Consider the following 57,671-nt stretch of genomic DNA (forward strand, 5'->3'; position numbering starts at 1 on the left):
TCCATGCGGGTATGCTGCCATCGGCATTCCCGGCCTTTTCGGCGCCAGTGGGGGTAAGGTCGGCAAATGCCGTGACCGGAATGGTGGTACCGAGCAGCGCCAGCAGCGCGCCGCCCAACAGGGACAGGGGGCGTGGTTTCATGAACTTTTCCTTGCGTGGTTCTTGTGGTTATCGAAAGGCAGTTCGCAGCAAACAGAGGGGTAAAAAGGGGCTGCCGAGGAACAGCCCAAGGTCGATTCCGACTCTGTGAGATAGACAGTATTCAAAGCTGCAGGCCGAGGCTTGGCAGGATGCGTCAGGATGTTTGTCATCCGGTGCCATGCCGCGCAGTCTCACGCCTTGAGGCTACGCTCCTCCCACCAATCCCAGGCCCGCAGCATTCTTCGCGCAGTACGCCCGGCCCAGCACGACAAGGTGTTGCCCGGCATCGGGATGATTTTGCGGTTCACGATCCAGAAATCGGTCAGCTCGCTCTTGTGCCCCTGCAGCAGATCGGCGATCGTCCGGCCATTGAGGTGGCTCAATGCGACACCATGGCCGAAGCAGCCTCCGGCGTAGATCATGCGTTCATCACCGATGAAACTGACCTCAGGAACCATGTCGGCATTGACTGAAACCGGCCCACCCCAGCGATAGGCGACCCGAACGTCACGCAACTGCGGATAGATCCATTTCAGGTGGGCCTCGCAATGCTCCCAGGCGGCCGTGGACGGGCGCTCCTGCATGGCACTGCCGCTATAGGCCTGTACATCGCCACCGCCCATGACAATGCGACCGTCGACCGTGGGGCGGAAGTAATGCAGCATCTGCCGGTTATCGCCGAACGCTTCCCTGCCTTGCCACCCCAGGCGCTGCCACATGTTGTCGCTCAAAGGCTCGGTGACAATCTGGTAGGTCCACAATGGCAATTGCCGCGAGCGCAGGCTGCGAGGCCCGGGAACATCCTGTGCGTAGGCATTGGTAGCAATGACCACCTTGTCAGCGGTTACCCTTGCCGAGGGGGTATTCAACACAACTGCGCCGCCACTGTTGTCGATATCCAGCACCGGTGTGGACTCATGAATGCGAACCCCGGCCGCCGCTGCCAGTTTCTTCAGGCCACGCACCTGCTTGCACGGGTTCAGGTAACCCGTGTCGGCCTCCCGAATCCCTCCAAGCAGATGTGGCGAGTCGTTGCGTTGACGCAATTGGGCCTGACTCTGCCACTGCATGTCCGCTGCCAGCCCCAGTGACTCATACAACTCCAGGGTCTTGCCCAGACGTGCCAATTGGGCAGAGGAGTAACTGACTCGCATCAGGCCCGCATGCCGGTAGTCACAATCAATCCCATGCGCTTCGATCAGCTCGCGGGTGTGCATCACCGCCTTCTCCAGGTAGTGATGGGCGTCGATCATCCTCTGCTTGCCCCAGCGCAGTACCACCAACTCAGGTTCCAGCCCGAACAGCTTGGTGCTGAAGCCAGCGTTACGCCCACTGGCGCCGAAACCGATCAGCGCTGCCTCGAGCACCAGTACCCGGGCCCCGGGGTTGTCGCGCTTGAATTGCCAGGCCGCGTTCAGCCCGGTAAAGCCACCGCCGATCACTGCAACATCGACACGCAGGTCCTCGCTCAGGGGCGCGTCAGGTGAATAGGCTCCATAGGCGTGCTGCCAGAAGGAACGGTGCTCATGCAATGCCTCGTTATCAGTCATGCCGGGTTCTCGCATTGGATAGGGTTGAGATCAGCGGCCGAGCATCAGCCGAATCAAACGCTCGAAGGTTTTGCCATAGGGTGGGTACAGCAGAGGGAAAGCCGGCCAGGCGAATTGCTGGAACACCGGACGCAGCTTGGAGAACTCAAGAAAGCCTTCGTAACCGTGGTAATGCCCCATGCCGCTGGCGCCCACACCGCCGAACGGAAGATCATGCTGGGCCACGTGCAGTCCGCAGTCGTTCAGCGCCACCCCTCCAGAGCGGGTCTGGGCGATTACCCGTTCCTGCAACGCCTGTTGGTGGGTGAAGAGATAAAGTGCCAGCGGGTGGTCGCGGTCGTTGATGTACTCCAGCGCCTCGTCGATGCAGCGATAGGTCTTCACTGGCAGGATCGGTCCGAAGATCTCCTCCTGCATGAGCTGCATCGAATCGCACACGTCGACCACCAGCACCGGCGCAATCTTTCGTGAGGCTGGATCACTGAGCTTGCCCCGCAACAGCTCGATCACCCTGCCCCCCTTGCCCCGTGCATCGTCCAGATACCCCAGCAGACGCTCGAACGAGGCACCATCCACGATCGAGGTGTAGTCCTTTGAATCCAGCGTCGGATAACGTGCAGGAACGATGCCCCTGCACTGCTCGACGAAGGCTTCGAGCCTGCTTTCATGTATCAGCAGGTAGTCAGGCGCAACGCACGTTTGCCCTGCGTTCACCGTTTTCATTTGCAGAATTCGGCTGGCTGCGGTCTTCAGATCGAAATCGTCGGCGATGATCACCGGAGACTTGCCACCCAACTCCAGGGTTACCGGCGTCAGGTTGCTGGCAGCCGCTTTCATCACCTGGCGACCTGTAGCTGCAGAACCGGTGAAGATCAGGTGATCGAAAGGCAGGCCGGAGAAAACCGAACCGCTGACATTCGGCACAATGGCCAAGGTCCGCTCATCGAAGTACGCGCCCACCAGGCGGTGCAGCAAAGCGCACAGATTCCGTGAGTTGGCGGCCATCTTCACCATGCAGCGGTTCCCCGCGGCCAGGGCACTGGTCACTGGCCCCATTACCAGGAAAAGGGGGTAGTTCCACGGTGCGACCACACCGACAACGCCCTTGGGCTGCGGTACTACACGATTACGTGCCCCCGGGAACCAGAACGAGCCTTTACGCCGCTGCGACCTGGCCCAACGGCCCAACCTTCCATGGCAGTCGCGAATGCCGTCGACGCTGAGAAACAGCTCCAGCAGCAGCGTTTCCTGGTGGGCACGGTTGCCAAAATCCATGCTGATTGCCGCACAGATGGCTTCCTGATTGTCCAGCAGCAAGCGCTTCAGGCGCTGCAGATGCCGACGGCGTTCCTGCACTGTGGGTATCGGCTGCTCGCGCTGTGCAGCTCGCTGCAGCGAAAGAATGCGTAACGCCTCGGCTTCGCCACACTTGGCCGGGCTGGCGTTTACCGCTGTGCTCATCGTCGCTCTCCTGAAATGAAGTGGGCCAGCTGCCCAAGGCGGGCGCAGGCGCTTCTTTCAGGGTATAGAGGGGGACAACGGCTGAATTGACCGCAGGTGCCAGAGTTTCAGCCACCGGTGCCATGGGTACGACTGGCCAGCCGGTACTGCTGCGGTGAATGCCCGGTCCAGCGGCGGAATGCCCGGGTAAACGAACCGGATTCGGCGTAGCCGAGCAACAGTGAAATCTGTGTCATCGAATAGTCGGAGTGGTTCAGGTACCCCATTGCCAGGTCGCGGCGTACCTCCTCGATCAATACCGAGAACTCGATGTCCAGGTCCTTGAGGCGACGTTGCAGGGTACGCCGGCTGAGGCCCAGGTATTGGCTGACCTGATCGAGTGACGGCAACCCACTGGCCATGCCGAGTGCGATCATGCGGGTGATCCGGGGCAGCAATTCGTCGCTGATGTTTCGTTGCTCGCGCTCCTGCTGAAGGTACGGCTCCAGCGCCTTGAACAGTCGATCGTTACCTCGGGTGGCAGGCAGGCCAAGCACCTGGGCTGGCAACGTGATGCGGTTGGTCGGCTGGTTGAAAAACACCGGGCACATGAACAATTGCTTGTGCATGGAGACATCTGCCGGACGAGGGTGCTCGAAGTCCACCCGCAATGGCTGTACTGCGCTGGCAGTTATCAGTTGCAGCTGTCGCAGAATCGCGGCAATGGCAAACTCTGCATCCTGACGGCGATTGAGCACGGTAGTGTCGGTGACCTGGTAGGTGACACGCAGCTGCCGGCCCTCGCAGCAATAGTCGATGGACGACTCCTGGGCGAACACCACGAGGTACGTGTGCAGCGTCATCAGGGCCTTTTCAACGCTAGGTGCGCAGTGCAAGGCGTGGCCCAGCGCGCCGAAGTCGTCGGCTTCGGTCTGACTGCCCAAGGTCAGGCCGATAGCAGGGTTGCAGCTGCCGGCGGCCTCCCAGAGCGCGACATATTGTTCACCGGGGATTTCAATATCGGCGCGCTCAAGCAACGCCATGTCAATGCCAAGCGCGTCGAGGTGTGGGGCAAAGACATCCTTGAAGCGTCGGAAAAAGTTTTCCGAGATAACGGTACGCGCTGATTTCATGTTGTTCTTCGCAGATCGGTGCTGGGTGGAGCGGCTCAAGGGCGCTTGCCACGCAAACACAAAACACTTGAGTGATTCTTGATAGACCCAATTGGCGCCTGTCAGTCACAATTCATACACAGCGTACGCATGTGTGCAACCGTGGAAAATACCAGCAGATTCAGTGTCGACCATAACCCGTGAAAGATTAGCGGGGACCGGCCTGATCAACGCATCACTAACCTTTCCAGTGCAGTGCTTGAGCCTAGGTTAACTGAGCAAACCAGGAATACCGCCACAGCGCTCTGTCCAAATGTTCTTCGGCGACCCTGACATCTTTTCAGACCCCCGCGGATAGTGCGGACCGACTGTACAGATGTTTCGCACAGTGCTACTGGAAATTACCCGCAAGGAGCAATACCCTGCCATGAGCGCCCAACGTAACGAGCTTGATCATGTCAGGGAATACACTGTTTCAAAATCCGCGTTGGATGCGTGACCTCGTCCGCTTCTTGCCGCTGAAAAGCCAATTCGTCCTGTCGGGAAATATTCGTGACCTCCAGGCCTGCGAAGTCGCCCCTGGCATGGTCACAGCCCAGAGTTTCAACCAAACCCTATGCGACGCCCTGCTCGATACCGGCTATGGCCACGTGCTGGCCTGGGACCCGGTGGCCGGCTTTCGCGTGCTTGGCAAGCCCGGCAGCGACCCGGCACCGGGCCAGGCCCTGCTCCAGGAACTTGGCCTGAACCCGGTGAACGGCGCCGCGCCTGCAGGAATCGACCTGTTGGCCGCCACCATGCAGCGGCTGCAGGCCCGCAGCGATACGCCGGTCGCCCTGATCATCGATTTCGCCTCGCGCCTGGTGGTACGTAACGACTCCCTGAGTGCGGCCGAGCACCAACTGTTCACCCAGGCCCTGGTGCATGCCCACCAGGCTCGCAGCCGGCCACAGCCACAAACGCGCAAGCCTTTCTTCAATACGCTGCTGTGGCTGGTGGAAAAAGAAGGCGACCTACCGGACTGGCTGCTGGTCGACAATCCACGGATTCGCCATATTCCGGTATCCAAACCCGACCAGCTAGCCCGCCGCGCCCTGGCCCCGGCCTTGCTCAGGGGGCTCGCCGGTGGCCAGGAGGCGAGTCAGGATGCCATCGCCCAGGCCGTGGACGCCTTCGTGCAGAACACCGAAGGCCTGCTACTACTCGACCTCAGCGCCATCGCGCAACTGGCGCGGGTCGAAGGCGTGGCCATGGCGCAGATTGCCGATGCCGTACGCCGCTACAAAGTGGGTGTCACCGAAGACCCCTGGCTGCGCATCGACCGCCAGCGAATCCGCCAGGGCGACGCGCTGGTGCACCAGCGCGTCAAGGGCCAGGACCACGCGGTGACCCATATGCTCGACATCGTCAAGCGGGCGATGACCGGCGTCGGCGCCAGCCGCAAGGGCAACCGCCCGCGTGGCGTGGCCTTCCTGGCGGGCCCCACCGGGGTGGGCAAGACCGAGCTGGCCAAGACCATTACCAGCCTGCTGTTCGGTGACGAAAGCGCGTACATCCGTTTCGACATGTCGGAGTTCAGCGCCGAACATGCCGACCAGCGTCTGATCGGCGCGCCGCCCGGCTATGTCGGCTATGACGTGGGCGGCGAACTGACCAACGCGATTCGCGAGAAACCCTTCAGCGTGGTGTTGTTCGACGAAATCGAAAAAGCCCACCCACGCATCCTCGACAAGTTCCTGCAAATTCTCGACGACGGCGTGCTGACCTCCGGCCGCGGTGACCGGGTGTACTTCTCCGAGGCGCTGATCGTGTTCACCTCCAACCTGGGCATCTACCGCCAGGATGACAATGGCGAGCGCGTTGCCAACGTGCTGCCTGGCGAGCCCTATGAGCAGGTCCGGGAGAAGGTCCACAGCGAAATCGACCGGCATTTCAAGCTGGTGCTCAACCGCCCGGAAATCCTTAACCGCATCGGCGAGAACGTCATCGTCTTCGACTTCATTCGTGAAAATGTCGGCCAGCAGATCTTCGAACAGATGGTCGATGGCACCTTCAAGGACCTGCAACTGCAGGGGCTGCACGTGGCCATCGCCCCCGCGGCGCGCCAGGCGCTGCACACCCTGTGCCTGCGCGACCTGTCCAACGGCGGCCGTGGCATCCGCAACCAGCTCGAGGCGCATCTGCTCAACCCGCTGGCGCGGGCCTTGTTCGACCAGGACGCACAAACGGGCGAACACTTCGCCATCAGCGACCTGGGTGCTGACGGGCTGACCCTGGAACGCCGCTGACCATGGAGCTGAGCCTGTCCCGCGTGCACTTCCCGGTCACCACCCTCGGCCCGGGTCGGCGCCTGGGTATCTGGTTCCAGGGTTGCAGTATCCGCTGCCCTGGCTGCATTTCCGCTGACACCTGGGGGCCAGGGCAGCGCCGCGTGAGCATCGCGCAACTGCTGGCGCAACTGGCGCCCTGGCTGGCCGAGGCCGACGGCATAACGGTCTCCGGCGGTGAGCCGTTCGACCAGTTCCCTGCCCTGCTTGCCTTGCTCCAAGGCCTGCGCCATTCGAGCCCGTTGGACATCCTGGTGTACAGCGGCTACTCGCTGGAGTACCTGCAACCCCAGCTGCGCCAGGCCGAAGGCCTGATCGACGCGTTGATCAGCGATCCGTTCGAGGCGCACAGCGAACAAACCCTGGCGCTGCGCGGCAGCGACAACCAGCGCCTGAACCTGCTGACTGCACTCGGCCATGAACGCTTGGCCTGCTACGAGCGCCCCTTGCAAACCGCCGACAAGGCCCTCGACCTGATGTTCGACGAGAACGGCAGCGTGTGGATGGCGGGGATTCCCCTGCGTGACGACCTGCTGCGCCTGCACGACCTGCTGAGTGCGCAAGGCCATAAGGTCCGCACCAGTGCGCACCGCCACTGAATGGAAGTCGCCTCATGATTCGATTCTGCCCAAACTGCAACACCGCACGCCCAGTCCAGGAAATGTTCTGCGAAGGCACTGTCGACCAGGCCCCGTGCAACTGGGACCTCGCCGGCGAGCCTATCCATGCCGACGGCTGGCGGCCGCAGATCATACATACCCAGGAAAACCTGCCGCAGGGGCACCCGCCCCCTGCGCATGGCATCGTCTGCGAAAACGGCCATGCCATGGACCCGGGCGACCTGATGTGCCTGCAGTGCGACGCCCCACCCGCCCAGGTGGTACCGGCAAACGTGCCAGATGCACCGAGCGCCGATGCGCCAGCGCTCGGCGAAACCCTGATCGAAGGCTGGTCGTTGATCCGTCAGGTCAGCAACACAGACGGCGTGCGCGAGCGTTACCTGGCTGTGCACCAGGAAACCGCACGCCAGGCTGTACTCACCCTTTACCGCCCAGGCGCAGAACCCGACCCGGCCGTGTACGATGTGATCCGTCGTCTGCCCCGCGAGCACGTACCCGAGATCATGGCCACCGGTCGCTGGGATGGCCGCGCTTTCGAAGTGATCGAGGAACTGACCGGCGGCAGCCTAGCCGACCTCGGCGGCGTGATACATGAAGCGCACAGCGTACGCCATGTGTTGCGCGAACTGGGCCAGGCGCTGCACGCCTTCAACGAAGCCGGGCTGCGCCACCGTGACCTGCGCCCGACGAGCCTGCTGGTGCGAGCCCACGAGCCGCTCGACCTGGTAATCAGCGGCTTTGGCTCGGCCCGACTGTCGGAGTTCGACCTGGACATTGTCTCGCCCTTGGAGACCAGCCGCTACATGGCACCCGAAGCCATCGCCGGTGGCGTGGCGGCCGCCTCGGACTGGTGGAGCCTGGGCATGATCCTGCTCGAACAGCTGACAGCGGGTGCCTGTTTCGAGGGTATTCATCCCAATGCCTTCCTAATCCATGTCCTGGCCAACGGTGTACCGATCCCTGACGACCTGGAGCCACAGTTGAACCTGCTGTTGCGCGGCCTGTTGGCACGCGACCGCCACCAGCGCTGGCAATGGCCCGAAGTCGAGGCCTGGCTCGACGGGCGCCCGGTGCAGGCGCCGGCCTCGGCCTTCGCCGAACATGACAACGGCCAAGGCGCCACTTTGCAATTGGGCGAGAAGCGCTACCACAAGCCGGCTGTCTTCGCCCTGGCCGCCGCGCACGCTGAGCATTGGCCGCAGGCACTCGACCACCTGCTGCGCGGCGTCATCGTCACCTGGGCCGAGCAGCTCGGCCTGCCAGCCCCGTTACTCGCCGGCCTGCGCCAGGTGGTGCAGCATGAAGGGCTGGAGGACGACTTCCGCCTGATGCTCGCGCTGAAACTGCTCAACCCGGAAATCCCGCTGATTCACCGTGGCGATATCGTGACCCCGGGCTGGTTGCTGGAGCATCCCCTGGAAGGCTACCGGCTGATCAGCGGCTCGGTGCCCGACCTGCTGGAGCAACTGCAGACCGACAACTGGCTGTCGCGCCTGAAGCTGCGGGCCGAGCTGGTTCGCCAGCGCGCCCTGCACCAGCAGATCGAACTGGTCGAGGAGACCTTGCGGGTATACCTGCTTTCGACCTCGCGGGCCAAGCTGAGCAGCGAATGGCAAGCGCGCCAGCGCCTGCTGCCAGATACCGAGCACCCCGGCCTGCTGGCATTGGCGGAACGGCGGGTAATCGCCGAGGAAGACCTGATCGTGCTGCTCAGCGCGTCTATCGGCCAGTTCCGGTCAGTCGATGCGATCATCGAGGAAGCCGCCAAGTTGGCCGGCAGCGTCGAGGTCGGCTGGTTCGACCGCGAAGCAGCCACTGCATTGTTGCAGCACCCGCGTCAGGACCTGTACCACATCGTCGACGATCGCATACGCGGTTTCGCCCGCAGCGGCGTCGACGCAGTGGACGCCTGGGCCGAACAGTTCCGCCTGGAACGGCGCATGCCACTGGCCCAGGCTCTGGTCCTGCTGGCCATCCCGGCCAGCCAGTGGCTGGAACCGCAAAAGCAGCAATATGTGTCGCAGATCCTCGAGTTCTTCGAGAAGAAAGTGGTGACCGCCGTGATGCGCGGCCCGCTGGTGCGCATGAGCATCGGCAAGACCACCGCCCGGGTCGACCTCAACGAGCTGCACAGCGAGCGCCACCCGGCCGCCGGCTTGCTCGATCACCTGCTGCAACGCAACGAGCGGGCCGTGAACCTGGACCCGGAATGCTTGCAGGCCACGCCGCAAATCGCCTCGCGCCTGCACGCGCTGTACCGGCAGAGCGCGCTGTACAAGCGCGACACCGGTATCGACGGGTTGTACCTGGGCTTCCCATTCCTGCTCAGCCGCGACCCACGCGGCACCACTCGCACCCGCATCATTCCCTTGCTGTTGTGGCCGGTGAAGCTATTGCTTGAGTTAGGTAGCCGCGGCCATGTGGCGCTTGCCTTCGACAGCGAGCGCGAAGAAGTGCGCCTGAACCCGGCGCTGGAAAGCGTGCTCGGGGCCGAGGCCTGCAAGCGCTGGCGCAAAACTGCCGACGAACTGCTCGGCCGCTCCTCGATCCGCGCCAGCGACGTCATGGACGCCTTCGGCATGCTGGCCACGGCACGCTCACGCACCCTCGCCGGCTTGCCGGCCAGCAGCGTAGAAGTCGCGCCCTACCAGGATGAGTTGGCCTGCGCCGCCGTATTGTTCCACGTCACCTTCCTGGGCCAGGCCATCGGCGAGGACCTGCGTCAGCTCAAAGCGCTGTCACCTGCTGGCAGCGGTCTCGAGACCGCTCTACGGCTGAGGGGCGACGATGAAAGCGAAGCCGTGCCCGCGCCGACGGAGCTACAACGCTACTTCACTGTCGCCAGCGACCCGTCCCAGGAAGCCGCCGTGCTGCAAGCGCGCCAAGGCCCAGGCCTGCTGGTCGAGGGGCCGCCGGGGACCGGCAAGAGCCAGACCATCGTCAACATGGTCGCCGACGCCATTGGCCGGCAACGCAGCCTGCTCATTGTCTGCCAGAAGCACGCGGCGCTGGAGGTGGTGTACAAGCGTCTGGTAGCCGAGGGGCTGGGCCAGCGCATCGTCATGCTCAACGACGTCAACCGCGACCGCGAACCGATCATCCGCAGCATTCGTGAACAGCTGGAAACCTTGTTCACCGGCGGCGACGAAGGGAAAGGCCTGCTCCGTCAGCGCGAGCAGATGGCGGCGCGCATCGAAACCCTCGAAGGCGAACTCGATCGCTTCCACCAGAGCCTGCACCGGCAGGACCCGGCCACCGGCTTGAGCTACCGGCGCCTGCTGGGCGAACTGATCGCGCTCGAGGACGGGCCGGCACCGCTCGAATTCCCGGCGTTGCGCCAGCGTCTGGCCGCGCTAGACGTTGCCAGCCTGACACGCCTGGAAGAAAACTGCGCGCCGCTGATTCGCCTGTGGCTACCTGCCCGCTACGAAGGCAGCCCCTTGGCTCAGTTGCAGCCCTTTGCAACTGACCGCTCCACCCTGCTGGCATTCACCGACAGCCTGCAGGCTTTCAGCCAGGCCGAACAGCAGCGCCAGGCTACCCTGCAAGCGCACCCGGCCAGCTTCGAGATCGACGACCCTGCGCCGTACCGAACGTGGATGGCCAGCCACGTGGCGACCTTGCTTGACCTGAGCCCGGAACAGCGGCTGCGTCTGGCCCGCTGGCTGCCACTGTTCCGCAGCAAGGACGGCGAGCCGCAGCCGCGTGGCGAGTCGATGCTGAACGAACTGCGGCAACTGCAGCAGCAGCTCGACCAACTGCCCGAAAGCCATTACCAGCCAGCACTGTCGCCCGCCTTGAGCCTTGTCGACAGCAAAGCGCTGCGCAGCCTGGAAAGCGATTGCGCCAAGGTCATGGCGGCAGGCTCCTGGCTCGCACGCATCAGCCCGTTGCACCTGCTCAGGCGCAAGCGCCTGTACGGCTTCCTCGAAGCCCAGGGTGAAGCCCGTGTGGATGAAGCCTTGCCTGGGCTGCACGCGGCAATCGACCTGGAGCAGCATTGGCGCCCTCTGCGCGCCGAGCTTGCCGTACTGCACCAAAACCTGGACCTGGAGAACATTGCCCCGCAGGCAGGCATGGAACTGGCAGCCACGGTCAAAGGTGATATCCGTCAGCTCGTTGAAATCCAGACGTTGGCCCAGGCCCTGGCGCAGTCGCCGCGCGCACGCCAGGCCGACGAGGCAGTGCTTACCGGCGACAAACAGCATCTGGAGGCGTTGCTCGGCGACCTGGACGCCTCGCTGCTGCGCCAAGGCGTGCGCCAGTCCAGCCTGGAACAGCTCAAGCTGCTCGACGACTGGCTCGGCAGCGAACTGGCCCAACAGCTGCGTCATGCCGTGGAACACAACCTGAACAACGAACTGGCACTCGGCCGCCTGCACGACGCCTTGCCCCACCTGGCGGCCTATCAGGGCTTCCGGGCTCGCGCCGGGCAGCTCACCGAGACCGAGCTGGCGTTGCTGGCCCTGCTGCGCCAACGCCAGGCGGAACTCGACGCCTTGCCAGCCGATCAGCTCGACGCTGCCGTGCGCCGCCTGCTCAACCGCGAAGCACGGCTAGGTTGGAAGCACCGCATCGAGCAGGCCAACCCAGAGCTGCTGTTCAGCCAGGAGGAAGCTCAGGCCAAGGTCGCCAGCCTGGCCCAGGCCGATACACGCATGCGTGAGCTCAACCGCGAACTGTTGGCCACCGGTATCGACCCGGCGCGCCTGGGCAGCCGCAAGCAGTGGGAGGACGTGACCCGGCTAACCGGCAAGCGCTCGCGCCGGCTGCGCGAATTCCTCGAACTTGGCGCCCCACTGGGGCTGATGACATTGCGCCCGGTGTGGCTGATGAACCCGGACGTGGCCAGCCGCGTATTGCCGTTGAAAAACGGCCTGTTCGACACGGTGATCTACGACGAGGCGTCGCAGATGCCGGTGGAGTTCGCCCTACCGACCCTGTTCCGCGGCCAGGTCACGGTAGTCAGTGGCGACGAGAAGCAGATGCCACCGACAGCGTTCTTCTCCAGCCGCGTCGAAAGTGACGAGGCCGAACTGTTCGATGGCGACGAGCCCGACGAGGATGCCGACGAAGAGCAACGCGAAGCGTTCGAGGACACCTGGAACCGCCGTGAGATCAAGGACTGCCCGGACCTTCTGCAACTGGCGCGCAACGCCCTGCCCAGCACCACCCTGCAAATTCACTACCGCTCGGCCTACCGCGAACTGATCGGATTCTCCAACGCCTCGTTTTACGGCAACCGCCTGAACGTGCCGGTACGCCATCCCCAGGCGAGCATCCGCCAGCTCAAGCCGCTGGAACTGATCCAGGTCGATGGCCTGTACCAGAACCAGAGCAACGCCGTTGAGGCCGAGCGTGTCGTGCAGTACCTGGAAGCGCTCTGGCAGAAACCCTGCGAACAGCGCCCCTCGGTGGGCGTGGTGACCTTCAACCGCAAGCAGGCCGAGCTGATCGAGGAGCATCTGGAGGCCCGCGCCAGCGAAGACGAAACTTTCCGCGCCGCATACGCCCAGGAGCGCGAACGCAGCGAGGACGGCGAAGACATGTCGGTGTTCGTCAAGAACGTCGAGAACGTGCAGGGTGATGAGCGCGACGTGATCGTGTTTTCTTCCACCTTCGGCCGCAACAGCCAGGGCACCTTCCGCCGCAACTTCGGCGTGCTCGGCCAGAGCGGCGGCGAACGCCGCCTGAACGTGGCGGTTACCCGCGCACGGCACAAGGTGGTGATGATCACTTCGATGCCCATCGCCGATATTTCGGACATGCTCAACACCCAGCGCGCCCCGGTCAGCCCACGCGACTACCTGCAAGGCTACCTGGAATACGCGCGGGCGCTGTGTGCCGGCGAATTCAACTACACCGGCAAGCTGCTGGGCCGCCTGCAAACCGACCGCAGCACACTGGGACACGGGCACGAGCAGGGCCGCGACGGCTTCGCCAGGATCGTTGGCGCGTTCATCGCGTCCCTGGGTTGGCACGCCGCCCCGGCCAGTGAAGGCGACGCGTTTGGCCTGGACTTCGCTATCGAAAGCCCGGGTACCGGTACCTATGCGATCGGCATCGAATGCGACGCGCCCAGCCACGCCCTGCTCGAACGCGCCCGAGCCCGGGAGATCTGGCGACCCTCTGTACTGCGCCGGGCGATCCCGCATATCCACCGCGTGTCGTCGCAGGCCTGGTACCACGACGGCGATAGCGAACGCGCCCGCCTGCGCGCAGCCATCGAGCGCGCCATGCAGACCGAACGGCCGACGCACCCCGTCGCCACGTCCAACGACAAGGAGACCTGCCAATGAGTGGCCCGAAGGTGGTGCGCATCGTCACCCGCGAAGAAATCATCGCCATTTGTGAGGGCCATCTGCGCCGCCTTGAACAGGCCGTTGCCCGCTGGGAAGCCCAGGCTGAAAAGCTTGGCCAGCTGACCGAGCACGAGCGTGCGGCCATGCGGGCACGGCAGGCGCGATTGTGTGCCTTGCTCGCTGATGAGCAGTTCCGAGAGCTGCAGAAGGCGGTACCCATCGAAATCGAGCACCTGCGTCGCGACCAGCTGGCGCGCGAGGAGCGCGCCGTGTTGCAAGCGGCAGAGCAGCGTCAGCAGCAGCGCCGCATGCAGCAAAACGCGACGCTTCTGCTCAAGGCCCTCGGCAGCCGCACCGGCACCGACGCGCAGGTGTTGCAAGCCCTGACGCGGCTGGCCGATGGCGCCCGACTGGACAATGCCGAACAGCTGCTGGCCCAGGGCTTCGCCCAACTGAGTAACAGTAGCGAACCGCATGCCCTTGGCGAGCAGCAACGCGAGCTGGCTCAGCGGCTCAAGGATGATGCGCCCACGCCCGACCTGAACACCTGGCTGGCTGAGCGAGCACAAGCGACCCGCGACCCACGCCTGCAGCAGATCGACCGGCATATCGCCGAGCTGCAACTGTTGCAGGGCGCAGCCTGTGCGGCGCCGTTCGTGCAGGCTCTCGCCCGCGCCGAAGCGCAGGCCCAGGAGCAGCAGCGCAACTTGCTGCTCGACAGCCTGGTAATCGAGCTGGCCAGCAATAGCCGCGACATCCAGCTCCGGCGCGATTCGCTTGCCAAGCTGCAGGACCTGGCGAACGAAGTACAAACCCACCTGGGCGCTGGGCAGGAGGCGTTGCTCGAGCAGGTCAGCCAGTGCACGGCCACCACCGCGCAAGCCATCCTGGGCGAACTGACGGGCCGCTGCGAAGCGATTCTTGCGGCCCATGTGCAAGCGCAAGCCGCCCTCGCCCGTCGCGAAGCCATGCTCCAGGGGCTGGCCCAGCTCGGCTACGAAGTTCGCGAAGGCATGACCACCTCTTGGGCCGAATCAGGCAAGGTAGTGCTGCGCAAGCCAGCCACGCCGGGCTATGGCGTGGAACTGGGCGGCAAGGCCGACAACGGCCGCCTGCAGGTACGCGCCGTGGCATTGAGCCGCGATCGCGACAAGCAGCGTGACCGGGATATCGAGACGATCTGGTGCAGCGAGTTCGAACGCCTGCAAACACTGCTGCAGAACGGTGGAAGCGAACTACTCATCGAGCGAGCGATGGGGGTCGGTGAAACACCGCTCAAGGAGGTGCTGTCGGTAGAAGACGAGGTCATGGCTACAGCCGCACGACTACAAACCAAGTAGCCTGGCAGAACCCATGTCGCAAGCTTCGATTCCTCAGGTGGGCAGCATGACGCCCTGCGCCTCGAAATACCGGCTCAAGGTAGTCGCCTCCCCCTCAGGATCAGCCAGCGCGACATAGTTGTCAGGCCGCAACAGGTAAGCAGCATTTCTGGCAACGCCGGCTTTCTCGTACGCATGCTCCCAAGCGAAAACATGCAGCGCAATACCGTGCCTTGCGCACCATTGGGACAAGTCGGCCTTGGCTTCGCCGTAAACATGCACCTGCCACTGAATGGCTGCCAGTGAAGCGTAGTTGTCCTCGGTGCCCACAGGCAGCCATGGCAGGCGATCACCGCCCTGAACGCCACCGGCCTTGCCTTGGCTCAGCGGGCTTTCGCGGTAATCGAGGGTGGTTTGCGAAACCACTCGGAACAGGTACTCGCGGACGTTTTCGCTCTTGTATGCAACGCTCGCGAAGAGCGGCGCGATGCGAGTACGTACAAAGTCGGCAAATCCGCCCTGAGCGGTAACGAAGGTGAACAGTTTGTCAGTTGTCTCCACCAGCGTGCGGGCAAACGCCTGGCGTTCGATCTGGTAGCTGTCGAGCAATGTGTCGGGCGCCTTCCCTTCCAACACCGCGGCCAGCTTCCATGCCAGGTTGATCGCGTCCAGAATGCCGGTGTTCATGCCCTGCCCGCCCGCCGGGCTATGCACATGCGCAGCATCACCGAGCAGAAACGCCCGGCCACGGCGGAAATGGTCCGCGACGCGATGGTGAACACGGTAGGTGGAAAACCAGTTCACGGCGGTAATCCTGAGGTTCAAGCCGTTGATGGCATCATGGCCAACGTCCTCGAACGTCAGATGTTCAGGATGCTCGGCTCGCTCATCACGCACGGTGCCAATCAAGCGGTACTGATCCCTTTCGCCATAGCACAAGAGCAGCACAAAATCGGATTTGTCAAAAGCGATATGCCCCTCACCTGCCGGCTCGACGCCAGTTACCCTGACATCTGCAACATAGAAAAGCTGTTTGTAGGTGCCGCCCTCGAAACCGCTGCCGATCTCTTGCCGCACAAGCGACCGAGCGCCATCGCACCCCGCCAGAAAAGCCGCAGTGCAGGACTCTTCTCGCCCATCAGCATGTTTCAGCAGGGCCGTGACATGGCTTTCACCCTCCTCGAAGGACAGCAGTTCGGTCTGCCGTTCCACATCCACGCCGAGTGACTGGAGCTGCTGCACCAGCAGGCGCTCATGGCGGTCCTGGGGGTAGATCAACACGAAGGGATACGCTGAAACCTCTCTGCCTGCGTCGCCCAAGGGGATACGCGCCCTGTGCCGACCGCGTGCCCACATGTTCATGGCAGGGGTTTTATAGCCGGCCTCTATCACTGGCTCGGCCAGGTCGAGCTGGCGATAGAGCTCCAGCGTGCGGGCTTGAACAGCCATTGCGCGAGAAGCTTCGCCAAGACCACTGCTCTTGTCGACGATCCTTACGGCGACGCCTTGCCTGTTGAGCCAAAGAGCAAGAACCAGCCCGGTCGGACCGGCTCCGACAATGAGAACGTCGGTCTGCGCCATGATCTCACCTCGAACATCAGTGACTCCAGAATCATGAATGTTCCTGATAGCGCGCAAAGTCAACGATTTATAGGTCGTTCGCAAACAAGGGGGCATTTGCCCCCCCGGATTGCACAAGCTTCGCCCCTCACGATTCGAAGCCATGAGTGGCCCTTGCATCGGTCATAGCAGCTCGGGGAATGCAGCGCCAAGCAGGCCCGGGTCCTTCAGGATAGATGCGCTGCTGGCGATATCCGGAGCCAACCAACGGTCCTGGACATACGCCGGAACCCGTTCGCGCAACAACCGCCAGGCAACGTTGGTACCCGCGCCAAAGCGTTGCTCCTTGAGGAACTCGAATGCCTGGGCCGCCAACAGGTATTCGATGGCAAGAATCTGCGTGCAGTTCTCCAGGGCGCGGTGCAGCTTCAACCCGGCATTGGTGCCCATGCTCAGATGGTCCTCCTGCAGGCCGGAGGTGACGTAGTTGTCGACGACTGCCGGTTGTGCCAGCTGACGGTTTTCCGCACACAGTGAAGCGGCCACGTACTGGACAATCATCATGCCCGAATTCACCCCCGGCTGGCTGACCAGGAACGCCGGCAAGCCGCTGACCAACGGGTTGATCAGGCGATCGAGACGACGCTCGGCAATCGCCCCGATCTCGGCCACCGCGATGGCCAGCAAGTCGGCCGCCATGGCCACCGACTGGCCGTGCGGATTCGCCTGGGAAACCACCCGATACGACTCGGGCGTACCCAGCAGCATCGGGTTGTCGGTGGTGGAGTTGAGTTCGGTTTCGATCTGCCGCGCAGCGTGTTCCAGCTGATCGCGCGCGGCGCCATGAACCTGCGGAATCGAGCGAATGCTCAAGGCGTCCTGGGTGCGAATGCCTTGGCTGCTGGCAATGATTTCGCTGCCGTCGAGCAGGCGCCGCAGGTTACTACCCACGCGCTGCATGCCGGGGTGCGGTTTCATCGCGATGATTTCAGGGTCGAAGGCATCGAGTTGGCCGCGCAGGGCCTCGAAGCTCATGGCGCTGATAACGTCCGCCCATTGGCTCAACCGAGTTGCGTCGTCCAGGGACAGGCAGCTAAGGCCGGTCATGCAAGGGGTACCGTTGACCAGGCACAGGCCATCCTTGGCACCCAGTTTGACCGGCGCCAGGCCGACCTCGGCCAAGGCCTGCTGCGCCGGCATGATCTGGCCGCGATAGCTGACCTGGCCGACGCCCAGCAAGCTGATGCTGATATGCGCCATGTGGGTCAGGTACCCCACCGACCCCTGCTTCGGCACCTGCGGGGTGATGTGCTGGTTGAGCAGGGTCAGCAGCGCCTCGACCACCTTGCGCTGCAGGCCGGAACGGCCCTGGCAGAAATTGATGATCGCCGCACACATGATCGCCCGGGTCTGTTCGTCCGACAGCGCCGTACCCACGCCACAGGCATGGCTGAGCAAGGTGTTGTGCGACAGCTGGCTGAGTTGTTCGTCCTGCAACGAGACATTGCACAGGGCGCCGAGCCCGGTGTTGACGCCATAGGCGCGGTCACCGCTGGAAACGATGCGCTGGACAATGGCCTGGGCGTTCTCGATCCGCGCCCAGGCCGATGGGGCCAGCTCAAGCTTCGCGCCATGCCGGGCCACTGCCACCACGTCCTGCCAACGAACTGGCGCGTCGGCGATGATGATTCTTTCGGCAAACGACATACACGCGTTCCTTAAAGCGAAGCTACGCGACGCTGCACGAAACGATCGACGTATTCGTCCGCAGGCTGGTAGAGGATTTCTTTCGGTGTGCCGACCTGGACCAGCCGACCGTCCTTGAGAATGGCAATCCGGTTGCCGATGCGCACTGCCTCGTCCAGGTCATGCGTGATGAAGACGATGGTCTTGTGCAGGGTCTTCTGCAGCTCCAGCAACTGGTCCTGCATTTCGGCGCGAATCAGCGGGTCGAGCGCACTGAAGGCTTCGTCCATCAGGATGATGTCGGTGTCGGCAGCCAGGGCGCGGGCCAGGCCGACGCGCTGACGCATGCCACCCGACAACTGGTGCGGGTACGACTTTTCGTAACCCTTGAGGCCCACGGTGTTGATCCAGTGCAGGGCACGCTCTGTGCACATGGCCTTGCTCTCGCCACGAACTTTCAGGCCGTAGGCGACGTTGTCCAGCACGGTGCGGTGCGGCAACAGGCCGAAGCTCTGGAACACCATGCTGATCTTGTGCCGGCGGAATTCGCGCAGGGCTTGCATGTCGTACTGCAGAATGTCTTCGCCATCGACCAGGATCTGGCCGCTGGTCGGGTCGATCAGGCGATTGAAGTGGCGCACCAGGGTGGACTTACCCGAGCCCGACAGCCCCATGATCACGAAGATCTCGCCGCTGCCGATGGACAACGAGAGATCGTTGACCCCGACCACGCAACCGGTTTCGGCCAGGACCTGATCCTTGGCTTTTTGCTGGCGGATCAGTTTCAGGGCATCTTCGGCGCGAGCACCGAATATCTTGAAGACATTCTTGACTTCGATCTTGTTCATTGTCTGTTTGGCGCTCATTTGCCCACCCCATGCCGTGGTCGGCCATAGGCCTGGGTAATGCGGTCGATCACGACCGCCAGAATCACGATGGCCAGGCCCGCTTCGAGGCCGCGGCCCACATTCAGGGTCTGGATGCCGACCAAAACGTCTTCACCCAGGCCACGGGCACCGATCATCGAGGCGATGACCACCATCGACAGGGCCATCATGGTGGTCTGGTTGATACCGGCCATGATGCTCGGCAACGCCAGTGGCAGCTGCACGCCGAACAGTTGCTGCATGCGATTGGCACCGAAAGCGTTGATAGCCTCCATGACCTCGCCATCCACCTGGCGAATGCCCAGGTCGGTCAGGCGAATCAACGGCGGCGCGGCATAGATGACGGTGGCGAAGATCGCCGGCACCTTGCCCAGGCCGAACAGCATCAGCACCGGTATCAGGTACACGAAGCTGGGCATGGTCTGCATGATGTCGAGCAGCGGCATCAACACCGCCCGCAGGCGATCGTTGCGCGCCGACAGCACACCCAGCGGAATGCCGACCAGGACTGATATCAGCGTTGCGACCAGCATCAGCGCCAGGGTCTGCATCAGCTTGTCCCAGAGGCCGACCGCGCCGACCAGGAACAGCAAGCCGACGATCACGGCAGTGGTCACGACTTTGCGGGTGGCGTGCCAGGCGATACCGGCGACGATGGCCAGCATCAGCCACCAGGGTACTGCGCGCAGCAGGCCTTCGAGGTTGACGATGGCCCACAGCAGGGTGTCGGAGATGTGCCGGAACACGTCACCGTAGTTGGTTACAAGCGCATCGACCCAGCCATTGACCCAGTCGGCAATGGAAAACGTGTAGTTCTTGGGAAACATGGAATTCTCTCGAGCAAGTGCATGAAACGGACTGTCGCGTGCCTTGTCCGGCAGGGGCCGGACGAGCCCACACGCTCAGAGTGCCGCGTCGACCTTTTTGGCTGCGTCTTCGCTGACCCAGCTGTGCCAGACCTCGGGGTGTTCCTTGAGGAACAACTTGGCCAGTTCCGGCGACTCGATGCGATCTTTGCTCATGCGCGCCAGGTTCTGGTTCAGCAGGTCGATCGGCAGATTGACCTTTTCCAGCACCGCCACCAGTTCCGGCGCCTGCTCGTGGAAGGCCTTCGACAGGCCCACTTTGATGGTCAGGGATTTATCCACGCCTGGCTTCTCGTCCAGCTTGACCAGGTCGACCAGGCCCATCAGCGGCGTCGGCGACCAGTAGTAGAACAGGATCGGCTCGCCACGCTTGTAGCTCGACAGCACGGCGGCATCCAGTGCCGGGCCGGTGCCCGGGCGGAAGTTGGTGTAGCTGCTTTCCAGGCCGTAGTGCTTGAGCATCTCGCTGTTGTCCAGCTCGCAGGTCCAGCCGGCCGGGCAATTGTAGAAGCGCCCCTTGTCCGGTTCTTCCGGGTCCTTGAATACCTGGGCGTATTGCCCAAGATCGGCGATGGTCTTGAGGTTCGGCGCCTTGGCTTCGAGTTTGCGCTTGGGGTCGCCTTCGATCACGTAACGCGGCACATACCAGCCTTCGACCGCGCCAACGACCGGCGCGCCGACGCCAACGACCTTGCCGGCAGCGGCAGCCTTGTTCCAGACCTCGCTGCGCCCTACCCACTCTTCGGCAAACACCTGAATGTCGTTGCTGCTCAGGGCGTTTTCCATGGAGATGGAGTTGCCCGGCAGGCTGTCGGTTTCACAGCCATAACCATTTTTCAGCACGAACTGCATCACGTCCGTGAGCAGCATCCCGCTTTCCCAGTTCAATCCGGCGAATTTCACCGGTTTGCCAGACTCGCACCAGCCGGCCGCCTGGCTGGCACCAGCGGCCGCCAGCAGCCCGAAAGATAGTGTCGTGGTCAGCAGAGCCTTTGTAATTTTCATTGTGACGCTCCCAAACAAGAACATGGATTGCAGTAGTCGAGGGCATCCGGCCCAAAGAGGGTCGCCAAACTGGCTGATCAGCCTTGCAATCGGCATCGGCGTGGCACCTGTGATCGGTGGCCACTGCACAGAGGAAATATTTCACAACCTCAAAAAAGGATAAAATAATATGTCCTGATGTATCACAACGGAAAAACCTATGAAGTTCACACTGCGACAACTGCGCTACGCGCTCGCAGCGGCCAAGCACGGGAACCTGACGACTGCCGCCATGGAGCTTCATGTTTCGCAGCCCTCCATTTCGGCGGCCATCAGCGAATTGGAAGAGGTGCTGGGTCAATCGATTTTCGTGCGCCAACGTGGCCTCGGCATATCGCTGACCCCGTTCGGGCGTACCGTCATGGTCCAGGCCCGTCGCGTTCTGAGCGAGGCTCGGACCTTTGCCGAGATCAATGCCAATGCGGGAGAGTGTGTCGGAGAGTTGGTAGTCGGGTGTTTTGAAGACCTGGCGCCCTATTGCCTGCCACAGATCGTGCGCCGGATGCAGGAGTCCTGCCCGAGGGTCACGGTCGATATGCGCGAAGGCAGCTTCGATTATGTTGGCAAGCGGCTGAGTGAGGGCGCGATAGAGCTGGCGATCACCTACGATCTGGGTCTGCCGCCGAACACTCAATGCACCCAGCTGTGCCAGCTGACCGCTCAGGTACTGCTGGCCGCCGATCATCCGTTGGCCAAAGAGTCGCGCGTCAGCCTCAAAGCGCTATCCGAATACACCCTGGTAGTCACCGATCAGGTCCACAGCTGGCAGCATGTGCTGGACCTGTTCAGCTTCTACGATCTTTCGCCCGCCGCTGTACACCGTGTGCGCACCTTCGAGATGCAGCGTAGCCTGGTCGCCAACGGGTTTGGCGTGGCGCTGATCTACACCCGGCCATTTGGTGACCGCAGCTATGATGGCCAAGCGTTGGTGTGTCGGCCGACCGAGGAGAAATTGCCAACGCACAGCATCGTGCTGGCGCATGATCAGCGCTATCCGCTGACGCCTTCGGCTGAGGCGTTCAAGGACCTGGCGGTGGCATGGTTCGCGGAGCGGCCGTCGTTTGCATCCGAATGAAACTGCCCTCCTCTGCGAGGCGTCATTGCGCTAACGATACCTGGTCTTTCATCATCCCCATCAGTACCTCGTTTTCCAGCGGTTTGCTGAGCAAAAAGCCTTGTACTTCATGGCATTGGTCATCGCTGAGCAAGGCCAGTTGCTCGGCGGTCTCGACACCTTCGGCAGTCACCGTCATGCCCATTGCATTGCCAAGGTTGATGATGGCCTGGACCACGCTACGATCGCTGCCGCTCTTGCCCAGGTGCTGCACGAAGCGCTTGTCGATCTTGATGCTGTCGAACGGGTAGGTACGCAGGTAGCCCAACGAGGAGTAACCGGTCCCGAAGTCGTCCATGTTCAGGCGCACGCCCAGCTCCTTCAGTGCAAGCATGGTGTGCAGTGCGCCTTCGACATCGTTGAGCATGACGTTCTCGGTAATTTCCAGCTCCAGGCGGTGGGCTGGCAGCCCGGTGGCGCGCAACGCGTTGCCGACGTCGCGGACCACATCGCTGCGGCTGAACTGGGCCGGCGACATGTTGACCGAGACCATCACCGCCTGCGGCCAGCCCCGCGCCTTGATACAGGCTTCCTGCAGCACCCAGTTGCCAAGCAGCACGATCAGGTCGGACTCTTCGGCAAGCGGGATGAAACGATCCGGGCGGAGCAGGCCCAGGCGCGGGTGTTGCCAGCGCACCAGGGCCTCGGCCGATGCGATCGAGACCCCATCGACCTTGAAGCGCGGCTGAAAATGCAGCACCAGTTCGCCACGCGGTATGCCCTCACGCAGCTCGCTTTCCAGCACACGCTTCTCCATCAAAGCGGCGTTCATCTGTGCCGAAAAGAAGCGCCAGGTGTTCTTGCCCGCCTGCTTGGCGCTGTAAAGGGCCACGTCGGCGTGTCGGATCAGGTCGCTCGGCGTACCAGGGTACTCGGCCGACAGCACTACACCCAGGCTTACCCCCACTTGCACGACATGCCCTTCGACCTGAATGGGGCGTTTGATCGCCTCGATCACGCGCATGCAGAATCGGTCCATGTCCTGCTGATCGCCTGGCCGGGTCAGTACGACGATGAACTCATCGCCTCCCAGACGGGCGACCAGATCACTGTCACGGGTAACTTGACCGAGGCGGCTCGCTACCTCGAGCAGCACCGCGTCGCCGGCCGGATGCCCAAGGCTGTCGTTGATTGGCTTGAAGTTGTCCAGATCGAGCATCAGCAGCGCCACCTGCGGTAGCTCAGCGCCAGGGGCTGATTGTTCGAGGAAACGGAACAGCTTGTTGCGATTCGGCAGGCCGGTCAGGGCGTCGTGCAAGGAGAGGTGCTGAATCTGGGCATGGGCGGCGACTTCGTCGGTGATGTCGCTGCACGTGCCACGAAAGCCGGTACACACGCCCTCGGCCACGATCGCGCGAGAAGCGATCCTGCAGATACGCTGCTGGCCTAGATGGTCCTGGTACTGGCAGCGCAGCGTGCCGGAAGAGCCTGTCGCGGCCAGGCTGTGCAGCGAGGTCCGGAGGTTGCTGGTATCACACGACAGCAACTCGGTAATCGGGCGCTGTCTCCAGGCCTCGACGGGGTGCCCGGTGAGTTCGGTGAACCGGTCCGAAAGGTAGGTCAGGCGGAGGAGCACATCCGTTTCCCAGATCCAGTCCGAGGCAGCTTCGGCCACTGCCTTGAAGCGCTCTTCACTTGATTGCAGGGCAACCCTGGAAGTCACCAGCGCACGGTGGCTGCGATCGATCCTGGTGCTGGCGCGGATCGCATAGCGTGCAAACAATGCCATGCTCAGCGCGATGAATATAACGGCGATAGCCAAGGGCGCGATTACCGTGTGGATCAGTTCGGTGCCGGGCTGCGGTATATCCCATGTCAAGGTGTGGCCGCTGCCTTCGAGTGGCAGGGCACCGCGCCCTTGGCGCTGATCGGCCGAATCGCCCACGGCCAGGCCGGACAGCCCCGCCGCCTGACCCAGCGGCAAGAGCACCTGTGGCGATAGAACCCGAATGAACACCAACACCGCAGTTGGTCCCGGCGGGCGGGCCGGCTGGGTCTGCGGGCGGATCAGTGCAGCGACGTACACCGCCGGCTGGCCACGAAAGACCAGATAGCCTGAAGACGCCTGCTCGTGCTGCGCTGCTTGCCGAGCCTCCTGCAGGATCTTGCCGGCACTGACGGTATGCTGCTCCAGGCCCTGCTGGCTGAGCTTACCGTCCAGTATTGCGTACCGCGTACCGTCGTCATCGAGCACATATACGCCTTCGTATCCATCGGAGGTATAAAGCGTGGCGCCGACGTTGTCCTCGTCGTATGCCCAATGTGCATCGACCTGCCCGCCCAAATGATCATAGGCGGCCTGCCAGTTGGCATGGGTCAGCAGGAACGTCCTGTCGTTCTTCTGCAGCTGGGCCATGGCGGATTCTGCATAGAAGCGGCTTTGCTCCACTTCTCGAGCATCCAGCGCCCCGGCGAGGCGGTAGAGGGAGAACAGCCCCAGCAACAAGGCCAACAGCAGAATCAGGGAAAACGCCACGATCAGTTGCCCGACCACATCACTGCGGGTCGACATTTCATTGTCAGCAAAGACGTCCATTGGTTCACCATCGCGGCCTAGGGTCTCCCGGTTGACCGGGCGGCAGGCTTGGAGGTCGATGGAGCTGACGATCGGTGGTTGGCGAAAGGCAACCTAGAGCCTGATCCGGGGCTATGGTCAGTACAGCGCGGGGGCCTGCCAGCGGTGAACGACTGCCAGGTTGGATAACGGTTCTGGTGCGTACCGCGGATAACGACCCATAACTGTCGTTTTGCCCAACGGCGATCATGGTGGGAGCGGGTTTACCCGCGAACACCGGCACAGCCGGTGCCATCCACCGCGGCGCCTGCTTCGCGGGTAAACCCGCTCCCACAGATACTGCGCGGGCTTCGAGTTGACGCTGAACCTGTGGGAGCGGGCATGCCCGCGAACACCGGCAAAGCCGGTGCCATCCACCGCGTCGTCTGCTTCGCGGGCGCGCCCGCTCCTACAGGTACTGCGCGGGCTTCGAGTTGGCGCTGTACCTGTGGGAGCGGGTTCACCCGCGAAGAGGCCCTCAAGGTCAATCACGGCTGCCGCTTGAATCAAACAAAGCCCAAGCGCCCGTCAGACACCCGGTACCGTCTTCCGCCCAACCAGTTGCTGTCTCTCCACCCCATCCAGCAACGCCTCCACCACCGCCTTGGCCGAATCCAGCCCATGGTCATTGCTCAACAACAGATCACGACAGGTTCCCTTGGCCAGCTCCAGTGCCTTGAGATTGGTCGCAAACGCGCCTTTGAGCAGCGTGGACAGATGCACCAGCGCATCTTCGTAGTCCACCCCAGAACGCACGGCAAACAACGGTGGATGGCTGCATTCGCACGTGGAGAAACTGGAGGACGCCGTGGTGGCGCGTACGGGAGGATCGGGTAAGCCTTTTGTCATTGTGTCGCTCCTTGATTCACTGGAGCCGCCACACAACGTGACCAAACGAATGGGTGGCGACTGTACGCGGGTTGGTCAACCGGGAATCAAGGAAACCGGCGCGCACGGAGGCGCCCCACGCACAGCCGCCATAAAACGAAACAGCCGGGCACAAAAAAGCGCCAACTGTATCGCATAGCGGGCGCTTGTGCGCCTTGATTGTAAGGTCCACTTTGGGCCAAAAGCGATCGACCGCGAATGGCGGCTAACGACCCACGGCGGACACTGATCCAAAGCTCTGTAGTCAGTGCAGGCCTCATCGCCGGCAAGCCGGCTCCCACAGGAATATCACCAGCCTTCAGTCATGCGCTGTACTTGTGGGAGCCGCGCTTGCCGGCGATGGGCCGCGAAGCGGCCCTGGTTACAGATTTCCGCTATGGGTCGTTAGAAGCCATTCCCGACTGACGACCCAAAGCGGACGCTTTAATCGGTCTTTTCTGCAGTATCCAGCCACCAACCTGCGCCGGACATCAAAGCCGGACGGATGACTTATCGGGTATCGCTCGCTACCCTGAAAGCCCCGTCGCCTGACGGTTTCCAGGTCAAGTCCCATTTCACCAGACGAGCATGTCATGAAATCCCCCACAGGTTTGCTGCTGTCGGCTATCGAACTGGACCGTGCCAGTGCCATACCCCTGTACCGCCAGCTGTATCTGCAGATCCGCAAACAGATACTCAACGGCAGAATTCAGGGGGGCGTGCGCCTGCCGTCGACCCGGACCTTGAGCATCGAGTTGGGGCTGTCGCGGATCACCATCCTCAATGCTTTCGATCAGTTGATTGCCGAAGGTTTCCTGGCCTCGCGCACGGGTGCAGGTACGTATGTCGGTACTGAGTGGGAAAGCCGAAGTATCGAGGACGAGCAACCGCGCCAGCCACCGCGCCTGTCCGAACTGAGCCAGTCGATGCTGTCGCTGCGCAGCGATCATTTTCGCGGGGTGTCCTATGCCGACTGGGATCCCGCGACGCCGACCTCCTTCCTGCCCAGTCACAGCACCTATGAAGAATTTCCGCAAGCCATCTGGCGGCGCCTGATGAACCGTCATTTGCTCAAGCCGACCAAGGCGATTCTGGGTTATGGCGAGTTGCAAGGTTTGCAGGCGTTTCGCACAGCGATTGCCGAATACGTCTTCGATGCGCGAGGTATCGACTGCAATGCCGAGCAAGTGGTGATCGTTTCCGGCGCGCAGCAAGCGTTCAACCTGCTGGGCATGCTGCTGCTCAATCCGCAGGACAGTGTCTGGATGGAAGACCCTGGGCACATCGCCGCGCGAATTGCGTTGCAAGCCCAGGGGGCCAAGATCATTCCGTTGCGTATTGATGAACAGGGGATCGATGTCCAGCAAGGCCTTGCCGAGTGCCCTGATGCACGCCTGGTATTTTGTACGCCTTCGCGTCAGCATCCTTTGGGTGTCACCCTGAGTTATGTGCGGCGCCAGGCACTCATCGACTGGGCTGCGCAGCATCAGAGCTGGATCATCGAGGACGATTGCGACAGCGAGTTTCGCTACAGTGGTCGACTTCTCCCGGCACTGTATGCCTTGGACCAGATGGCCCGAGTGATCTACGTCGGCACGTTCAGCAAAGTGCTCTTTCCGTCACTGCGACTGGGTTACGTGATTCTGCCGCAGGCTCTGGTCGAGCCCTTCTGCACCCTGCGCGCGGTCATGGATCGCAGCCCGCCCACGCTGCTTCAGGCCACAACGGCGGACTTCATGAGCGAAGGCCACTTCTTGGGGCACATCCGCCGCATGCGTGCACTGTACAAGGCGCGCCAGCAGGCATTGATCGAACAACTTGAAAAGCAGATCGGCAGCTTTTTCAGGATTACTCCGACGGATGCCGGCATGCACCTGATCGCCTGGCTGCCCCCCGAACTGAGTGACACTGACATCGCCCGGCAACTGGCCCGACACAACATTCACACCTACGCCTTGAGCGACTACCGCATCAAGCATGACCTGCCGCCTGCCCTGTTGATCGGCTTTGCCGGCACGCCCGAAAAGCAGGCCCGGGAGCGTGTCGAGGAGCTGGCCCAGGCCTTGCGCACGCTGGGTTACCTTCCGCCAGCCACTTGATGCGAGGCAAGTGGCCTTATCAATTAGTTGATAATGGATCTATCGAGAGTTCCTGACTGGCGCGATAAAGGCTGCGCCGGTAGACCCGGAGTCTGAACCAGGAACGACTCTAATGAACAACAAGATCCAGGAACGATTCAACGCCTTGCTGAGCCACAAGGTGGTCGAACACGTAGCTGCTCCAGTGCTGACCGAAGCACTGGCCCAGCGGTTGCTTGAGCGTCTCGGGCAATTGCGCCTGTTTGCCCACGCCTACCCGCTGCTGACCAACCTCACCCACGGTCGTGTCACCCCCGCCGACCTGCTGGATTTTGCCTATCGCCACGAGCTGCAAGGCCTGAGCCTGCACTTGCTCGACGGCGAGGAAAACAGCCTGAGCCAGATGTCGCCAGAGCAGCTCCAGGCGTTTGCCAGCAAGGCCAAGGCGCTGGGGCTGGATGTGCACCTGGAAATCAGCAGCACGCTGAAAAAGGATGTCGACCAGGTGATCGCCATCGCCAAGGCCCTGGGGGTGCGGAACATCCGTGTCTACTCACGTTACGAGGGCACGCTGTCGCGGGTGATGGACGTGATCGAGACAGACCTGCACTACCTCGCGCAACAGGCCGACGCCAACGATCTTTACTTTGACTTCGAGCAGCATGAAGAACTCAAGAGCAGCGAAATCGCGCAGTTGCTCAACCGTCTCAACCACCCTCGCCTGCATGCCCTGTTCGACTTTGGCAACATGATCAATGCCTGCGAACAGCCCCTGCAGGCCCTGCACAACCTGGCGCCGCACATCCGCCAGGCTCACCTGAAGGGCGTACGCATCGTCCCCGAACAAAACGGCTTCGGCCATTACGGCGTATTGCAAGGCAGCGACGAAGACGACCTGCCCAGCGCCCGCATGCTGTTCGAACTGTTGATGCTGGGCGAAGCAACCCCACAGGTGATCGCGTTCATTCTCGAGCAGGAAAATCACTACGTGGCCCCGGCCTTCCGGCAGAGCCTCGAAGCGGCCGATCCATTCATTGCTTACCGGAAGATGAGCGAAACGCCGCTCCCGAAAGGCTACTCGCTCGAGCGCATGCTGGCCGACGAACACCGCTGGGCGAACAATCAGGTGGCCTATGTCCGACGCTTGCTGGGCGAACTGCGCACCTTGGCTGAACTGACCCTGGCCCCCCCTTCCAACGCCTGAACCTGACGACCCGATTACGCCCGGAGAACAATAATGACAACTCAAAACAAGGCCAAATGGCTCAGACTCCTGATTCTCATCCTCGGTGGCGGCACCATTTACAAGTTGGCGAACCTCAAGGACGCCTTCTATGTCCCCATGCAGGAATTCATGGGCCTGAGCCACACTGAAATCGGCGTGCTGTTGAGTGCCAACGCGATCATCGCGACTGCACTGTTTGTGGTTGGCGGCCTGCTCGCCGATCGCTATGACACGCGCAAACTGATCCCCCTCGGTCTGATCGGGACCGGAGCTCTTGGGTTGTACCTGGCAACCTTTCCGCCCTTCAGCAGCTTGCTGATCGTGTTCAGTCTGTTGGCCGTCTGTGCCGACTGTCTGTTCTGGCCATCGCTGCTCAAAGCCATCCGTAATCTGGGTGACGATCAGGAGCAAGGCCGGTTGTTCGGCCTGCTGGAAGGCGGGCGTGGCGTGGTTGATACGCTGGTGGCCTTTTCCGCACTGGGCGTGTTCGTCGCCATGGGCTCGGGGGAAACCGGCCTGAAGGCGGCTATCCTGTTCTACTCGGTCATCGACATTCTGGCCGGCACCCTGACCTGGCTCCTGCTCAAGGGCGGTAACGCGCAATCGGCCGCCAAGCCGAAAAACGGTCTGGCGAACCTGATGGAGGCGATCAAGGTACCCGGTATCTGGTTGGTCAGTCTCAACGTGTTCATGGTCTACATCGTCTACTGCGGCCTGACCTATTTCATTCCCTACCTCAAGGAAATGTACGGGTTGCCCGTGGCGTTGGTCGGTGCATACGGCATCATCAACCAGTACTTCCTGAAAATCCTCGGCGGGCCTGCCGGTGGTTTCATTGCCGACAAGCAGTTCAAGAGCACCAGCCGTTACCTGAAGTGGGCATTCCTGGCGTTATTGCCGCTGATGGGCGTGATCATGCTGATTCCCAAAAGCCCGGGCTTCATCTATGCGGGGATGGCGGCCACCCTATCCTTCGCCCTGATTGTGTTTTCGATGCGCGGCGTGTTCTGGGCTCCCATGGGCGAAGTCGGCATTCCCCAGCACATCACCGGCTCGGCCTTCGGCATCGGTTGCCTGATCGGCTATGCCCCCGGCATGTTTGCCTACGTCATCTATGGCGCGCTCCTCGACCACTTCCCTGGTCAACAGGGCTACAACTATGTGTTCACCTTGATGAGCATACTGGCCATTGTGGGCTTCATGGTGTCCAGCCTTCTCTATCAAGCGGTGCGCAAAAAATCCATGCCCACTGGCGGGGTCAACGCGGTACAAGCCTGATCATCGTTGCTCTCGAGGTTGTCGCTGTACCTGTAGGAGCGGCCTTGTGTCGCGAAAGGGCCGCATCGCGGCCCCAGGAATGATGCGCAACAGTTGAAATTGCCGGGGCCGCTGCGCGCCCCATCGCGACACAAGGCCGCTCCTACATGGGCCCCGCTGATTCAATGAGTTTGTGCAGCTCCAGGAGAGATGACAAAAGCTGAGTGGCTTGCCAAGGTCGATCGTCAGCCATTGCAAACAGGCCTGAAGGTGCCATAGGCTGCCTTTCCATGAATCGGCCACTGACACTGGATAAACGATGATCGAACTACAAGGATGTGGAGAGTTTTCAGGCTTGGAGTGCCGGCCTGTCGGGCCCGATGACGCAGAAATGATCTGCTCGCATCGCCAGGAGATGTTTCTTGAGGCAGGTGGCGACCCTGAAAAACTGCAAGTCATGACTCAGCACTTTCGCCCATGGCTGGAAGAGCGGCTCGGTGACGGTCGGTACTACGGTTTCAAGCTCCTGGATGGCGACCAACCTGTCGCAGCCATTGGCTTGATGAGCATTGATTGGCCTCCCCATCCATCGCACCCGACCCTGGACAAGCGTGGGTACGTGCTGAATGTGTTCGTCCAGCCGGCCTACCGCCGCCGTGGCCTGGCTTCAGCCTTGATGCAGGCAGCCGACGCCGAGTTCGCTCGCCGAGGCATCACCTTCGCTGTCCTGCACGCCACCGAGACGGGTAAACCGGTCTATGAGCAAACCGGTTGGACTGGAACGTCGGAAATGGCCAAATCCATTAGTTGATACTTACCGCTTTCGCCCGAAAGCGGACATTGAAAACAAGACAGAACAAACCAAACAGACTAGCCACGCTAGTCTGCAACCGGCTGATACAAGCTCACCGCCTTGGCATCCACCGCCTTAGGCAACAACCCCTCGCGGTAGAACGCATCGGCGATGCGCTGCTGCTCGGCCAGGTTCTCCGGCTTCACCGGCTGCACGTCGTAGCTGCGCCGCGCATTGGCCTGCTGCACCGTGGCACTGTCCAGGTTGCCCCATAGCGGCCCGAGGATGCGCGCTGCGGCCGCCGGGTTGGCCTTGGTCCAGACACCTGCCTCACGCAGGGCCTGGTACACCTGCTGCAGCACCTCGGGGTGGGCCTGGGCATAGTCGCTGCTGGCCAGGTAGTAGCGCTGGTAGCTGGCCAGTTCGCTGCCGTCGGCCAGGATGCGAGCATTCTGCTGGCGCTGGGCGCTGGCCACGTAAGGGTCCCAGGTTACCCAGGCATCGACCTTGTGGTTCTCGAAGGCGGCGCGGCCGTCGGCAGGGATCAGGTAGGCCGGGGTGATGTCCTTGAAGGTCAGCCCGGCCTTGGCCAGGGCCTGGATCAGCAGGTAGTGGCTGCCAGCGGCCTTGGTCACCGCCACGCGCTTGCCCTTGAGGTCGGCCAGGGTCCTGAGTGGCGAGTCCGCCGGCACCAGGATGGCCTGGGCCGTTGGCGATGGCGTCTCCCGGGCGAAGTAGGTGAGCCTGGCGCCGGCAGCCTGGGTGAATACCGGAACGGTGTCGGCAACATCCGCCGACAGGTCGACATTGCCCAGGTTCAGCGCCTCCAGCAATGGCAAGCCGCTGGGGAACTCGTGCCAGCTGACGCGAATGCCCTCGGCCTGCAGGCGTTGTTCGAGGCTGCCGCGGGCCTTGAGCAGGGTCAGCAGGGTCGAGGATTTCTGGTAGCCGATGCGCAGGGTCTGTTCGGCGCTGGCGAGGCTCGGCAGCAAGGCGCTGGCCAGTAGCGCCAGGCCAAGCTGGCGCAGGGGTTTGAAGGACATGTAGAGGTCTCCGGAGTCAGGGTTGCGCGGCCAGCGTGGCGGCATCGGGCAGGGTAAAGCCGGTGGCGAAGGTCGGTGCCACATCGAGGCGTTCGCTCATCAGGCCGTGGGCGTGGTAGAAATCGGCGGTGTCCTGCTGTTGCGCCACGGTCTGCGGGTCGATCACCTGCCAGCGCAGCTGGCGGCGCTCGAACTGCAAGCGAGCGGCGTCCTCGGGGAAGCCGATGATCGCGGCCAGGGTTTTCGAGTAGCTGTCCAGGTGCTGGTTGGCCCAGACCTGCGCCCCGGCCAGGCGGTTGAGGTAGTCCTGCAACGCCGCGCGTCGCTCGGGTTGATCCAGCGCCTTGTCGGTGGCGGCGAGGAAGCTGTTGCCGCTGGAAAGGCCGCGGCCGTTGACCAGCACCCTGCCCTGCCCGCTCAGCTCGGCCAGCGCGGTGTAGGGTTCCCAGGTCGACCAGGCGTCCACCGAGCCGTTGGCCAGGGCGATCTTGGCGTCCACCGGCCCGAGGAAGCGGAACTCCACGTCCTTCTCGCTCAAGCCGACCTGGTCCAGTGCCTTGAGGGCCAGATGATGGCCGATCGACCCGCGACCAGTGGCGATGCGCTTGCCCTTGAGCTCGGCCGCGCTGTGCAGCTGCGCGTCAGGACGCACCAGCAGCGCCGTGCCATAGGGGTCGGACTTGTCCACGGCAATGGCCTTGACCGGTGCCCCCGAAGCCAGCACGAACAGCAGCGGCGCATCACCGATGATGCCGGCATCGATCGCCCCGGCATTGAGCGCCTCGGCCAGCGGCGCGGCAGCGGGGAACTCGGCCCAGTGGATGTCGTAAGGCAGGTCGCGCAATGCGCCTGCGGCTTCCAGCTGGGCGCGCATGTTGCCCTTCTGGTCGCCGATGCGCAGGGTCAGGCGCTCGGCGGCGCCGGCCTGGCTGGCCAGCAGCAGGGCCGCGGCCAGGGTCAGCAGCTTCGATCGGATGGACATGGCGTTCCTCGGTGTCTGGGCGGGCAGCATCATGCGGCCCGTGCCAGGCGACTCTAGCGAGATCCGTCAAATAAACTAAATTGATTTTAGGAATATCCTAATATGCGTTTTCATCTATCAAAACAGAACCGATGGCATTACCCGCCAGGCAGATTATGCTAATGCCTTATTTTCCATCCGACCCAGTGAGCGCCAATTATGAAAATCGATGATATGGACGCCTTCGTCGCGGTCATCCGCTGCCAATCCACCAACCTCGCCGCCGAGGCCCTGCAACTGACGCAACCGGCGATCACCCGCCGGGTGCAGAACTTCGAGGAAGACCTTGGCGCCACCCTGCTCGACCGCAACACCAAGCCGCTCAAGCCCACCCCCATGGGCTTGCGGGTGTACGAGCAGTGCAAGGCGATCCTGCGCGAGATCGACTCGCTGCGCGAACTGGTGGCCAACGATGGCGCGCCTTCGGGCACCCTGCGCCTGGGTGTGCCGCAAACCCTGGGTGATGTGGTGCTGCTCGATGCCCTGGCGCAGATTCGCGAGGCCTACCCGCAATTGCGCACCCAGGTCAGCAGCGGTTGGGGCAGCAGCCTCATCGCGCGCATGGAAAACGCTGAACTGGACGCCGCCGCCGCGCTGTTCCCACCGGGCAAGATCTTCCCCGAAGGCATCGCCAGCCGTTCGATCGCGCGCATGCCGCTGAAGGTGGTAGCCGCCAAGGGCAGCGTCACCAAGCGTAGCTACAAGCTCAAGGACTGCTACACCCGTGGCTGGGTGCTCAACCCCGATGGCTGTGGTTTCCGCGCCGGCCTGCAGCGGGCGCTGAGCGAACAGGGGCTGAGCCTGTCGATCAACCTGGAAACCTTCGGCACCGAGTTGCAACTGGGCCTGGTCGCCAACGGCCAGGGCCTGGGGCTGGTGCCCGAACCACTGTTGCAGGCCAGCCGCCACCGCGATGCGCTGGATGTGATCAACGTCAGTGATTTCAAGCCGCAGGTAGACCTGTGGCTGTTCCATCCACGTTACCTGGGCAACCTGCAGGAACCGGTCGAGCTTTTCGGCGAGGTGGCTGGGCACAGGCTCCTGGGTTGACCACGCAGGGGCGCCTGGCGCCCCGCCAATAAATGCAATTCATGCATAACAGTAAAAACAATAAATTCTTAAAACAAATAATTAGCATAGAACCAAAAAGACTTTTACAGCGTTCATCCATACGAATACGGTCTTAACAACACACCGTCATTCAGGGATGAAACCCCATGAGTCACCCCTCCGACAGCGCCCTCGCCGAGCTGACGCAGGCCCTCGCGGCCAACGCCGAACGCTACGACCGCAGCGCGCAGTTCCCCCAGGACAATTTCGACCTGCTGCACCGCCACGGCCTGCTCGCCTTCACCGTACCCCGCGCACTCGGTGGCACTGGCGCGGACCTGGCCAGCGCCCGTCGGGTAATCGGCGCGGTCGGCAAGGGCGACCCGGCTACCGCGTTGATCCTGGTTATGCAGTACCTGCAGCACTTTCGCCTGCAGGACGAGGCCCGCTGGCCCGAACACCTGCGCCAGCGCGTGGCCCGCGATGCCGTGCATCAGGGCGCACTGATCAATGCCCTGCGCGTTGAACCCGAACTCGGCACCCCGGCCCGCGGCGGCTTGCCCGCCACCGTGGCGCGGCGCACAGCCGAGGGCTGGCGCCTGAGCGGGCGCAAGATCTACTCCACCGGCAGCCACGGCTTGACCTGGTACCTGGTCTGGGGCCGCAGCGACGACGCCGACCCGCTGGTCGGCGGCTTCCTGGTGCATCGCGACACGCCCGGCATCACCATCATCGATGACTGGGACCACCTGGGCATGCGCGCCACCTGCAGCCATGAAGTGCGCTTCGATGACGTGCTGATCCCCCTCGACCATGCCGTCAGCGTCAGCCCGGCAAGCGCACCGAAGGCCGAGCTCGACGGCGAGAGCCTGCTGTGGATGGCCGTACTGCTGCCGGCGGTGTACGACGGCGTGGCCCGTGCCGCCCGCGACTGGCTGGCGGGTTTTCTCAAGCAGCGTGCCCCCTCCAACCTGGGCGCGCCGCTGGCCAGCCTGCCGCGCTTCCAGGATGTGCTGGGGCGCATCGACACCCTGCTGTTCGCCAACCAGGGCCTGCTTGACGCAGCCACCGCCGGGCAGGTCGCCGCGCAGCATGCCGGGCAGCTCAAGCACCTGGTCAGCGCCAATGCCATCCAGGCCGTGGAGCTGGCCATCGAGGCCGCCGGCAACCCCGGGCTGTCGCGACGCAACCCGCTGGAACGGCACTACCGCGACGTGCTCTGCGGCCGCATCCACACCCCGCAGGACGATGTGGTGTTCGGCCAGGCCGGCCGCGCGGCGCTGGCGGAGGTGCAGGCATGAGCCATTCGATCATCGCCAGCCAGCTCGACGCCCAGGCCAACCAGCACCTGCGCGAACACCTGCCGGACCATGAAGTCATCGATATCGCCCCCGGCCAGCTGGCCCTGCAAGCCCCTGCCGATGTATTCATCCTGCGCCCGATCAACGTGCGCGGGCAGCGCATCGACACCCCGCCGCCGGGCTGGCCCTGGGGCCTGAAGTGGGTGCAGCTGGTGTCCTCGGGCATCGACTTCTACCCCGACTGGGTGTTCCAGGGCACACCGGTCACCAGCGGCAAGGGCGCCAATGCCGAGCAGGTGGCCGAATTCGCCCTGGCCCTGGTGTTCGCCGCCGCCAAGCAACTGCCGGGGCTGTGGGTCAAGGATGCCGACTGGCGCCTGACCCCGCTCGCGCCGTTGCGCGGCCGCACCCTGGGCATTCTCGGTTTTGGCAGTATCGGTCAGAGCCTGGCGCGCAAGGCAGTGGCCCTTGGCATACAGGTGCTGGCCTTGAGCCGCCCCGGCCAGGCGATCGCCGAGGTGCCCGGGGTGGGGCGCGCCGCCGACCTGCAGCAGTTGTTCGCCGGCAGCGACCACCTGGTGCTGGCCGCCCCGCTCACCGCCGCCACCCGTGGCCTGGTCGACCGTCAGGTGCTGGCCCATGCCCGCCCTGGCCTGCACCTGATCAACATCGCCCGCGGTGGCCTGCTCGACCAGCAAGCCCTGCTCGAGGCCCTGGACAGCGGCCTGATCGGCCGCGCCAGCCTGGATGTTACCGACCCCGAGCCACTGCCCGCCGGCCACCCGCTGTATCACCACCCACGGGTGTTCCTGTCGCCGCACACCTCGGCCATTTCCGAGGACGGCTACCCGGCCCTGCTCGAAGCCTTCATCGCCAACTTCCACCGCTACCGCGAGCAGGCGCCCCTGGCCAACCTGGTCGACACCGCGCGCGGCTACTGATTACCGGAGAGCACACCATGAGTTCACTGTCTGCCGTCACTACCAGCACCGACAAGGTGCGCGACCGGGTCAGCGCCGAAGAGTGGGAGGTACGGGTCAAGCTGGCCGCCGCCTACCGCCTGGCCGCCCTGTTCCGCTGGACCGACCACATCTACACGCACTTTTCGGCCCGCGTGCCGGGGCCGGACGAACACTTCCTGATCAACGCCTTCGGCCTGCTGTTCGACGAAATCACCGCCTCCAATCTGGTCAAGGTCGACGTCGACGGCACCATCATCGACGACCCGCTGGGGCTGGGCATCAACCAGGCCGGCTACGTGATCCATAGCGCAATCCACCGCGCCCGCCCCGACCTGAAGGCCGTGCTGCACACCCACACCCGCGACGGCGCAGCGGTATCGGCCCAGCGCGACGGCCTGCTGCCGATCTCCCAGCACGCCTTGGCCTACTACAGCCGGGTGGTTTACCACGACTACGAAGGCGTGGCCCTGGACCTGGACGAACAGCAGCGGCTGGTGGCCAACCTGGGCGACAGCAACATCCTCATCCTGCGCAACCACGGGTTGCTCACCGGGGGGATCAGCGTCGAGCACGCGTTCCGTGAGCTGCATGGGCTGGAGCGGGCCTGCAACATCCAGGTGGCGGCCCAGGCCGGGGGCAATGACCAGCTGCTGCATGCATCGCAGGCGGCGATTGCCAAGGTGCATGAACAGTCGAAGCGGTTTTCCGATGGCAAGGGGGAAGGCATCCAGCGGCATTGGGATGCGTTGATCCGGCAGCTGGACCGCGAGGGCCGCGATTACCAGGACTGACTGGAAGGCAGCTGTCGCCTGTACCGGCCTCTTCGCGGGTAAACCCGCTCCCACAGGGATTTCACCTCCCTTGAGTGGAGCGCCGTACCTGTGGGAGCGGGTTTACCCGCGAAGAGGCCGGCACAGATAACCCCAATTCAATGAAGGACCATCCCATGCCCCCACTGCACCGCCTGTTCGCCATCGGCTCCCTGGCCCTGGCCCTGACCGCCTGCTCCCCAGCCGACAACACCTCGGCCAGCAACACCCTGAGCATCGCCTTCTGGGGCGACAACACCACCCTGGTCAGCGTCGACCCCTTCCAGGTCTACTGGCTGGAGCACCGCGTGCTGCTGCGCAACGTGGCCGAGTCCCTGACCGACCAGGACCCGCAAACCGGCCGCATCATCCCCTGGCTGGCAAAAAGCTGGGAGGTCAGTGCCGATACCCTGAGCTACACCTTCCAGCTGCGCCAGGACGTCACCTTCAGCAACGGCGAACGCTTCGACGCCCACGCCGTGAAAACCGCCTTCGACAGCAACAAGGCCTTCGCCACGCAGCTGCCGGCCACCTTCGGTGCTACCTACCTGGCCGGCTATGACCACGCCGAGGTGCTGGACGACTTCACCGTGCGCCTGGTCCTGGCCAAACCTAACGCCGGTTTCCTGCAAGCCACCTCGACCACCAACCTGGCCATCCTTGCGCCGGCCTCCTACAAGCTGACTGCCCAGGCGCGCTCACTGGGCAACATCATCGGCACCGGCCCGTTCATCCTCGAGCATTACACCCCGGAGGTGGGCGCCCGGCTGGTCAAGCGCGCCGACTACGCCTGGCCATCAGCCAACATGCACAACCAGGGCCCGGCGCACCTGGATGCCGTGGACATCAGCTACATCCCCGAGGAAAGCGTGCGCAACGGCCTGTTCCTGCAGGGCAAGGCCGACATCCTGTGGCCGCGCAACCCGTTCTCGGAAGTCGACCTGAAGCTGTTCCAGTCCAAGGGCGCGACCATCCAGAGCCGCTCGCTGCCGGGCCCGGCGCTCAACCTCTACCCCAACACCCGCAACGACCGCCTGCTGGCCGACCGCCAGGTGCGCCTGGCACTGCAGAAGGCCATCGACCGCACCAGCTACGCGCATACCGTGTACAACGCCGCGTTCCCGGTGGTGAGTGGCGTTTACGACGTCACCACGCCGTACTTCAAGCCCCAGGCCGACAAGCTCGCCTATGACCCCACGGGCGCCGAGCAACTGCTCGAGGCCGCCGGCTGGCACAAGGGCGAGGACGGCTACCGGCACAAGAACGGCCAGCGCCTGACCCTGCGCTACAACCTGACCCCGGCCGAAAGCGCCGGTGACGTGCTGGTGCAGGACCAGCTGCGCAAGGTCGGCATCGACCTCAAGCTCAATGTGCTGACCCGCGCCGAATGGGTGGCCGGGAACGCGTCCGGCAACTACGACCTGACCTCCACCTACATGACCCGCGCCGACCCGATCATCCTGCAGACCATCCTCGACCCGCGGGCAGCAAGCAGCACCACGTTGGCCACCAACACCTACGAACCGCACACCCTGGCCAGGGCCCAGGCGCTGTTCGACAGCGGCATCACCGCCACCGCCGCCCCGCAACGGGCCCAGGCCTACGGCCAGCTGCAGGACCTGCTGGTCGACGAGGCGTCGGCGTTCCCGCTGTACGAGCGCGTCTGGCAAGCCGCCACCGCGCCGCGGGTCAAGGACTTCCGCTGGACTGCAGAAGGCTTCGCGCTGCTCAGTGACATCCAGGTCGGCCAGCCATGAAACGCTACCTGATCGGCCGCATCGGCCAGGCCCTGTTGGTGCTGTGGGGCGCCTACACCATCACCTACTTCATCCTCTACCTGCTGCCGGGCGACACGCTGGCGATCATGCTCAGCGCCTCGGGCATGGAGGCCGATGGCCTGTCACCCGAGGACCTGGCCAAGGCCCGTGCCTACTACGGGCTGGACAAGGGGCTGCTCGAGCAGTACTTCGACCTGCTGTGGCGCGCCCTGCACGGTGACCTCGGGCAGTCGCTGTCGCTGGGCCGGCCGGTCACTGCGCTGCTGGCCGAGCGCCTGCCGCAGACCCTGGCCCTGGCCGGCGCGGCCATCGCCCTGTCGCTGCTGGCCGGGGTCGGCCTGGCCTACCTGACCGCCTACCTGCAATGGCGGCCACTGAAGACCGCCCTGGCACGCCTGCCGTCGCTGGGTTTCTCGGTGCCGGTGTTCTGGATGGGCCTGCTGCTGATCCAGGTATTCGCCTTCGCCCTCGGCTGGTTCCCGGCCACCGGCAGCCAGGGCCTGGCCAGCCTGGTGCTGCCGGCGATCACCTTGGCGATCCCCAGCGCCGCGGTGTACGCCCAGGTGCTGCAGCGCGGCTTTCAGGGCGTGTGGCAGGAACCCTACATCACTACCGCCTTCGCCAAGGGCCTGAGCCGGGCCCAGGTGCAGGCGCGCCATGGCTTGCGCAACGCGGCCTTGCCGCTGTTGACCCTGATCGGCCTGCAGGTCGGCAATACGGTATCCGGCGCGGTGCTGGTGGAAACCATCTTCTCGCGCAACGGCGTCGGCCGCCTGGCCCAGGAGGCCGTGCTGCGCCAGGACATCCCGGTGGTGCTGGCGATCGTCGCGGTATCGGCCACCGCCTTCGTGGTGGTGAACCTGATCGTCGACCTGCTCTACCCGTACCTCGACCCACGCATCACCCACACGGCCAAGGTGAGCTGAGATGACCATCGACCTTTCCCTGTCCCCGATCGACACCCAGCCCACGGGCGAGGTGGCACATCCTGCCAGCGCCTGGAAGCGGCGCACGCACCTGCAGCGCGCCCGGCAGGCCCTGCTCCCGCTACTGCGCCGGCCCGGCTTCAGCCTGGCGCTGTTGATCGTGCTGTTCGCCCTGTTCGCGGCACTGGCCCCGCAGTTGCTGACCAGCTTCGACCCCTACGCCACCTCGCCCGCCGACAAGCTCAGCGCCCCCGGCGTGGTGCACTGGTTCGGCACCGACGAGCTGGGTCGCGACCTGTATACCCGCGTGGTCTATGGCGCGCGCCTGTCGGTGCTGGCCGCATTGCTGGCGGTGGCCATCGCCTTGCTCGGTGGCCTCGGCCTGGGCGTGCTGGCCGGCTTTGCCGGTGGGCGCGTCGACGCGGCGCTGATGCGCCTGATCGATGTGTTGCTGGCACTGCCCGGCCTGCTGCTGGCATTGGCCATCGTCACCGCGATCGGCTTCGGCACGGTGCCTGTGGCAGTCGCCGTGGGCGTCGGCATCATCCCGGGCTTTGCCCGCACCACCCGCGCCGAAGTGCTGCGCATCAAGACCCTGCCCTATGTCGAGGCCGCCCGCCTGGGCGGTGCCAGCTGGGCGCGCACACTGCTGCGCCATGTGCTGCCCAACGCCTGGGGCCCGGTGGCGGTGCTCGCCACCCTGGACTTCGGCGCCGCCATCCTGGCCACCGCCGGGCTGAGCTTCCTCGGCTTCGGCGCGGCGCCGCCGGCGGCGGAATGGGGCACGCTGATCGCCAACGGCCGCCACTTCCTGATCACCGCCCCTTGGGTCTCCCTGCTGCCGGGGCTGTTCGTGGTGGCCGTGGTGTTCAGCCTCAACCACCTGGCGCGCAGCGCCGAGGAGCATGCCCGATGAGCCAGCGCCCCCTGATCGAGGTCCGCGACCTGAGTGTCAGCTACACCTTCGCCGGGCAACCCATCCAGGCCTTGCGCCGGCTATCGTTCAGCCTCGCCCAGGGCGAGACGCTGGCCATCGTCGGCGAGTCCGGCTCGGGCAAGTCGACCCTGGCCAGCGCCCTGCTCGGCCTGCTGCCGGGCAATGCCCGCATCGAGCAGGGCCAGCTGTGGGTCGACGGCGTGGATGTGGCCCGGGCCAGCGAGCGTACCCGGCGCCAGTTGCGCGGGCGCACCATCGGCCTGGTACCGCAGGACCCGATGGTCAGCCTCAACCCGACCCTGCGCATCGGCCGGCAGATTGCCGAGGCCTTGCTGCTGGCTCGCGGCCGACGCTACCCGACGGTGGATTCCGAGGTGCTGGAACTGCTGGCCCAGGTCGGCCTGGACGACCCGGCGCTGCGCGCCCGCCAGTATCCCCATGAACTTTCCGGCGGCATGCGCCAACGGGTGCTGATCGCCATCGCCCTGGCCGGCGAGCCGCGGCTGATCATCGCCGACGAGCCCACCAGCGCGCTGGACGTGACGGTGCAGCGGCGCATCCTCGACCACCTGCAACGGCTGGTGGCCGAGCGCGGCATCGCGCTGCTGATCATCACCCATGACCTGGGCATGGCCTGCGACCGCGCCGACCGCCTGCTGGTCATGAAACAGGGTGAGCTCGTCGAGCAGGCCACGCCCAGGCAGATCCTCTGGGGCGCACGGCAGCCCTACACCCGCGACCTGCTCAACGCCGCGCCGGCCTTCGTGCCACGGCGCAGGCCTGGCGCGCCGAGGGGCCAGGCAGCGCTGCTGCGCCTGAGCAACGTCGGCAAGCACTTCGCGTTGCCCGGGCAGGATGCCCACTTCACCGCCCTGCATGACCTGAACCTTGAGGTGCATGCCGGGCAGACCCTGGCCATCGTCGGCGAGTCGGGCTCAGGCAAGAGCACCGCCCTGCGGATCGCCCTCGGGCTGGAAAAGCCCAGCCACGGGCGGGTGGAGTTCGCTGGCGTGGACGTCAGTGCCTGCAGCTGGCGGCAGTTCCGCCCCCTGCGCCGGCGCATCCAGCTGGTGCAGCAGAACCCGTTCGCCGCGCTGGACCCGCGCTTCACCGTGTTCGACAGCATCGTCGAACCGCTGGTGTCGTTCGGCCTGCTCAAGGGCGAGGCCCTGGAGCGCAGGGCCCGTGAACTGATCACGCGGGTGCACCTGCCGGTGCACTTCCTCGACCGCCTGCCCCGGGAGCTGTCGGGCGGCCAGCGCCAACGCGTGGCGATCGCCCGGGCATTGGCCCTGGAGCCCGAGGTGCTGCTGCTCGACGAACCGGTCAGTGCGCTGGACGTGTCGGTGCAGGCGCAGATCCTCGCCCTGCTGGATGAGCTGCAGCGCGAGCTGGGAATGGCCTACGTGCTGGTCTCCCACGACCTGGCGGTGGTGGCGAGCATGGCCGACCAGGTGCTGGTGCTGCAGCGCGGCCAGGTGGTCGAGCAAGGGCCGGCGGTGCAGGTGTTCGGCCAACCGGCCAGCGCCTATACGCGGGCGCTGATCGAGGCGATACCCGGGCATTCGCGCAGCGTGCTGCCCGTGGCGGTTTGACCGTTTTGCCGTGCGGCACGGGCGTGCCGCGCGGATCAGACATTGAGGCCTATCTGGCAAGAGGTATTGAACATGAGCAAAAGACAGATCCATCTCGGCGCAATGATCCACGGTGTCGGCCACGGCTGGGGCGAATGGCGCCACCCCGAGGCGCTGGCCGACGCCAGCGTCAACTTCGGTTTCTACAAGCAGCAGGCGCAATTGGCCGAGGCGGCCAAGTTCGATTTCGCCTTCATCGCCGACAGCCTGCACATCCATGCCCGTTCCAGCCCCCACTACCTCAACCGCTTCGAGCCGCTGACCATTCTCTCGGCACTGGCGGCGGTCACCACCCATATCGGCCTGGTGGCCACGGTCACGGTCAGCTATACCGAACCGTTCCAGGTCGCCCGCCAGCTCGCCTCGCTGGATTTGATCAGCGGCGGCCGCGCCGGCTGGAACGTGGTCACCTCATGGCTGTCGGGCACCGCCGACAACTTCGGCAAGGACCAGCACCCGCCCCACGCCGTGCGCTACCGCATCGCCCGCGAGCATGTCGAGGTGGTCAAGGGCCTGTGGGACTCATGGGAAGACGACGCCTTCACCCGCGACAAGCAGAGCGGCGAATTCTTCGACCCGGCCAAGTTGCACACCCTGGGCCACAAGGGCGAGTTCTTCAAGGTCAAGGGCCCGCTGAACATCCAGCGCTCGCCCCAGGGCCAGCCGCTGATCTTCCAGGCCGGTGTGTCGGAGGACGGGCGCAACTTCGCCGCGCAGAACGCCGATGCGATCTTCGTCAACCCCGAGTCGTTCAGCGATGCACGCGCCTACTACCAGGATTTGAAGCAACGCGCCGCAAGCCATGGCCGCGACCCGGACCAGCTGTTCATCCTGCCGGGCATCCGCCCCATCGTCGGCCGCGACGAAGCAGAGGTGGAGCGCCGCTACCAGCAGGCCGTCGACCTGGTGAGCATCGAGGACGCCCTGGTCGCCCTCGGCCGCCCGTTCAACGACTATGACTTCAGCCAGCACGAGCTGGATGCACCGTTCCCCGACCTGGGCACCCTCGGCGACAACAGCCACAAGGGCACCGCCGACCAGTTGAAGCAACTGGCCCGCGACGAAAGCCTGAGCCTGCGCCAACTGGCCTTGCGCTTCTCGCGCCCAAGACGCGACTTCACCGGCACCCCCGAGCAGGTCGCCAACGCCTTGCAGGACTGGTTCGAAGACGGCGCTGCCGACGGCTTCATCATCAACTCGCTGCTACCCGATGGCCTGCAGTATTTCACCGAGCTGGTGGTGCCCCTGCTGCAAGCGCGCGGCCTGGTGCGCAGCGAATACAGCGGCAGCACCCTGCGCGACAGCTTTGGCCTGAGCGTTCCGACCAACCGCAACACGCTGCGTCGCGGGCAGATCGCAGCTGCCTGAATCCGCCCCACACGAAAAGGAGTTCCATTGCATGAGCCTAGAATTCATCGGCCTCATCGGCCCCCAGGAAAGCAGCGAATCACAGGCCCCGCGCGGCCCGCTGGTCGACCTTGATTTCATCAAGGCCTTCGCCCAGGCCCAGGAATACGCCGGCTTCGACAAGGCCCTGCTGGCAGTCAACACCAGCGCGCCGGACTCGATGATACTGGCCAGCTACGTAGCCGCGCTGACCGAGCGCATCGGCCTGCTGGTGGCGCACCGCCCCGGGTTCCAGGCGCCAACCTTCGCCGCTCGCCAGTTCGCCACCCTCGACCAGCTCAGCCGCGGCCGCGCCTCGATCAACGTGATCACCGGCGGCGACAGCGGCGACCTGCAGCGCGACGGCGACTTCCTCGACAAGGACGCCCGCTACGCCCGCACCGACGAATACCTGCAGGTACTACGCAACACCTGGACGCAGACCACACCGTTCGACCACCACGGCGAGCATTACCGGGTGGAAGACAACCTGACCCTGGTCAAGCCGGTGGGCAAGCTGCCGGTGTACTTCTCCGGCGCTTCGGACGCGGCGGTGGAGGTCGCGGCGAAACACGCCGATGTGTACATGATGTGGGGGGAGCCACTGGAGCAGGTCCGCGAGCGCATTGCCCAGGTGCGCAAGGCCGCGGCCCGTCACGGGCGGGAGAATCACATCCGCTTCAGCCTGTCGCTGCGGCCGATCCTGGGGGCCACCGAGGAAGAGGCCTGGGCGCGGGCCGAACGCATCCTGGCCGATGCCAGGCAGCGCATCGGCATCCGCCAGGGCAACCGCCGCGAGAAGAATTTCGGCAAGAGCAATGTCGGCTCCGAGCGCCTGGTACAGCTGGCCGGCCAGCGCAAGGTGCACGATACCCGGCTGTGGACCGAAATCGCAGCTTTGGGCGGCGGGGCCGGCAATTCCACCTCACTGGTGGGCACGCCCGAGCAGGTGGCCGAAGCGGCGCTGGCCTACTACGAACTGGGTGTGAGCACCTTCCTGTTCCGTGGCTTCGAGCAATTGCGCGATGCAGTGGAGTACGGGCAGGAGCTGATTCCGCGGATCCGCGCGCTGGTGGCCCAGCGTGAGGCAGGACGCGGTACGCGTTCTGCATAGGCCCTGCCGCCTGTGCAGGCCCTTTCGTTGCCTTGGCAGGGACCTTGTGGGAGATTCCCACTGTCGGACAGATAACTGAGTTCGCAAGCGATCCCCGTACCCTGTGGGAGCGGCTTTAGCCGCGAAGAATCCAACACGGTGCATGGCACCGGCTGCGCCGGTGTTCGCGGCTAAAGCCGCTCCCACAAGGCCCCGCTCAAAAATCAGCATTACGCATTTATACTGATGTGGTTTATCAGTAATAAACATAATTAACATAGAACCAAAAAGCCTTTCACAGCACCGTGAAAGTCCATTAGGTTCTGTAAACCGACCCCAACATGGCGGAGGCAAATGGATTTGTGCCAGCCGCCGTCGGGTCCGTCCCTTCGATCCGCCCGTTGCGCACATCCGAACCCAACCTTCTCGGAGCATGCGACATGGGATTGTCCCGTAGAGACCTGATCACCCGCCTCGCCGCCATTGGCGGCTATTCGGCAGCCCTGGGCGCGCTGGGGCAGAATGCCCTGGCCGCCACCTTCCAACCCCTGCAACTGGCCGCAAGCGGCGGCAACGGCAAGCGCGTGGTGATTGTCGGGGCTGGTATTTCCGGCCTGGTATCCGCCTACGAGCTGCGCAAGGCCGGCTTTTCGGTCACCGTGCTGGAGGCCCGCGAGCGGGTCGGTGGCCGGGTCTGGACCTTGCGCCAGGGCGACCGCGTCGAGCACAACGACGGCAGTTCGCAAACCGTCGAGTTCGACCAGGGCCACTTCTTCAACGCCGGCGCCGCGCGCCTGCCCAGCCATCACCTGACCATCCTCGGCTACTGCCGTGAGCTGGGCGTGGAGCTGCAGGTGCTGGTCAACAGCAGCCGCAACGCCCTGGCCCAACCAGACCTGGCTCGCCCACCGCTGCTGCTGCGCCAGGCAGTCAACGACACCCGCGGGCACTTCAGCGAACTGCTGGCGCGCAGTGTCAGCCGCAACTCCCTCGATGCCGAGCTCGACAGCAGCCAGCGCAAGGCCTTGCTGGACTTCCTCAAGGTCTACGGCGACCTCGACAGCCAGCAGCAGTACCGCGGTTCGGTACGCGCCGGCTACACCCGCTTCGCCGGCGCCGGCGACCAGACCCCGATCCAGCGCCAGCCGGTGCCGCTAGACCAGCTGCTGGACAGCAACCTGCTACTGCCGCTGGTGTTCGACGAAATCCCCGAGTTCTCCTCGACCATGTTCCAGCCGGTCGGTGGCATGGACCAGATTCCCAAGGCGTTCTATCGCCAGGTCAAGGACAGCGTGCGCCTGGGCGCCGAGGTGCTGGGGGTGGATACCGGTGACAACGGTGCCAAGGTGGTCTGGCGCGACCGCAAGAGCGGCCAGCAGCACATCGAACAGGCCGACTACGCCATCGTCACCCTGCCCCTGCCGCTGCTGGCCAAGCTGCCGAACAACTTCGACAAGGCCTTCAGGCAGGCCATCGCCAGCGCCGAAGGCGACAAGGCCAACAAGGTGGCCTGGCAGTCGCCGCGCTTCTGGGAAACCGACTTCCAGATCTATGGCGGGCTCAGCTACATCAACCACGAAGCCCGCACCCTGTGGTACCCCAGCGATCACCTCAACAGCGCCCAGGGTGTGCTGGTCGCCACCTACAACACGGGCGCGGTGGCCCAGCAGTTTGCCGCCAAGCCGCTGCAGGCCCAGGTCGCCTCCTCGCGCCAGGCGGTGGAATCGCTGCACCCGGGCCACAGCCACAAGCTGGCCAGGCCGGTGGTGGTGAACTGGTCGAAGATCCCCTTCAGCGAAGCGCCGTGGATCGTCCATGACGAAGTCGCCCAGCCCGGCTACGACCTGCTCAACCAGCCCCAGGGGCGTACCTGGCTGGCCAGCGACGCCCTGGCCCATGGCGGCGTGGGCATCTGGCAGAACAGTGCCGCCGAGTCCGCCCGCCGGGTGGTCGGCCTGATTGCCAAACACGCCAGCCAGACCACCCGCGGCGTTGCCGCCTGACCTGCAAGGAACCACCCCCATGCCTCGTCTTCTTCTGCTTGCCGGAGTACTCATGTCGCTCACCCTCAACGCCCACGCCGACGGCATCAAGCGCGTCGCGCCACCCGGCTCGAACTTCCCCATCTCGCAGCTGGTCACGGTACCGGCCGGCAGCCAGCTGACCTTCATCAGCGGCACCCTGCCGGACGTGGCCGACCCAAAGGCGCCCAAGGGTAGCGTTGCGGCGCTGGGCAACACCGAAACCCAGGCCCGCTCGGTGCTGAACAAACTGCGCACGGCGCTGCGCAGCCAGGGCCTGGACCTTGGCGACATCGTCCAGTTGCGGGTGTTCCTGGTAGGCGACCCAGCCAACGGCGGCGCCCTCGACTTCGCCGGGCTGCAGGCGGCCTACACCGAGTTCTTCGCCACCGCCGAGCAACCCCGTACACCGACCCGCACCGCCATCCAGGTGGTTGCCCTGCCATTGCCGGGCGCGCTGGTGGAAATCGACGCGATCGCGGCCAAGGCGCCGTAAGTGCGCCAGCCATGCCAGACAAGGAACTGCGTGCATGAAGCCAGCTTTTAAAACTGCCTCTTTTTTCGGCGTGGCCCTGGCCGCCGGGCTGCACAACGCACCCAGCCTGGCCGAGGAACCCGCCGCCCAGGCCCTGGGCACGGTGATCGTCACCGGCAACCGTGGCAGCGAGAAACGCACCGTAACCAGCAGCCCGGTGCCCATCGACGTGATCAGCGCCAAGCAGTTGCAGGAAACCGGCAAGCCCGGCCTGATGGAAGCCCTCAGCGCCAGCGTGCCGTCGCTGACCTTGCCGGAAAAGACCGGCTGGGACGCCAGCGGCATGGCCCGCGCCCCCAACCTGCGCGGGCTCAACGCCGCCCAGGTGCTGGTGCTGGTCAACGGCAAGCGCCGCCATACCAGCGCTACGCTCAACATCAGCGGCATCAACGCCGGCGCTGCCCCCGCCGACCTCGCCCATCAGTGCCATCGACCATGTCGAGGTGCTGCGTGATGGTGCGGCCGCCCAATACGGCTCCGACGCCATCGCCGGGGTGATCAACGTGATCCTCAAGGCCGACGCCAGCGGCACCGCCGTGACCACCGCAGGCCAGGGCTACGACGGCAAGAAGCAGACCGTGCAGCAAAGCCTGAACAAGGGCTTCGAGATCGGCCGCGACGGCATCGTCCAGCTGGCACTGGACGCCCGCAGCCAGAACGACGACAACAAGGCCAGCGCCAATGGCTACAGCCAGGCCGAAGCCCTGGACCGCGCCGGCAAGGTTACCTACGGCGGCTATGGCACGCCGAAGATCAACCTTCTGACCCTGGGCTACAACGCCGAACTGCCGCTGCAGGACGACCTGACGCTCTACTCGTTCAGCACCTGGTCGTACCGCAAGGCCGAGCAGGGCCAGAACTTCCGCCTGCCGACCATCGTCAACACCATCACCACCGGGCCCAACGGGCGCCCCTCGGGCTACACGCCCACCTGGTACATCGAGGAATACGACTACCAGGCGGCGTTTGGCGCCAGGGGCCTGGCCGGCGAATGGGACTGGGACCTGTCCAGTACCTACGGGCGCAACGAGGCCGAACAGGGCACCTGGAACAACCAGAACCCGTCACTGGGCGAGGCCACGCCCAACCATTTCGAATCCGGCACCTGGGTCAGCTCGCAACTGACCAGCAACCTCGACCTGCGCCGCAGCTTCGAGGTTGGGCTGACCAAGCCGCTGGACTTCTCCTGGGGCCTGGAACAGCGCCGCGATACCTACCAGGTGCAGGCTGGCGACTGGGCCAGCTGGGCCGACGGCGGCTACTGCAAGGCGCCCGGCAATTGCGCCGCCTCCGGCGCCCAGGTCACCAACGGCATCTCCCCGGCCGAGGCCGCCAGTGCCAGCCGCAACAGCTACGCCGGTTACCTGGACGTGGGTTTCAACCCGCTGCCGCAGTGGTACTGGGGCGCTGCCCTGCGCTACGAGCACTATGATCGCAACATCGGGGCCACCCGCAGCGGCAAGCTGACCACCCGCTACGAGCTGACCCCCGAACTGGCCGTGCGGGCGACGGTGAGCAACGGCTTCCGCGCGCCGTCCTTGGCCAACAACCTGTTCAGCGCCCGCTCCACCACCTACGGCGTGGTCGACGGCGTGTACCAGTCGATCAACTACGGCGTGCTGCCGGTGGATTCGGCCGCCGCCAAGGCGCTGGGCGCCGAACCACTGAAACCGGAAAAGTCCACCAACTACAGCCTGGGGCTGGCCTGGCAGCCCGGCGAGCGCCTGGCCTTCACTGCCGATGCCTACCTGATCAACGTGCGCGACCGCATCACCCTCACCGGGACCCTGCTCGGCCCCGAGGTCACCCAGGCCCTGCTCGCCAACGGTATCGACTCGACCTCGGGCGGCCAGTACTTCACCAACGGCGCCGATACCCGCACCAAGGGCCTGGACCTGGTGGGCAGCTACGACCAGGACCTGGGTGGTGCCGGGACGGTGAAGTGGACGGCGGCCTTCAACTGGAACGACACCGAGATCCTCGACTACAAGCAGAGCGTGAACATCCTTGGCACGCCCTATGAGCTGATGAATCGCCAGGCGCGCAACCTGCTGACCGAGGTGCAACCGCACACCAAGCTGATCCTTGGCGGCAACTGGCGCCTGGACCGCTACCGGGTCAACCTGGGGCTGACCCGCTACGGATCCTGGCGCGAGGTGAATGCCGCCAACGACCGTTCGCTGGACCGCGAGTACAAGGCGCGCTGGATCACCGACCTGGATGCAGGCTACCAGTTGACCAAGGACCTGGAGGTGGCGATCGGGGCGCGCAACCTGTTCGATATCTACCCCGAGCGCCAGGCACCGAGCAGCAAGACCATGGTCAAGGGATACGGGGTGTACTCGCCCTATGGCTTTACCGGCGGGTATTACTTCGGGCGGGTGACCTACACCTTCTGATTCGTGACAAGCCGGCCGACGATGTCGGCCGGCAACCGGTATCAACCACGCAACATATGGACCGCCACGCCGGCCAAGGCGCAACTGAACAGTACCTGGATCACGCCACGCTTGAAGCGGAACAGGGCCACTGCGGCAGCAATGGCGATCAACGCCGAAGGCCAGTCGAACGCCCCACTGAAACCCTTTGGCCAGAGCACGTGATAGCCGAAGAACATGGCGAGATTCAGGATCACCCCCACGACCGCGGCCGTGATCCCCGTCAGCGGTGCGGTGAACTTCATCTCGTTGTGGGTCGACTCCACCAACGGGCCACCGGCGAGGATGAACAGGAACGACGGCAGGAAGGTGAACCAGGTGACGAGGCTGGCCGCGACTGCACCGGCCAGGAACGGGTTTTGCTCACCGAACATCGGATGCACGTAGCCACCGACGAAGCCGACGAAAGCCACCACCATGATCAATGGTCCTGGCGTGGTTTCTCCCAAGGCAAGGCCATCGATCATCTGAGTGGGTGACAGCCAGCCGTAATGCCCGACGGCGCCCTGATACACATAGGGCAGGACGGCGTAGGCGCCACCGAAGGTCAAAAGTGCGGCCTTGGTGAAGAACCAGCCCATTTGCGTCAGGGTGCCGGCCCAGCCAAACGCCAGTGTCAACAGCCCCATGGGCAAGGTCCACAGTACTGCGCCGATCAGCACCAGACGCAGCAAATGCCCCACCCGAAAACGCGCATGCTCAGGCGTTGGTGTGTCGTCGTCGATCAGGGCCGGGCCGTAGCTGTTCCTGGCAGCCCCATGACCACCACCGATCACGAATTTGCCGGGGGCGAAGCGACCGCCCACATAGCCTGCGATACCGGCAACCAGCACGATCAACGGGAACGGCACATTGAGGGCGAAGATGGCCACGAACGACGCTGCGGCAATGGCCCACAGCCAGCCGTTCTTCAGCGCGCGCGAGCCGATCCGGTGAGCCGCGTGGACGACAATGGCCGTGACTGCAGGCTTGATGCCGTAGAAGACCCCCGCCACCACCGGGACCTCGCCAAAGGCGATGTAGACCCAGGACAGGCCAATCAGGATGAACAGCGAGGGCAATACGAACAATACGCCGGCAATCACCCCACCCCAGGAGCGGTGCATGAGCCAACCGATGTAGGTGGCCAGTTGCTGTGCCTCGGGGCCTGGCAACAACATGCAGTAGTTCAGCGCGTGCAGGAACCGCTTCTCGCTGATCCAGCGCCGGCGCTCGACCAGTTCCTGGTGCATGATCGAGATCTGCCCGGCGGGCCCACCAAAACTGATGAAGCCCAGCTTGAGCCAGAACAGGAATGCTTCGAACAGTCCGACCGGCCGCTGAACCGCTTGCGATGGTGGCTGTTCGCCCACTGCAGAGGTGCTATCAACCATTTTGCGCTTCCTCACTCGCGAAAGCCGTCAGAAGGCCATCGAAGATGCCCCCGGCGACCGTTGTCAGTTGATCGTCATCGCCAATGCTTTGTCTCAAGCCCGCGAGGACACGTTCGATACCTGGTGCTTCCGAGGGCTGGTTGCCTCCCACATCCAGGTAGTGAATGACCGCGGCCAAGCGGGCCAGGCCCGGCTGCTGTAGGGCAAAGCTCTCGATGAGGGTTTCGAAGGACACCCGCTGGCCGACATGGCTGAACCTGGCCCCATCAAAATCGAAGCCCAGCGCATCGCCCGGGCAGTCTTCAGGCCTGTCCAGCCAGATGAATCGAGCGTCGGCATCGATGAAGCGACGAATCAACCAGGCACATGCCAGCCGATCCACCCATGGGCGCTTGCGGGTGGCCCAAAGGCGCCCCTGGTAGTCGTTGCGTTCCAGTCGGGTGATCGCCTCGTCGTGGGCACTCGGCTCATCGGAAGACAGTGCGCGGCCAATCGCTGCTTCGAGCTCTTGCAGCGCCGCATCGGCTTGTGCCTTGGGCACGCCCGGGAAAAAATCGGTCGCCGCCAACTGGCTGAAGGCCTTTCTGAGCTTGCGCACCTGCCGTGCGGTCTGCAGCGCATTCTCTGGCGCCAGCTCGGCCCTGCAGCCTGCAATTTCTTCCATCAGGCTGGCGTACTCGTCGCTCCTGTCGAACAGCTTGCTGAAGCGCTCTTCACGCTCAGGCAGCGACAGGAGAAATGCGGTGCCGTTGATAGCCAGCACGTCACGCTCGACTGCCTCGAAAACTTCCCGACCCGCACATTGTTCGGGCAGCAGGTAAACACCATCCCTCAGCACTGCGGCTCCGGAGGCCTTCAGGCTTCTCCAGGCACGCATGCGCTCGGTGGCATTGGCCGTCGGCAATCCGAGGATCAGTAGCGACCAGTGGATCATGTAGAGTACTCAACACAATATGTTTGTACCTCTACATTAATCTGAAACTGTGCAAAATCAAAAGGCCCGTAGCTTTTGGGGCTGCTGCGCAGCCCATCGCCGGCAAGCCGGGCTCCCACAGGGACCGCGAAAATCTTGAGGTCTGCGCCGTACCTGTGGGAGCCCGGCTTGCCGGCGATGGGCTGCAAAGCGGCCCCAAATCGCTCAACTGACTGGCACTAGGGTAAACCCGCTCTCACAGGGTCCCCGCTAAATCAAGGCGTTATGTGGAGTTCCATAGGAGCGGGATCCTACTCCAGCGGAATGGTCAGGCGATCGATCACGGCACGGGTTTCAGGCCGCACCCCGCGCCACCAGGCGAAAGCCTCCGCCGCCTGCTCGACCAGCATGCCGACACCGTCGGCCAGGCGCGCCACACCCTGCGCCTTGGCCATGTGCAGGAACGGCGTCAGGCCTTTGCCATACGCCAGCTCGTAAGCCAGCCGCGTCTCGCCCAGCACACCTTCAGGTAGCGGCGGCAGCTCGCCGGTGAGGCTCGCGGAGGTGGCATTGACCACGATGTCGAAGGACTGCCCCTCCAGTTCCTCATAGCGGCTGATGCGCAGCCTTGGGTGGTCCAGTTCGTTGCGCAGGCTGAGCGCCTTGGCCATGTCACGGTTGGCAAGCACCAGTTCGCTTGGCCCCGCCTCCAGGAACGGCAGCAATGCACCACGTACCGCGCCACCGGCGCCGAGCAACAGTACCCGCCGATTGGCCAGTGGTTCACCGAGGTTTTCCTCGATATCCCGCAGCAAGCCGATGCCGTCGAAGTTCTCGGCAAAGATACGGCCATCCTCGAACTTCAATGCATTGGCCGCCCGCGCCAGCTGTGCGCGCTCGCTGCGCTGGTCGGCCAACTCGAAGGCGCGCAGCTTGAACGGCGCGGTGATGTTCATGCCCAACCCGCCATCGTTGCGAAAGTTCAGCACCTGGGCCTCGAAGCCCTCGAGCTCGCCCTCGATGGCGCCGTACTCCAGGCACTGGCCACTGGCCTGGGCGAACAGGCCATGAATCAACGGGGACTTGGTGTGGTTGATCGGTCGGCCGATCACTGCATAGCGGTCGCTCATCGTGCATCTCCATGGGTGAACAGCACACCGTCTGCCTGCATGGCGGTGATTTCTTCAGGGCTGAAACCTAGGCCGGCGGCCACTTCGGCATTGTGCTGACCGAGGTCCGGGGCCACTTGGTGGATCGTGGTGTCGCACTCGGAGAAGCGGAACGGCAGGTTGGGCAGGCGCAAGGTACCGTAGCGCGGGTGCTGCTGCTCGATGACCATGTTGCGCGCCTGGATCTGCGGGTCAGCCACGACCTCATCGATGCGCTGCACCTTGGCGCTGGGAATGTCGATGCCATCGAGCAATTGCAGGATGTCGGCTACCCGGCGCGCACCGACCCAGTCACGCACCACGGCCAGGATCGCCTGACGGTGGGCGTTGCGGCCATTGAGGCTGTGGTAGCGGCTGTCGCTGCCGAACCCGGGCGGGCCACCGTTGGCTTCGAGCATCGCGGCAAAGCGCTTCCAGGCGTCGTCGACCTGGGCGGCGATTACCAGGTCGCCATCAGCCGCACGAAACACGCCGTACAGGGTGGAGGTGGGCATGTCATGGCCGGTCTGCTCGGGCAGGACGGTGCCGTCGGACAAGGTGTAGCACTGCACCGCATACTCATGCATCGATACCAGCGTGTCGTAAAGGGCCATGTCGATGTGCTGACCCCGGCCGCTGTTCACTCTGCCCAGCAGCGCCGCGTTGATCGCCGCCACGGCATGGATGCCGGTGTACATGTCGCCCAGGGAAATGCGCAGCAACGGCGGCGCTTCGCCCGGCACGCCGACCATCTGCATGATCCCGCTCTTGGCCTCGGCGATCAGCCCGAAGCCGGCGCGGTGGGCATCCGGGCCGGTATGGCCGTAGGCGGAGATGGAGCAGTACACCAGACGCGGGTTGCGCGCTGACAGCTCGGCATAGCCCAGGCCCAGCTTGTCCAGGGCGCCGGGGCGATAGTTTTCGATGAACACATCGGCCGAGTCGGTAAGGCGCTGCATGAACGCTTTGCCACGCGAGTCCTTCATGTTCACGCTGACGCCCTGCTTGCCCATGTTCAGCTGCAGGAAGTAACCGCTCTGCTGTTCATCAAGGGTAAACGCGTGCTGGCGGCCGGCATCGCCGCTGCCCGGCCGTTCGACCTTGATCACCTCGGCGCCCAGTGCTGCCAGGCAGCGGCCCACATAGGGCCCGGCCAGGAAGTGGCTGTAGTCGATGACGCGAATACCCGCCAATGGCAATGCCTGGCTCATGCCTGCACTCTCCTCGGCACCATCAGCCGGTGCTCGCCACGCTGCACGACTTCGCCATGCTGGTTGATCAGCTCCGACGGCAAGACCACGATGCCCCAGCCCGGTCGGCTTTCGCTCGGGCGCATCGCCCCCACGCGCATGCGCACGTGCAGCACATCGTCGACCTTGATCGGCAGCACGAAGTCCCAGGTCCAGCCCAGCGACATGCCCGGTACAAAGCGGTATTCGCACTGGGTCTTCAGGCCGTCGGCGATCGACAGGCCGAACAGGCCATGGGCAACCAGGCAGCCGAAGTGGCTCGCGTTGGCGTACGCCTCGTCGACATGCACCGGGGTGTGGTCGCCGGTGAGTTCGGCGTAGGCCAGGATGCGTTCGCGGGTAACGGTGTAGGTGGGGCTGATGCATTCATCGCCTTCGCAGGCATCGTCCCAGTATTTTTCCACCACGCTCATGCCACCACCTCTGCACGTGGATCGATGGCCAGTGCCTGGGCGACGCATTTCGCCGGCAATGCCTGAATGAACTCGACCGCCAGGCCGTCAGGCAGGCGCAGCCAGTTGCGGCCCTGAGGCATTTCGCTGACGCCGAACCGCTGTGCGGCGGCCAACGCGGCTTCGAGGTCCTCGCACATGATGCCCAGGTGTGCCATGCGCCCTTCCGGGCCGGCAAAGTCAGGCTGGTGGATGAACTGCAGGCCACCAAGGGTCCAGTACTGCGCAGGCTGCTCGGCGTCACCCTGCATCTCGCGCATGGTCATGCCGCACACCTCGCTGAAAAAGCGGATGTGCCACTGGATGTCCCGCACCCAGAACGCAACGTGTTCAAGGTAGGCTTTCGGCTGGCTCATGGATTACTTCCCTTCTGCTGATCGGCCATGGCGCGCTCGATACCCTTGATGCAGGCAACCAGGGTCGCGTTGACCGGCGTAGCCACGCCGTGGCGCTGGCCCCAGCGCACGACGGAGCCGTTGATGAAATCGATCTCGGTGACCGAGCCCTTTTCCAGGCTCTGCAGCATCGAGGTACGGAAGCTTGCCGGCAGGCCTTCAGCTGCCAGGCACCACGCAGCGTCCGGGCTGGTGAGGCTCAGGCGGATGCCGGCCCGCTCAGCGACGGCGATGGCCTCGCTGACCGCTGCCTTGGCGGTGCTTTCCAGCAGCGGCTCGCTGTACAGCTGGCCATAACTGAGCATGGTGATGCCGCTGAGCGCGCCTGTCGCGACGTTGACCAGCAGCTTGTCCCACATGGTGCCGAGAATGTTGTCGCTGACCGTGGTGGCGAGCCCGGCGCCATTGAAAGCCTCGGCGATGGCCTGCACACGCGAGGTCCGTTGGCCGTCGAGCTCGCCGATGACGGTGTGTTTGCCTGCCACGCCGGCACGGATCGAACCCGGCGCCAGCAGCACGCCACCGACGTAGGTCTTGCCGGCCAATACCCGCTCACGCCCCACGGCCTCGGCCAGGATGTCTTCGTGGCCAAGACCGTTCTGCAGCGATAGCACCAGCGTCTGCGGCCCGATCAGCGCCTTGGCACCGGCAATCGCCTCGCTGGTGTGGAACGACTTGACCAGCACCACTACCAGGTCGGCCACGCCCACGGTTGCTGCGTCGCAAGCCGCCTTCACCCGGACCTGCCGCTCGCCGCGTTCATCCTGTACCCGCAGCCCGCGCAAATTCATCGCCTCGACATGCGCCTGGCCACGATTCAACAGCCAGGTTTCGTGCCCCGCCTCGCTCAAGGCCGCACCAATGGCGCAACCCAGGGCGCCGGCGCCCAGAATGCAGATTTTCACATCGCTGACCTCCTGTGGTTTGCGACCACCTTATGCAGCGAGGCTTATTTCGGCTATACAATGGCCTCAATACACTTATTGAGTTTCGCAATAATGAGCACGCTCGATGCCTTGCCTGATCCCAAGCTGCTGCAGCTGTTCGATGTGCTTTATCACTGCCGTAGCGTGACCCGTAGCGCTGAACAGCTCGGCCAGAGTCAACCTACCGTGAGTATCTGGTTGGGGCGCTTGCGTGAAGAACTGAACGACCCGCTGTTCGTGCGCACCCCCGGGGGCATGGCCCCTACCCCGCGGGCAGACCAGTTGATCGGGCCATGCCGCGAGGTGCTGGAATCGCTGCGGCGCCTGACTACCTGGGAGCCGCAATTCGTTCCGGCCACGGCCCAGCGTCGCTTTCGCCTGTGCGTCAGTGATGCCAGCCATATCACCCTGCTGCCCAGCATCCTCAACCACCTGCGTACCCATGCGCCGGGTATTCGCCTAGAGGCGGCGCGCATAGATGGCAACACCGAAAGCGCGCTGGAGTCCGGCGAAGCGGACCTGGCCATCGGCTTTGTGCCTTGGCTGGGTGCGGGGATGTATCAGCAAGTGTTGTTCGAACAGGACTGGGTCTGCCTGAGCAACCCACAACACCCTCGTTTGGGCCAAGGCATGAGCGTGGCGCGCTACCAGGGCGAGGGGCATGTACAGATCAGTGCCGGGACCGGGCAGAAGTTGCTCGAGGCTGGCCTGGCACGGGCCGGCATCGAACGCAGGATAATGCTGGAGCTGCCGGCGTTTCTGGGATTAGGCTTGATTGTCGGGTCGACCGACCTGGTGGCTACGCTGCCACGGCACATCGGGCAGACACTTGCCGACATGCATGGTCTGCAGGTGCACGATTGCCCGTTTGCAGTGGAGGGCTTCACGGTCAAGCAGCACTGGCACGCGCGCTACCAGCAAGACAGCGGGAATCGCTGGATGAGGGAGGTGGTTCGGGGCTTGTTTCAAGCAGGTGCCAGTTAGCACACCAGACGAACGCCTCCCTCGCCGAGCTTCCTTGCCTGGAAGCATCGGGGTGCGAGTCAGGCAGCAGGCTTGAGCACCACCTTCGTCCAGCCATCATCCCGCGCATCAAAGTGCTTGTAGGCATCGGGGCCTTCAGCAAGCGTCAAACGATGGGAAATTATCTGGGAAGGCTTGGCGCGCCCATGATGAATGAGCTGCGCCAGGCGGCGATTGTAGGCCTTCACGTTCGCTTGGCCTGTGCGAATGAATTGGCCCTTGAACCAGAACGCCCCGAAATCGAAGGCCATCTTGCCCTGCTTCGCCAGGTCGTTCTTCGCACCCGGATCTTCTGGCACGAACACACCCACGACGCCTATGCCACCGGTAGCCTTGGTCGAGGCAACCAAATTGTTCATGGTAAGGTAGTTCGCTTCATGGCCATGCTTGTCGCAGCACTGGTAACCCACGCATTCGCATCCCCGGTCGGTGCCTTTGCCGTGGGTCAGGTTCATGATCTCGTCAACCGCCTTCTGCTCGACCGCGTTGATGGGGGTTGCCCCAAGCTGCGCGG

At 64.0% G+C, this 57,671-nt stretch carries 43 protein-coding genes and 1 pseudogene (2 of these 44 running past the window's edge); 23 read left to right on the forward strand and 21 right to left on the reverse strand.

From position 1 onward, the window contains the following. The 4 genes from ABX298_RS25210 to ABX298_RS25225 all read right to left on the reverse strand — a co-directional run. Positions 1–142, reverse strand: partial view of a DUF1329 domain-containing protein gene (locus ABX298_RS25210; protein ID WP_367393818.1) — the 5' portion only. It extends 1,196 nt beyond the left edge of the window; only the first 142 of its 1,338 coding nucleotides appear in the window; the start codon lies at positions 140–142; the stop codon falls past the left edge of the window. Positions 143–333: 191 nt separating this feature from the next. After that, positions 334–1,692, reverse strand: coding sequence for an NAD(P)/FAD-dependent oxidoreductase (locus ABX298_RS25215; RefSeq protein WP_367393819.1), 1,359 nt, complete (start codon positions 1,690–1,692; stop codon positions 334–336). A 30-nt stretch (positions 1,693–1,722) separates the two neighbouring features. After that, a complete protein-coding gene (locus ABX298_RS25220; RefSeq protein ID WP_367393820.1) occupies positions 1,723–3,153 on the reverse strand; it encodes a coniferyl aldehyde dehydrogenase in 1,431 nt (476 codons plus the stop codon). A 107-nt stretch (positions 3,154–3,260) separates the two neighbouring features. After that, the gene (locus ABX298_RS25225; protein ID WP_367394489.1) at positions 3,261–4,175 is read right to left on the reverse strand and encodes an AraC family transcriptional regulator; all 915 of its coding nucleotides are present in this window, start codon (positions 4,173–4,175) and stop codon (positions 3,261–3,263) included. 524 nt (positions 4,176–4,699) lie between these two features. Between ABX298_RS25225 and ABX298_RS25230 the strand changes: the two genes are divergently transcribed. Genes ABX298_RS25230 through ABX298_RS25245 form a run of 4 tightly spaced genes read left to right on the forward strand, consistent with a single transcriptional unit; the run spans position 4,700 to position 14,833 of the window. Beyond that, positions 4,700–6,532 carry an AAA family ATPase gene (locus ABX298_RS25230; protein WP_367393821.1) on the forward strand — a complete coding sequence of 611 codons (1,833 nt, stop codon included), beginning with the start codon at positions 4,700–4,702 and terminating at the stop codon, positions 6,530–6,532. A 2-nt stretch (positions 6,533–6,534) separates the two neighbouring features. After that, entirely contained in the window at positions 6,535–7,170 is a 636-nt protein-coding gene (locus ABX298_RS25235; RefSeq protein WP_367393822.1) for a 4Fe-4S single cluster domain-containing protein, read from the forward strand. A gap of 14 nt (positions 7,171–7,184) precedes the next feature. Beyond that, complete coding sequence (locus ABX298_RS25240) at positions 7,185–13,490, forward strand: AAA domain-containing protein (RefSeq protein ID WP_367393823.1); 6,306 nt, start codon at positions 7,185–7,187, stop codon at positions 13,488–13,490. Further along, positions 13,487–14,833: a hypothetical protein gene (locus ABX298_RS25245; RefSeq protein WP_367393824.1), complete on the forward strand. Its 1,347-nt coding sequence runs from the start codon at positions 13,487–13,489 to the stop codon at positions 14,831–14,833. Before ABX298_RS25240 ends, ABX298_RS25245 begins: the two co-directional genes overlap by 4 nt. A 33-nt stretch (positions 14,834–14,866) precedes the next feature. Here ABX298_RS25245 and ABX298_RS25250 read toward each other — a convergent pair whose 3' ends face one another. The 5 genes from ABX298_RS25250 to ABX298_RS25270 all read right to left on the reverse strand — a co-directional run bounded on the left by ABX298_RS25250 (position 14,867) and on the right by ABX298_RS25270 (position 20,816). Next, positions 14,867–16,393 carry an FAD-dependent monooxygenase gene (locus ABX298_RS25250; protein ID WP_367393825.1) on the reverse strand — a complete coding sequence of 509 codons (1,527 nt, stop codon included), beginning with the start codon at positions 16,391–16,393 and terminating at the stop codon, positions 14,867–14,869. A 162-nt stretch (positions 16,394–16,555) separates the two neighbouring features. Further along, positions 16,556–18,079: a histidine ammonia-lyase gene (gene hutH / locus ABX298_RS25255; protein ID WP_367393826.1), complete on the reverse strand. Its 1,524-nt coding sequence runs from the start codon at positions 18,077–18,079 to the stop codon at positions 16,556–16,558. Between the two features lie 11 nt (positions 18,080–18,090). Further along, positions 18,091–18,924: a glycine betaine/L-proline ABC transporter ATP-binding protein gene (locus ABX298_RS25260; protein WP_075045435.1), complete on the reverse strand. Its 834-nt coding sequence runs from the start codon at positions 18,922–18,924 to the stop codon at positions 18,091–18,093. Next, positions 18,921–19,772: an ABC transporter permease gene (locus ABX298_RS25265; protein WP_367393827.1), complete on the reverse strand. Its 852-nt coding sequence runs from the start codon at positions 19,770–19,772 to the stop codon at positions 18,921–18,923. Before ABX298_RS25265 ends, ABX298_RS25260 begins: the two co-directional genes overlap by 4 nt. Positions 19,773–19,847: 75 nt before the next feature. Further along, the gene (locus ABX298_RS25270; protein ID WP_015270114.1) at positions 19,848–20,816 is read right to left on the reverse strand and encodes an ABC transporter substrate-binding protein; all 969 of its coding nucleotides are present in this window, start codon (positions 20,814–20,816) and stop codon (positions 19,848–19,850) included. Between the two features lie 199 nt (positions 20,817–21,015). On the opposite strand from ABX298_RS25270, the gene ABX298_RS25275 reads away from it, so the two are divergent. Further along, the gene (locus tag ABX298_RS25275) at positions 21,016–21,930 is read left to right on the forward strand and encodes a LysR family transcriptional regulator (RefSeq protein ID WP_054572910.1); all 915 of its coding nucleotides are present in this window, start codon (positions 21,016–21,018) and stop codon (positions 21,928–21,930) included. Between the two features lie 22 nt (positions 21,931–21,952). Here ABX298_RS25275 and ABX298_RS25280 read toward each other — a convergent pair whose 3' ends face one another. Then, the gene (locus ABX298_RS25280; protein WP_367393828.1) at positions 21,953–24,505 is read right to left on the reverse strand and encodes an EAL domain-containing protein; all 2,553 of its coding nucleotides are present in this window, start codon (positions 24,503–24,505) and stop codon (positions 21,953–21,955) included. A 546-nt stretch (positions 24,506–25,051) separates the two neighbouring features. Further along, positions 25,052–25,288: a hypothetical protein gene (locus ABX298_RS25285; protein WP_015270586.1), complete on the reverse strand. Its 237-nt coding sequence runs from the start codon at positions 25,286–25,288 to the stop codon at positions 25,052–25,054. Between the two features lie 695 nt (positions 25,289–25,983). Here ABX298_RS25285 and ABX298_RS25290 point away from each other — a divergent pair. The 4 genes from ABX298_RS25290 (at position 25,984) to ABX298_RS25305 (ending at position 30,761) form a co-directional block, all read left to right on the forward strand. Next, the gene (locus tag ABX298_RS25290) at positions 25,984–27,489 is read left to right on the forward strand and encodes a PLP-dependent aminotransferase family protein (RefSeq protein WP_367393829.1); all 1,506 of its coding nucleotides are present in this window, start codon (positions 25,984–25,986) and stop codon (positions 27,487–27,489) included. A 112-nt stretch (positions 27,490–27,601) separates the two neighbouring features. Further along, on the forward strand, positions 27,602–28,672 hold the full coding sequence (locus ABX298_RS25295) for a sugar phosphate isomerase/epimerase family protein (RefSeq protein ID WP_367393830.1): 1,071 nt from the start codon (positions 27,602–27,604) through the stop codon (positions 28,670–28,672). A 33-nt stretch (positions 28,673–28,705) separates the two neighbouring features. Continuing rightward, the gene (locus tag ABX298_RS25300; RefSeq protein ID WP_367393831.1) at positions 28,706–29,971 is read left to right on the forward strand and encodes an MFS transporter; all 1,266 of its coding nucleotides are present in this window, start codon (positions 28,706–28,708) and stop codon (positions 29,969–29,971) included. 298 nt (positions 29,972–30,269) lie between these two features. After that, positions 30,270–30,761, forward strand: a complete 492-nt coding sequence (locus ABX298_RS25305) for a GNAT family N-acetyltransferase (RefSeq protein ID WP_367393832.1) — start codon at positions 30,270–30,272, stop codon at positions 30,759–30,761. Between the two features lie 68 nt (positions 30,762–30,829). Here the strand turns inward: ABX298_RS25305 and ABX298_RS25310 are convergent, their stop codons facing one another. Both ABX298_RS25310 and ABX298_RS25315 read right to left on the reverse strand, forming a co-directional pair. Next, positions 30,830–31,786 (reverse strand): aliphatic sulfonate ABC transporter substrate-binding protein, encoded by a 957-nt coding sequence (locus ABX298_RS25310; RefSeq protein ID WP_075045444.1) that lies wholly within the window; start codon positions 31,784–31,786, stop codon positions 30,830–30,832. Between the two features lie 16 nt (positions 31,787–31,802). Next, positions 31,803–32,768, reverse strand: a complete 966-nt coding sequence (locus ABX298_RS25315) for an ABC transporter substrate-binding protein (protein WP_085616303.1) — start codon at positions 32,766–32,768, stop codon at positions 31,803–31,805. A 198-nt stretch (positions 32,769–32,966) separates the two neighbouring features. On the opposite strand from ABX298_RS25315, the gene ABX298_RS25320 reads away from it, so the two are divergent. From ABX298_RS25320 to ABX298_RS25380, 13 genes and pseudogenes are all read left to right on the forward strand, one after another. Then, positions 32,967–33,857 (forward strand): LysR family transcriptional regulator, encoded by an 891-nt coding sequence (locus ABX298_RS25320; RefSeq protein WP_075045447.1) that lies wholly within the window; start codon positions 32,967–32,969, stop codon positions 33,855–33,857. A gap of 167 nt (positions 33,858–34,024) precedes the next feature. Continuing rightward, positions 34,025–35,158: an acyl-CoA dehydrogenase family protein gene (locus ABX298_RS25325; protein ID WP_367393833.1), complete on the forward strand. Its 1,134-nt coding sequence runs from the start codon at positions 34,025–34,027 to the stop codon at positions 35,156–35,158. After that, complete coding sequence (locus ABX298_RS25330; RefSeq protein WP_367393834.1) at positions 35,155–36,099, forward strand: D-isomer specific 2-hydroxyacid dehydrogenase family protein; 945 nt, start codon at positions 35,155–35,157, stop codon at positions 36,097–36,099. The genes ABX298_RS25325 and ABX298_RS25330 overlap by 4 nt, the downstream gene beginning before the upstream one ends. A gap of 17 nt (positions 36,100–36,116) precedes the next feature. Further along, positions 36,117–36,911, forward strand: coding sequence for a class II aldolase/adducin family protein (locus ABX298_RS25335; protein ID WP_025339460.1), 795 nt, complete (start codon positions 36,117–36,119; stop codon positions 36,909–36,911). 155 nt (positions 36,912–37,066) lie between these two features. Then, complete coding sequence (locus ABX298_RS25340) at positions 37,067–38,686, forward strand: ABC transporter substrate-binding protein (protein ID WP_367393835.1); 1,620 nt, start codon at positions 37,067–37,069, stop codon at positions 38,684–38,686. Next, positions 38,683–39,633: an ABC transporter permease gene (locus ABX298_RS25345; RefSeq protein WP_075045452.1), complete on the forward strand. Its 951-nt coding sequence runs from the start codon at positions 38,683–38,685 to the stop codon at positions 39,631–39,633. The genes ABX298_RS25340 and ABX298_RS25345 overlap by 4 nt, the downstream gene beginning before the upstream one ends. A 1-nt stretch (position 39,634) precedes the next feature. Further along, positions 39,635–40,549, forward strand: coding sequence for an ABC transporter permease (locus ABX298_RS25350; RefSeq protein ID WP_286100027.1), 915 nt, complete (start codon positions 39,635–39,637; stop codon positions 40,547–40,549). Beyond that, positions 40,546–42,165 carry a dipeptide ABC transporter ATP-binding protein gene (locus ABX298_RS25355; RefSeq protein ID WP_367393836.1) on the forward strand — a complete coding sequence of 540 codons (1,620 nt, stop codon included), beginning with the start codon at positions 40,546–40,548 and terminating at the stop codon, positions 42,163–42,165. The genes ABX298_RS25350 and ABX298_RS25355 overlap by 4 nt, the downstream gene beginning before the upstream one ends. A 72-nt stretch (positions 42,166–42,237) precedes the next feature. Continuing rightward, positions 42,238–43,572 carry an LLM class flavin-dependent oxidoreductase gene (locus ABX298_RS25360; protein WP_075045455.1) on the forward strand — a complete coding sequence of 445 codons (1,335 nt, stop codon included), beginning with the start codon at positions 42,238–42,240 and terminating at the stop codon, positions 43,570–43,572. A 31-nt stretch (positions 43,573–43,603) separates the two neighbouring features. Further along, a complete protein-coding gene (locus ABX298_RS25365; RefSeq protein ID WP_367393837.1) occupies positions 43,604–44,704 on the forward strand; it encodes an LLM class flavin-dependent oxidoreductase in 1,101 nt (366 codons plus the stop codon). Positions 44,705–45,123: 419 nt separating this feature from the next. After that, positions 45,124–46,686: an FAD-dependent oxidoreductase gene (locus ABX298_RS25370; RefSeq protein WP_075045457.1), complete on the forward strand. Its 1,563-nt coding sequence runs from the start codon at positions 45,124–45,126 to the stop codon at positions 46,684–46,686. Positions 46,687–46,705: 19 nt separating this feature from the next. Continuing rightward, positions 46,706–47,200 (forward strand): RidA family protein, encoded by a 495-nt coding sequence (locus tag ABX298_RS25375; protein WP_025339468.1) that lies wholly within the window; start codon positions 46,706–46,708, stop codon positions 47,198–47,200. A 34-nt stretch (positions 47,201–47,234) separates the two neighbouring features. Beyond that, positions 47,235–49,638, forward strand: a pseudogene (locus tag ABX298_RS25380) (TonB-dependent receptor plug domain-containing protein). Positions 49,639–49,679: 41 nt separating this feature from the next. Here the strand turns inward: ABX298_RS25380 and chrA are convergent. The 7 genes from chrA to ABX298_RS25415 form a co-directional block, all read right to left on the reverse strand. Beyond that, positions 49,680–51,050 (reverse strand): chromate efflux transporter, encoded by a 1,371-nt coding sequence (chrA, locus tag ABX298_RS25385; protein WP_367393838.1) that lies wholly within the window; start codon positions 51,048–51,050, stop codon positions 49,680–49,682. Next, positions 51,043–51,984 carry a chromate resistance protein ChrB domain-containing protein gene (locus ABX298_RS25390; RefSeq protein ID WP_367393839.1) on the reverse strand — a complete coding sequence of 314 codons (942 nt, stop codon included), beginning with the start codon at positions 51,982–51,984 and terminating at the stop codon, positions 51,043–51,045. The genes chrA and ABX298_RS25390 overlap by 8 nt, the downstream gene beginning before the upstream one ends. Positions 51,985–52,274: 290 nt before the next feature. After that, positions 52,275–53,093: a shikimate dehydrogenase gene (gene aroE, locus ABX298_RS25395; protein WP_286100034.1), complete on the reverse strand. Its 819-nt coding sequence runs from the start codon at positions 53,091–53,093 to the stop codon at positions 52,275–52,277. Further along, positions 53,090–54,322, reverse strand: a complete 1,233-nt coding sequence (locus ABX298_RS25400; protein WP_367393840.1) for a CaiB/BaiF CoA transferase family protein — start codon at positions 54,320–54,322, stop codon at positions 53,090–53,092. The genes aroE and ABX298_RS25400 overlap by 4 nt, the downstream gene beginning before the upstream one ends. Beyond that, positions 54,319–54,774 carry a MaoC family dehydratase gene (locus ABX298_RS25405; RefSeq protein ID WP_367393841.1) on the reverse strand — a complete coding sequence of 152 codons (456 nt, stop codon included), beginning with the start codon at positions 54,772–54,774 and terminating at the stop codon, positions 54,319–54,321. The genes ABX298_RS25400 and ABX298_RS25405 overlap by 4 nt, the downstream gene beginning before the upstream one ends. Continuing rightward, on the reverse strand, positions 54,771–55,169 hold the full coding sequence (locus ABX298_RS25410) for a VOC family protein (protein ID WP_025339475.1): 399 nt from the start codon (positions 55,167–55,169) through the stop codon (positions 54,771–54,773). Before ABX298_RS25410 ends, ABX298_RS25405 begins: the two co-directional genes overlap by 4 nt. Further along, a complete protein-coding gene (locus tag ABX298_RS25415) occupies positions 55,166–56,113 on the reverse strand; it encodes a ketopantoate reductase family protein (protein ID WP_367393842.1) in 948 nt (315 codons plus the stop codon). Before ABX298_RS25415 ends, ABX298_RS25410 begins: the two co-directional genes overlap by 4 nt. A gap of 93 nt (positions 56,114–56,206) precedes the next feature. Between ABX298_RS25415 and ABX298_RS25420 the strand changes: the two genes are divergently transcribed. Further along, a complete protein-coding gene (locus ABX298_RS25420; protein ID WP_367393843.1) occupies positions 56,207–57,118 on the forward strand; it encodes a LysR family transcriptional regulator in 912 nt (303 codons plus the stop codon). A gap of 59 nt (positions 57,119–57,177) precedes the next feature. Here ABX298_RS25420 and ABX298_RS25425 read toward each other — a convergent pair whose 3' ends face one another. Next, positions 57,178–57,671, reverse strand: the 3' end of a protein-coding gene (locus ABX298_RS25425; RefSeq protein WP_367393844.1) for a glutathione-independent formaldehyde dehydrogenase. 646 nt of this gene lie beyond the right edge of the window; the window shows 494 of its 1,140 coding nt (coding positions 647–1,140); its start codon lies beyond the right edge, outside the window; the stop codon is at positions 57,178–57,180.

The sequence above is a fragment of the Pseudomonas sp. X4 genome, from assembly GCF_040784925.1.
Classification (GTDB): domain Bacteria; phylum Pseudomonadota; class Gammaproteobacteria; order Pseudomonadales; family Pseudomonadaceae; genus Aquipseudomonas; species Aquipseudomonas putida_Z.

Excerpts from the sequence above, each read along its gene's own strand:
- ABX298_RS25225 (WP_367394489.1), bottom strand. The coding sequence starts at position 4,175 with ATGGCGTTGCTTGAGCGCGCCGATATTGAAATCCCCGGTGAACAATAT.
- ABX298_RS25390 (WP_367393839.1), bottom strand. The coding sequence starts at position 51,984 with ATGATCCACTGGTCGCTACTGATCCTCGGATTGCCGACGGCCAATGCC.
- ABX298_RS25330 (WP_367393834.1), top strand. The coding sequence starts at position 35,155 with ATGAGCCATTCGATCATCGCCAGCCAGCTCGACGCCCAGGCCAACCAG.
- ABX298_RS25280 (WP_367393828.1), bottom strand. The coding sequence starts at position 24,505 with ATGGACGTCTTTGCTGACAATGAAATGTCGACCCGCAGTGATGTGGTC.
- ABX298_RS25230 (WP_367393821.1), top strand. The coding sequence starts at position 4,700 with ATGTCAGGGAATACACTGTTTCAAAATCCGCGTTGGATGCGTGACCTC.
- aroE (WP_286100034.1), bottom strand. The coding sequence starts at position 53,093 with ATGAGCGACCGCTATGCAGTGATCGGCCGACCGATCAACCACACCAAG.
- hutH (WP_367393826.1), bottom strand. The coding sequence starts at position 18,079 with ATGTCGTTTGCCGAAAGAATCATCATCGCCGACGCGCCAGTTCGTTGG.
- ABX298_RS25340 (WP_367393835.1), top strand. The coding sequence starts at position 37,067 with ATGCCCCCACTGCACCGCCTGTTCGCCATCGGCTCCCTGGCCCTGGCC.
- ABX298_RS25370 (WP_075045457.1), top strand. The coding sequence starts at position 45,124 with ATGGGATTGTCCCGTAGAGACCTGATCACCCGCCTCGCCGCCATTGGC.
- ABX298_RS25240 (WP_367393823.1), top strand. The coding sequence starts at position 7,185 with ATGATTCGATTCTGCCCAAACTGCAACACCGCACGCCCAGTCCAGGAA.
- ABX298_RS25315 (WP_085616303.1), bottom strand. The coding sequence starts at position 32,768 with ATGTCCATCCGATCGAAGCTGCTGACCCTGGCCGCGGCCCTGCTGCTG.
- ABX298_RS25305 (WP_367393832.1), top strand. The coding sequence starts at position 30,270 with ATGATCGAACTACAAGGATGTGGAGAGTTTTCAGGCTTGGAGTGCCGG.
- ABX298_RS25350 (WP_286100027.1), top strand. The coding sequence starts at position 39,635 with ATGACCATCGACCTTTCCCTGTCCCCGATCGACACCCAGCCCACGGGC.
- ABX298_RS25265 (WP_367393827.1), bottom strand. The coding sequence starts at position 19,772 with ATGTTTCCCAAGAACTACACGTTTTCCATTGCCGACTGGGTCAATGGC.
- chrA (WP_367393838.1), bottom strand. The coding sequence starts at position 51,050 with ATGGTTGATAGCACCTCTGCAGTGGGCGAACAGCCACCATCGCAAGCG.
- ABX298_RS25410 (WP_025339475.1), bottom strand. The coding sequence starts at position 55,169 with ATGAGCCAGCCGAAAGCCTACCTTGAACACGTTGCGTTCTGGGTGCGG.
- ABX298_RS25220 (WP_367393820.1), bottom strand. The coding sequence starts at position 3,153 with ATGAGCACAGCGGTAAACGCCAGCCCGGCCAAGTGTGGCGAAGCCGAG.
- ABX298_RS25400 (WP_367393840.1), bottom strand. The coding sequence starts at position 54,322 with ATGAGCCAGGCATTGCCATTGGCGGGTATTCGCGTCATCGACTACAGC.
- ABX298_RS25325 (WP_367393833.1), top strand. The coding sequence starts at position 34,025 with ATGAGTCACCCCTCCGACAGCGCCCTCGCCGAGCTGACGCAGGCCCTC.
- ABX298_RS25290 (WP_367393829.1), top strand. The coding sequence starts at position 25,984 with ATGAAATCCCCCACAGGTTTGCTGCTGTCGGCTATCGAACTGGACCGT.
- ABX298_RS25365 (WP_367393837.1), top strand. The coding sequence starts at position 43,604 with ATGAGCCTAGAATTCATCGGCCTCATCGGCCCCCAGGAAAGCAGCGAA.
- ABX298_RS25360 (WP_075045455.1), top strand. The coding sequence starts at position 42,238 with ATGAGCAAAAGACAGATCCATCTCGGCGCAATGATCCACGGTGTCGGC.
- ABX298_RS25300 (WP_367393831.1), top strand. The coding sequence starts at position 28,706 with ATGACAACTCAAAACAAGGCCAAATGGCTCAGACTCCTGATTCTCATC.
- ABX298_RS25320 (WP_075045447.1), top strand. The coding sequence starts at position 32,967 with ATGAAAATCGATGATATGGACGCCTTCGTCGCGGTCATCCGCTGCCAA.
- ABX298_RS25310 (WP_075045444.1), bottom strand. The coding sequence starts at position 31,786 with ATGTCCTTCAAACCCCTGCGCCAGCTTGGCCTGGCGCTACTGGCCAGC.
- ABX298_RS25420 (WP_367393843.1), top strand. The coding sequence starts at position 56,207 with ATGAGCACGCTCGATGCCTTGCCTGATCCCAAGCTGCTGCAGCTGTTC.
- ABX298_RS25260 (WP_075045435.1), bottom strand. The coding sequence starts at position 18,924 with ATGAGCGCCAAACAGACAATGAACAAGATCGAAGTCAAGAATGTCTTC.
- ABX298_RS25245 (WP_367393824.1), top strand. The coding sequence starts at position 13,487 with ATGAGTGGCCCGAAGGTGGTGCGCATCGTCACCCGCGAAGAAATCATC.
- ABX298_RS25215 (WP_367393819.1), bottom strand. The coding sequence starts at position 1,692 with ATGACTGATAACGAGGCATTGCATGAGCACCGTTCCTTCTGGCAGCAC.
- ABX298_RS25375 (WP_025339468.1), top strand. The coding sequence starts at position 46,706 with ATGCCTCGTCTTCTTCTGCTTGCCGGAGTACTCATGTCGCTCACCCTC.
- ABX298_RS25295 (WP_367393830.1), top strand. The coding sequence starts at position 27,602 with ATGAACAACAAGATCCAGGAACGATTCAACGCCTTGCTGAGCCACAAG.
- ABX298_RS25405 (WP_367393841.1), bottom strand. The coding sequence starts at position 54,774 with ATGAGCGTGGTGGAAAAATACTGGGACGATGCCTGCGAAGGCGATGAA.
- ABX298_RS25335 (WP_025339460.1), top strand. The coding sequence starts at position 36,117 with ATGAGTTCACTGTCTGCCGTCACTACCAGCACCGACAAGGTGCGCGAC.
- ABX298_RS25355 (WP_367393836.1), top strand. The coding sequence starts at position 40,546 with ATGAGCCAGCGCCCCCTGATCGAGGTCCGCGACCTGAGTGTCAGCTAC.
- ABX298_RS25345 (WP_075045452.1), top strand. The coding sequence starts at position 38,683 with ATGAAACGCTACCTGATCGGCCGCATCGGCCAGGCCCTGTTGGTGCTG.
- ABX298_RS25235 (WP_367393822.1), top strand. The coding sequence starts at position 6,535 with ATGGAGCTGAGCCTGTCCCGCGTGCACTTCCCGGTCACCACCCTCGGC.
- ABX298_RS25270 (WP_015270114.1), bottom strand. The coding sequence starts at position 20,816 with ATGAAAATTACAAAGGCTCTGCTGACCACGACACTATCTTTCGGGCTG.
- ABX298_RS25275 (WP_054572910.1), top strand. The coding sequence starts at position 21,016 with ATGAAGTTCACACTGCGACAACTGCGCTACGCGCTCGCAGCGGCCAAG.
- ABX298_RS25250 (WP_367393825.1), bottom strand. The coding sequence starts at position 16,393 with ATGGCGCAGACCGACGTTCTCATTGTCGGAGCCGGTCCGACCGGGCTG.